Source organism: Streptomyces sp. NPDC087901, from assembly GCF_044742205.1.
In the GTDB taxonomy this organism is placed as follows: Bacteria; Actinomycetota; Actinomycetes; order Streptomycetales; family Streptomycetaceae; genus Streptomyces.
In genome coordinates, this window is record NZ_JBIUUC010000008.1 from 229715 (window position 1) to 284759 (window position 55045).

Genomic DNA, 55045 nt, shown 5'->3' on the forward strand with positions numbered 1-55045 from the left:
GTTCAAGGACGATTCCGGCAAGGTCGTCGGCATCGACCCCGACATCGCGGCCGCGCTGGGCAAGGAACTGGGCGTGGAGTTCCAGTTCGAGAACGGCACCTTCGACACCCTGGTCACCGGGCTGCGCGCCAAGCGCTACAACCTGGTGATGTCGGCGATGACCGACTCCAAGGAGCGCCAGGAGGGCATCGACGCGGAGACCGGCAAGAAGGTCGGCGAGGGCGTCGACTTCATCGACTACTTCACCGCCGGTGTCTCGATCTACACCAAGAAGGGCGACGACCAGGGCATCAAGACCTGGGCCGACCTCTGCGGCAAGAAGATCGCCGTCCAGCGCAACACCGTCTCGAACGACCTGGCCAAGGCCGAGTCCAAGAAGTGCACCGGCGGCAAGAAGATCGCCATCGAGGCGTTCGACAACGACCTCGAGGCCCAGACCCGGCTGCGCTCCGGCGGTGCCGACGCCGGCTCGTCCGACTTCCCTGTGGCGGCCTACGCGGTGAAGACCTCGGGCGGCGGCAAGGACTTCCAGATCGTCGGCGACCAGGTCGAGGCGGCCCCGTACGGCATCGCCGTCGCCAAGGGCAACGACAAGCTCACCGCGGCCGTCAAGGCCGCCATGGACGCGATCATCAAGTCCGGCGAGTACGAGAAGATCATCGCCAAGTGGGGCGTCGAGGCCGGTGCGGTCACCGAGGCCAAGCTGAACGGCGGATCGTGACCCGGATCCGGCACTGAAGGGCATCAGACGTGATTGACATCGAAAAGTCAGGCCCGGACGACCCGCCACCCGCGTCCACCGCTCCGGCGGCCGGACCCGTGGCGATCAAGGCCATCCCGGTCCGGCACTACGGCCGGTACGTCGCGGCCGTCTTCGCCATCGCCGCGCTCGTCGCGATCATCTACGCCTTCAGCCAGGGCAAGATCAACTGGGGTGCGGTCCCGGAGTACTTCTTCGACGACCGCATCATCGACGGAGTCGGCCAGACCCTGCTGCTGACGTCCCTCTCAATGGTGATCGGCGTGGTCGGCGGCATCCTGCTGTCCGTCATGCGCCTGTCGAAGAACCCGGTGACGTCATCGATCGCGTGGTTCTACATCTGGTTCTTCCGCGGTACGCCGGTCCTGGTCCAGCTCTTCGTCTGGTTCAACCTGGGTCTGGTCTTCGAGTACATCAATCTCGGGCCGATCTACAAGGACTACTGGTCGAGCTTCATGACGCCGCTGCTGACGGCGCTGCTCGGGCTGGGGCTCAACGAGGCCGCGTACATGGCCGAGATCTGCCGGGCAGGCCTGCTCTCGGTCGACGAGGGCCAGACGGAGGCGTCCCACGCGCTGGGCATGAGCCACGGCAAGACGCTGCGGCGCATCGTGATCCCGCAGGCCATGCGGGTCATCGTGCCGCCGACCGGCAACGAGGTCATCAACATGCTCAAGACCACGTCGCTGGTGGCGGCCGTGCAGTTCTACGAGCTGTTCAAGAACGCCCAGGACATCGGACAGTCCTCCGGATCCCCGGTGGAGATGTACTTCCTCGCCGCGGCCTGGTATCTGATCATGACCTCGGTGCTGAGCGTCGGGCAGTACTACCTGGAGCGGTACTACGCGCGTGGCTCCAGCCGCAGCCTGCCGCCCACACCGATGCAGAAGGTCCGGGCCAATCTGCTGTCGCTGGGCCGCCCGAAGGGAGGCATGGCATGACCGCCATGGTGAAGGCCGAGGGCGTCCACAAGTCCTTCGGCGCCGCGCACATCCTCAAGGGCATCGACCTGGAGGTCGCCCCGCGCGAGGTCTTCTGTCTGATCGGCCCGTCCGGTTCCGGCAAGTCGACCTTCCTGCGGTGCATCAACCACCTGGAGCAGATCAGCGCCGGCCGGCTGTCCGTCGACGGTGAGCTGGTGGGCTACCGCCAGAAGGGCGACAAGCTCTACGAACTCAAGGACAGCGAGGTCGCCCTGAAGCGCCGGGACATCGGCATGGTCTTCCAGCGCTTCAACCTGTTCCCCCACATGACGGCGATCGAGAACGTCATGGAGGCCCCCGTCCAGGTCAAGGGCGAGTCCAGGGCGGTCGCCCGGGCCCGCGCGGAACGGCTCCTGGACCGGGTCGGCCTGTCCGACAAGGCGAAGAACTTCCCCTCGCAGCTCTCCGGCGGACAGCAGCAGCGGGTGGCCATCGCCCGCGCGCTGGCCATGGAACCGAAGCTGATGCTCTTCGACGAGCCCACTTCGGCGCTCGACCCCGAGCTGGTGGGCGACGTGCTCGACGTCATGCGCGGTCTCGCCGAGGACGGCATGACGATGATCGTCGTGACCCATGAGATGGGCTTCGCCCGCGAGGTCGGCGACGCGCTGGTCTTCATGGACGACGGCGTGGTGGTCGAGTCGGGCCACCCGCGTGACGTCCTGACCAACCCGCAGCACGACCGGACGAAGTCGTTCCTGTCCAAGGTCCTGTAGGGCCACAGCGGCTGACACACGCGAGGGCGGTACGGACCGACAGGGTCCGTACCGCCCTCGCGCGCGTATCCGTTATCTGTGCACCCGCAGCTCCGGACGCAGCATCAGCGTGCGCAGCTGCGCGCGGGTGAGCGGCGGGGTCCTGAGCAGCGGGCCCTGTGCGGTGCCGGCCTCGAAGCCCGTACTGTCCCGCATGACAAGCTGGCCACCGTCCTTGAGCGAGAGCCGGGCCACCAGCTCCTGACCCCACTGGGGCGTGCCGCCGTCCCCGTAGTCCATCGAGTCGCTCCAGATCGACAGTTCGCTGCCGTCCGGAAGCTTCTCGCTGACACAGTCCGTGCGGCGCGGCTCCCCGGTACGGGCCTTGCACAGGTCGGTGTCCCTAGGGCCGCCACCGAGCTTCCGGTCCACCGTCTTCGCGTCCATGAGCCCGATGACGAGGTAGCCGACCCCGCCGTCCCTGCGGACCGAGTACTGCCCGTCCAGCGGCCCGAGCAGATGCTCCTCGGCCTGCTCCGGCGTCGCCTGCTTGATGATGACGGCCAGCGAGACCTGTTCGACCGTGCCGACGCCGGGGGGCAGCAGCTTGATCAGCTTCCCGGCCCGCGCACCGTTTCCGACGGGCTTGGCCGGGGCCGCCACCGAGGAGGTCTGCGGGGTCCGCTCCGCGGCGAGTCCCGGCACCACGGACGCGCCCGCCGCGACCGCGCACACCGCCGCGGCCGACACCGCGGCCACCCGGCGCCTGCGCACCCGGGCCGCCCTCGCGTAGACCACCTCGGTGCTGATGACCGGCTGCCCCGCGTCCTCGGCGGCCCGCCCCAGCAGCTCACGCACGTCGTTCATACCAATTCCTCCACCATCTCGGCGCGCAGCGCCGCCAACCCCCGAGCCGCGTGGCTCTTGACCGTGTTCTCCCGCATCCCGAGCAGTTCGGCCGTGGCCTCGACGCTCAGGTCCTCCCAGTAGCGCAGCACCAGCACGGCCCGCTGCCTGGGCGTGAGCCGGGCGAGTGCCGCCCGTACCGCGAGGCCGGTGTCCGGATCGGGTGCGTGGACCGCCCGTTCGGGCAGTTCGCCGTACGACTGCTCACGCCGCCAGAACCGGCGGCGGGCCGCGATGAAGGTGTTGACCAGGGTCTTGCGTGCGTACGCCTCGATGTTGTCGAGCCGCCCGTACCGCCGTCCGCCGAGCACCACCTTGACCAGCGTCGCCTGGACCAGGTCCTCGGCCTCGTGCCGGTCGCCGCAGAGCAGATACGCGCTGCGGAACAGGGCGGTGCGTCTGCTCTCGACGAAGGCGTGCAGCGCGGCGTCGTCATCGCTCCGCATCGTCAGCGTCCCTCCCCCGGCCCGCAGGCGCGGACCGTCTCACCCTTCCAGTGCGGTGGGACGCGGGGCGGGTTGCAGCCGGTGGCCGAAAAGGTTGGCGGGGCGGCACGGACCGTCGTCCACACCGCCCCGCACCGCATGGTGCCGCTACTTCACCGCGAGCACCAGACTGTCCGACGGCGAGGACCAGACGGGCCGCGCCTCTGCGAACCCCGCCGCGCGCAGGGTGTCCGCATGCCACGCGGCGGACGGCATGTCACCTTCGGCGTGCTCGCCGTAGATCGCGAACCGCTCGGCGGTCGGCGCGGCGAGTGCCGGGTCCTTCGCGGCCAGCGCCCACCACTCCGCCCAGTCCAGGGCGCCGGCGGCCTTGGCCCGGTCCATGCCGGCGTGCCGGTGGGCGCGTTCGGCGGCGTTGATCCGGGGTGTCCCCGTCTCGATCATGCGGTCGGCGTTCATGAACACTCCGCCGTCCCGCACGAGGCCGCCGATCTGCCCGTAGAGGGCGGTGAGCGGCTCGCTGTGCAGCCAGTGCAGGGCGGTGGCGGTGAGTACGGCGTCGTACGAGCCGTGCGGCAGCCGCTCAGTCCACCGCGGGTCCTTGAGGTCGGCGGTCACGAAGGTGACGCGCTCGTCGCCGGCGAAGGAGCCGCGGGCGATGGCCAGCAGTGCGGGGTCGAGGTCGACGCCGGTACTGGTGGCCTTCGGGAACCGCCGCAGCAGCCTGTCCGTAATACTTCCCGTACCGCACGCGAGGTCGAGCACCCGCGGCTCGGGGCCCGTGAAGGCCTCGACCATGTCGAGCATCACCCGGAAGCGTTCCTCACGGTCGGGCATGTACCACTCCTGCTGCCGGTCCCAGCTCTCCTGCCAGGCCTGCCAGTCGGCACCCGTCGCTGTCTCCGTCACCCGAAACCCTCCATGTAATACCCTGGACCTAAAACAGCCCATTACATCTTCGCCGCATCGACATTAGACCGACGCCGTAAGGACTACAAGTGGAACTGGCCTATTACTCGGACTACGCCGTGCGTCTGGTCAACACCGAGGAGCCGGCCCGCAACAAGGACTCCCTCACCTCGGTCGACGCGGTGCGCGAGCTCTTCGGCGCCAACGGGCAGGCGGCACGGCGGGCCACCGACGCGGATGTGACCCGCTTCCGGTCCGTACGGGCCCGGCTGCGCGCGGTCTTCGAGGCGGCCGACGGCGGCGACGAGACGCTCGCGGTCGACCTGCTCAACTCACTGCTGCTGGAGTTCCCCGTCAGCCCGCAGATCTCCGGCCATGACTTCCGGGACGCGGACGGCAAGCCGGACTGGCACATGCATCTCGCCGACCACCCGTCCAACGCCACGGCGGGCTACACCGCGATCGCCGCGATGGGCCTCGCCTTCCACCTCACCTCGTACGGCGTGGACCGGCTGGGCCTGTGCGAGTCCGCGCCCTGCCGCAACGCCTACCTCGACACCTCGACCAACCGCTCCCGCCGCTACTGCTCGGACCGCTGCGCGACCCGCGCCAACGTGGCCGCCTACCGGGCCCGGAAGCGCCTGGAGACGGAGCGCACCGCGGAGACCGGCCGCAGTGCTGAGACCGGCCGCAGCGCGGAGACGGCCCAGCCCACCACACCGCGCACCGAGCGCTGATCCTTCGTCAGCGGCCGGTAGCGGGCCCGGACCCTGGCCAGCACGAGCTCCTCCGGCACGGTCCCGTAGTCCGTGCTGTCACCGCCCGCGAAGCTGTTGTCACCCAGCACCCACCAGCCGCCGGCCCTCCGCTCCACGGCCCGCTTGACCACCAGCAGGTCCTGCTGGAACGGATGCCGCAGAATCACCACGTCACCGGGGCGCACCGGCGCCCCGTACTGCACGAGCAGCCAGTCCCCGTGGTGGAGCGTGGGCACCATCGAAGGGCCCGTCACCTCCACCACCTGGAACGGCACTCGCGCCGCCAGCCCCCGTCCGGGCTGCTCATCGGTCAGCTCCGGCACCTCCGGCACGTCCGGCATCTCTCCTGCACCTCCCCGGTCCTTCCAGTACACCGTCCCCCACAGGGTTCCGTACATTCGGCCACTGGTCCCATCCTCACCCTGGACTTTTGGCCTAAGCCCATGGGGGCACCCGCTAAATCAGGCTTCTCACGGAGTAATGTCCCACCTGAGAAGACGATCACGAGGAAGGACAGCCCCATGCTTTCCCGCCTGTTTGCCCCCAAGGTGAAGGTCAGCGCCCACTGCGACCTCCCCTGCGGCGTGTACGACCCGGCCCAGGCCCGCATCGAGGCGGAGTCCGTCAAGGCCGTCCAGGAGAAGTACCAGGCCAACGAGGACCCGCACTTCCGGGCCCGCGCGGTGGTCATCAAGGAGCAGCGCGCCGAGCTCGCCAAGCACCACGTCTCGGTGCTGTGGAGCGACTACTTCAAGCCCCCGCACTTCGAGAAGTACCCGGAGCTGCACCAGCTGGTCAACGACGCCCTCAAGGCGCTGTCGGCCGCGAAGGGCTCCACGGACCCGGCCACGGGCCAGAAGGCGCTCGACCTGATCGCCGAGATCGACAAGATCTTCTGGGAGACCAAGAAGGCTTGATCTACGATTAGGCCGTCTGACCTGCGGTTTCGCTGGTCATGTCGCCTATCGGTCCGCACCCGGTCCGCAGGCCGCCGAGCACGGCGTCCATGACGGCCCGGGTGCGGTCTTCTTCCCCCACGAGGCCACAGCCCGCATGCTTCGCGCACGCACCGGCAACTCCTCGGTCGGCGCGGAGGACGTGGACGTCGTCCGCCAGATCACAGCGGCCTTCAGCGCTGCCGATGAGCGGCTCGGCGGCGGACACGGCCTGACCACCGTCTGCGCATACCTCGCCGACACCGCCGCCCCTATGCTGCGCGGACGCTTCCCCAGCGAAACCTTGCGCCGAGCCGCATTCGGAGCCGTCTCCGAACTCGCCTATTTGGCAGGGTGGAGGCACCAGGACCTCGGCCAGGAGGCGCCGCCCATCGCTACTACCAGGTCGGCTATCAGCTCGCCTGCGAAGCCGACCCCCACGGCCACGCCGCTTGGATGATGCGCCCCCTCGCCCACCAGGCGCTGAGTCTCAAGCAGCCCCACCACTGCGTTGACCTCGAAGGTGCTTTACGGCGGGGCCTCGGTCACGTCGACGGCCAGACGGAAGCTCTCCTCCACATCACCCATGCCCGTGCTTAGGCGGCCACGGAGGAGAATTCGTCAGCCGCACGCGCTCTGCTCGCCGCCGAGGACGCTCTCCTGCGGGATGACGTCCCCCAACCCAATTACTCGCGTGTAAGCGGTCCCGCCGCCGGCACCGTGGCCAGTCACACGGCCCGTGCCCAACAGCCTGCCCGACGAAGGGAACACCGTGACCCAGCAGACTGACGACCAGCCGAGGGCCTTGAAGCCAGCAGTCGAATCCATGACCCTCCTGGTCGCCGCCATCATCGTCCACGACAAGGCCACGAACCGCGTCGTCCTTCTCCGACGCAGCGAAAACGCCAAGTTCGCCCAGGGCATGTGGGACCTCCCCGTTGGCAAGAGCGAACCGAGCGAGCCCATCACCGAAACGGCGGTCCGCGAGCTCTACGAGGAGACCGGTCTCACGGTGAAGCCGGAGTCCCTCAAGGTCGCCCACATCATCCACGGAGCCTGGGGAGTCGAAGCCCCCAATGGCTTCCTCACCGTCGTCTTCGCCACTCACGAATGGACCGGCGAACCCGAGAACCGCGAACCTCACAAGCACTCCCAGGTCCGCTGGGTCGACGCTGACGCCATCCCTGACGCCTTCGTCGACACCACCGCCAGCGCCCTCCACCGGTACCTCGCAGATGGACCCCAGCTGTCCCTGAAGGGGTGGGCGTAGCACCTGACGGTCTCGCCGAAACGCCGTCCACTCGAGAAGTTGGGCCATATCGATCGGCTGACACCCGACACATCGAGCCGTGCCTACCGTGCCGCTCAGCGAGCCCTGCAGATCGACGAGGACATGACCTTCAGCAACTCAGAGGTCGACCGCTTCCTCCCGGAGGCACTTCGCACGTCCTCATGCCCGACCCTGGTTTCTGTCGGGCGGACTACGGGCGGGTTCCTATTCGGCGCCAGGATCGGCCCCGTGGGCTGCGGCAATTTGGTCAATGCGCGCGGCCAGGTCGAAGTCGGCATCGGTCAGTTTGTGGCCCGCGTCGTGTGTGGTGATTCCGAACCGGACGTGGTCCCACCGCAGATCAATGTCGGCATGGTGTCCGATGAGCCGCTCGACGTCGGCCACGTGCACGATCATGGCGACGCCACCGTGATACCTGATGCCGAACGATCGCGTGATCTCATCACCCACCCGCGACCACCCGCGCAACTCCAACAGCCGCCCCTCGATCGCACTGTCCGTCAGCGGCACCGGTCCCTTGGCCACGCTCAGCTCCCCACAGTCACAGGCTCCAGAATCTCGGCCAAGTCCCGGCCGACCGGGGCATCCTGCCACGGCCGCATCGCCCGCTCCAGGGTGAACAGCTCCCGCCGCATCCTGGCTGAGCGGGTCTCTGCCGCGATCGCCGCCACGGTGCGCGCAATCTCCACTGCCTGGTCCGGTTCCCGCGCGGCCGCGGCCGCCGTCGCCTGCCGGGCCAAGTACACCCCGCGGTCGCGGCGCGCTGTCTCCGGTACGACGGAGAGCACCTGCGTCCACAGGGCGCCCGCCTCCACACCGAGCCCGAGGCGGCCGTAGCACGTCGCCCGCTGCACCTCCAGGTAGCCAGGCGTCCGCCAGCAGGCATTGCCCCAGGGCAAGTCGTCGTCCACGCGCGGAAGGAGTCGGCCGGCCTGGTCGATGAGCTGGTCGACCAGGGTGCGTTCGCCGGTGAGGCTGGCGCCATGGGCCTGCTGCTGCATGGCCATGATCCGCACCTTCGGCACGAGGCTGTCGGCGTCGTCCAGTGCGGCCTCGCACAGGTCAACGACTGCGTGACCATCGCCGAGGTCGGTCCTCACCTGCGCCTGGTTCACGAGGGAGTAGCCGATCAGGTGCGGGTCTCGGGACCGCATCGCAATCTCCTGGGTCACCCCTCTCCAGAACGCCGCACCGTCCATGTCTCCGGCGTCTTGGTAGAGCCAGCCGACGAGTGCGGCGTAGGCGGCGCCAACACGGAGCAGGCCGCGGCGGGTATCGCCCTTCGCGGACCGGATCAGCTTGTCGATGAGCCGGTACTGCGCGGACACGGTGGCGATCAAGTCGTGCGGCCCGAGGAACATGTCGGCCCGGTAGTGGCCCTCCAACTGCTGCTGGAAGTAGTCGATCAGCGCTGGGTCGACGTGCTGCGGGGCAACCGGCCCTGCGACAAGCGCGGCTGCGGTGACGGAGGCGAACGCCTGGCGGTGCACCTGTTCCTCTTCGTGGTGCTCGGGCCGGATCCAGCCCGACGGGGTGGTGAAGCCCAGATCCTCGGGCCATCGGCCGAGAGCGTCGTGCAGGACGATCGCGGTCTCCTCGGCCGGCCACCCGGGGCGGTCACCTTCCCACCGGCGCCATGTCCGTGCAGACACGGTGAACTGGCGGTCGTCGAGTAGCCGTTGCCCGTGCTCAGTGAGGGCCGCGGCGGCGGCCTCGATGGTGCGCCAGCCCTTGCGTAAGCGGCTGGCGCGCAGCGCGTCGTTGCGGCTCATGTGCCCAGTCTGAGGTGTCATCGTCCGTGCTCCTGGCCATGGCCGCTACGTGGCCACGCATGGCCGTTCGGCGACCTATTACCTACTCGACGTACACACACATCATCGGGGTGTGACCGCGGGCGCGTGCAGCGAACTTGCTGGATGCCCCTTAAATAACGACGGCCGGGGGCCCACCCGTGATGACGCTCAAGGTGTACGAGGTGAACAGGGCGGGGATCACCCGCGTCTTACGGCCGGAGGCCCCTGTGACGCCGGTCGCCACGGCTGAGTCGCGGTCTGCGTTCCCGGACTGTGAGTGTTCCCGGTGCCTGCCCCAGCACGATGCCGCGTACCGCACGCTCCTCGGCCACACCACCCAGTGCGCCACGTGCCGGGCCGGGGCCGTGTGCGTCACCGCGGTACGGCTCGGCCAAGCGTGGAGGGACAGCCGATGAGGTGCGACCGCTGCGACCAGCCGATGGAGCGCAAGGAAGCGGTGCCGTACACGATCCCGGGGGCGACCGGCCCCGGGGTCACGATCCTTGTGCACCGGGTGGTGTGCGACATCCCGAGGTCCCGGCCGCGCTCGTACCCGGCCCGCTGAGCTCACGCCCGTACCCGGGGCCAGCAGTGGTCGAGGGCGGGCGGACCCTATCCCCTCACGGGGTCGGCGAGGTCCACGTTCAGCGCGGCGCGATGCGGATCAGGTGACTGTACCGCGGGTCGCCGCCGTGCTCGATGCGTTGGAGCGTCCGGCGGTTGATACCGGTCAGCTCCGCGGCGTGACAGCGGCAGAGCAGAGCAGTCGTGTCCGGGGGCGGCCGACTCCGACGGCCGGGCGCCCGTGCCCGCCGTCGCGCGGCGAACACCGGCCCGAGGGACCGCCCCGCGTGATCAGTTCGTCCCCGCGTCCTGTGCCGCCCCGCCTTCGAGCGCGGCGCGTAGGCGGCGGATCTCTGCGATCAGGCGAGGGACGTCCTGGCGGGCGTTGGCGATGAACCGGGCGTTCTCGTCCCAGCGTTCGTCCGCGACATCGACGTAGCGCGGCTGCTGGACGAGGGTGGCGGCCACGATCTCATGGTGGTCGAAGCCGGGCCAGCGTTCGCCGAGCCCGGTGTCGGGCACCGTGCTGACGGCAACGAGCCCCATGGCCCAGTCGTCGTCGAGTATCCGGACATACCAGGGACCAGGGGTCGTGAACTCGACGAGCTCCTCCATATCGGCGAGCTCTTCGTCGGTCAGTGGTTCGGGTGTGCTCATCAGCCCTGCCAACTCCTCGCGTTCGACCAGGTGTCCGGTCCGCGGACCGCGCACCGGCGGCCCCGGCCGGCTCGGTGAGTCTGAGGACCTCGGCCGTGCCGATCGCAGCCAAGCGCAGAGGGGGCGGGGCCGACCGGATTCGAACCGGCGTCCTCCCACATGCGGTGAAGGCGCGACGACCACTGCGCTACGAGCCCCGTCCCGCCGGTGATCGTATAAGCCGCCTGCGCTCCGCCGCCTTCGAATTTCGCACGCGCCGACGGATCACTCGGCGTGACACCGCAGGGATGCGGCAGATCCTCCGCTGGGACAGCGGGCAGGCCCGTCAAGCTGTCCGGCCAGGCAGGTGATGCCCCCTGAAGGCCTCTCGGCCTGAGGCCGGAAGCAGAGACGCGGGGCCCCTTCGGGTCCCGCGTCTCCGGTCGGCCGTGTGCGTACAGTGCGCGCCCGCGCGCGCCGGGGGCCGGAGGCGGAGGCGGAGGCGGAGGCGGAGGCGGAGGCGGAGGCGGAGGCGGAGGCGGAGGCGGAGGCGGAGGCGGAGGCGGAGGCGGAGGCGGAGGAAGGATCCGGTGAGCAGGGCGCCGGCAGGACGAGGGCGGCCGCGAGGGCCGGTGCGTACATGATCCGAGCCGGCCGCCTCACCCGCCTGGGATGACCGTCAGCCCGCCCGCAGCCGGGCTGCCCAGGGGTGGCCGGCGCCCTCGGCCAGGGTGATCGTCTCGGTCAGCCAGGCGCGCTGGTCGTCGCCGAGTACGGGCAGCGCGGCCTCGAAGTCCTGCTCGTCCTTGGGGCGCCGGGACCTGGACTTGTAGAGGAGCTGAACTTCGGGAGCGAGGTAGGGAACGCCGTCCTCGGACACCCTGCCGAGCCGCTCCAGCGGGAGGCGGATCCTCGGGTCGCGGCGGAACACCCAGTCGCCGTCCTCCGTGTCGTCGAGCATGAACTGCACGCGCCACGGTTCGCCCGCGTCCGGCCGGCACCAGATGTCGTGGACCTGCGGCGGCAGGATCTCGCCGGGGAGCCAGGGCCGCAGGGTGCCGGGCGGATCGGCGGCCCACCACTGCCCGTCCGGCAGGATCCGCTGGACGGCGAGCTGGTGGTGGCGCAGCAGGAGTACGTCGATGTCGCCGTGGTCCCGGTAGGCGCGGCCCACGGCCAGCTCGACCGCGTACCCGCCCGCGATCCACCACGGCGTACGCAGCGGGGAGAGCAGGCGCACGGCATCGGCGAGGGACATCGGGTCCCAGGGGCCCCAGGGGGTTTCCGTGCGCATCGGCCGTCAGCCCGGGGTGAGGAGGTGGCGGTAGCTGTTCGGGTGCTCGCGGAGGTACGTGGCCAGGCTCATGGGCGGCCGGCCGGTGAGGGAGGCCACGGCGTCCGAGACTTCTGCCATCTCCCCGGCCGCGATGGCCTCGTACGACGTCACCCAGCCGGCCACCTCCCAGCCCCGTGCGCCGTAGCGGGACCGCGAGGCGTAGGCCTCCTCCCGGGTCTCCGGCACATAGGTGATGGTCCGTCCGGTGACCCGGCTCAGCTCCTCCGCGGCCTCGGCGAGGGTGAACGCCTCGGGACCGGTCAGGTCGTACGTCTCCCCGTCGTGCGTCGGGCCGGTGGGGTCGGCGCCGGCCAGCAGGACCGCGGTCGCCGCGTCGGCGATGTCCTCGTGGGCCACCGCCGCGACCCTGCCGTCGCCGGCCGGTCCGCGCAGGACGCCGTCGGTGCCGGTCATCGCCGGGAGGCCGGCCAGATACCAGCTGTCGCGCAGGAAGGTGTGCCGGACGCCGGAGACCCGGATGTGGGCCTCGGTGTCCCAGTGGTCGCGGGCGAAGGTGAACGTCGCGTCGGGTGCGGCGCCGAGGAAGGAGACGTACACGATCCGCTCGACGCCTGCCGCGACCGCCGCATCCACGGCCGTCGTGTGCTCGTGCACCCGGTCCGGGCTCTCGTGCGCCGAGACGAGGAACAGGGTGTGCGCCCCCGCCAGGGCGCGGCGCATGGCCTCCCCGTCGCCGTAGGGGGCGGCCGGTGCGGTGTCGGCCCCGGGGAGTTCGGGCAGCCGGGAAGGGTCGCGGCCGAGGAGCCGTACGGGGACGCCCGCCCGGGTCAGCCGCTTCGCTACGCGGCCGCCGAGCGCGCCGCTCGCACCGGTGACGGCGGTGAGCGGGCCGTTCGTGACGCCTTCGGAATCCTGCGTGCGGTCTGTGTGGTTCATGAGGGGTTGCCTTCCTTGCGCGGCCAGGGGCGCACCTCCACGACCGCCTCGACCGGAACCGGTCCGTAGATGTGCGGGAACTCCTCGCCGCCGGGCGGGAGCGACTCGTAGCGCACGGGCGCGGGGAGCCGTTCGGTGTCGATGACGAGCACCACCAGGTCCTGGTCACCGGCCCCGGCCCGGCTCCCGGCGCCGTACAGCAGCTCGGCCACACCGGCGAGCTGGTGCGGCAGCGAGCAGTGGATGAAACCTTCTTCGTGCAGGGTGCGGCCGCGGGTGGACATCTCGTATGTCCCGATCCCGCGGGCCGCCTCCCACAACGGGCGTTCGGTCAGGTGCAGCAGTTCGGCCATGGGCCAAAACTAGCCGCGGCGACGCGCTCTCCGGGCCATCAGCGTGGCCGCCGATCCAGCGACCAGCAGGGCGGCCGCGATCCCGCCGATCACCCATTCACCGCCGCGCGAGCCCGTGTCCGGGAGCTGTCCGCCGGGATGGGGCGGCCCGGGCGGCCAGCTGTGCGTCGGGGTGGGGTGCGGGGCCGGCGTCGACTCCGAGGGGGAAGGGAAAGGGGCCGGGGACTCGTCGCTCGGTGAGGGAGTCGGTGACGGCGACTCGTCCGTCGGGGAGGGCGACGGCGAGGGGGACTCGTCCGTGGGGGACGGAGAGGGCGAGGGCTCCTCGCCGCAGTCCGGCAGGTCACCGTCGAACGGATAGGCGTGCAGCTCCTGGCCGCCCGACTCCCCCTCCGAGGTGTGGGTCAGCGAACCGGCGCTGTAGAAACGGCCGCTGGTGCCACTCATGGCGAGGGTCGCGATGCTGGACTGCTGCCCGATCAGCACGCTGCCCTGGAACTGGCCGGTTCCCTTCAGCCCGATCGTGGTCGCGTCCGGGAAGTTCCACATCAGGTGCTCGCGGAGCCCGGACTGCGGCAACGAGCCCATGTACGTACTGATGTTGCGCGTGCTGCCGTAGAGGTTGACCAGCACGGTCGCGCCGTCCGGGATGTCACGGAAGGAGATGCCGGCCTGGCCGCCCGCCTCCGTGGTCAGGTCGGCGTCCACCGAGAAGACCTGGAGGGCAGAGGTTCCGTCGCCGTTGAAGTAGGTGTCGGCGCCGTCCTTCTCCACCGTGCCGTTCGCCGGACGACGGTGGTCCTCGTTGTCGTCGTACGCGTAGCAGTGGCTGGCCGCCGTCAGCTGGTCGCGCAGCGGGGTGTACGGATCGGTGGCGTCCGCGTCGTGGACCGGGCCGGGGATCACCGTCCCGCTGAGCCCCTGGGCGTAGCGCACCACGCCGTGGTTGCCCCCCTCTTCGGCGAGGAGCCGCTTCCCGCTCTGGACGGTCAGGTCACCGCCGACAGTCAGGTAGTCGGCACCGTTGGGTGGCGGCACCCGCGATCCCACGCCGGCGACACCGACGTTGTAGATCTCGGAGACGCCTTCCCGCTTCCTCATGTCGAACTGGCCCAGGGTGACGATCTTGCCCTCGGCCTCCGCGGCGGCCTCCCTCACGAGGTAGTCGCCACCGACGAAGATATTGATGTTGCTGTCGTGGTAGGTGACGGGATCACTGTTCGGATCCGGCCAGGTCGAAGGACAGTCGTCTCCGAGGCACGGGCCGAGACCCCCCGGCAGCGGGTCGGCGGCCGCGGTGGGCGCGATGGCCCCCACCATGGCTGCTGCCGCCGCCACCGTCACCGCCACGCGGTGTTTTTTTCCGCTTCTGAGAATATTTGATCCCATACAGCGCAATATGCAGCTTTATTGAGTATCCATCGGTCGTGCCACGCCGGGAGGTCGGCCCGGATCCGCCGACTGCCGCCGCGGGAAGTCGCTCTTCCGGTGCGGCCGCCGTCAGCCCGCCAGCAGCTTCGCCTCGATCGCCGGATCGATCCCCGCAGCCGGCCGGTCGGCGCGCTGCGGAGCCGTACCGCCGATGTCGCACAGCCAGGCCCAGGTGTCGGCGACGGTCTCCTCGACCGGCCGGCAGCGCAGTCCCGTTCCGTGCGCCCTGCGGACATCGCTCCGGTGGATGGAGTCGTACAGCTCCCCCGGCGGCAGCCAGAGCGGCAGGTCGGTCCAGGGTTCGACACCTGCCGCGAGGATCCGCTCCGTGTCGGTCCAGCGCAGCTCGGCATCGGAACCGGTGGCGCGCACGCAGGCGTTCAGCAGCTCGCCCATCGTGGTGTGCCCAGGGTGGCTGACCAGGTTGTACGGTCCGTGCAGCCCCTTCCCGGAGGCATCCAGCAGCCATTCGGCGAGGTCGCGCACATCGACGTACTGCAGGCCCAGGTCCGGTGTGCCGGGCGCGAGCACGGGACCACCGCGGGCGATCCGCGTCAGCCACCACGGCAGCCGGCCGACGTTCTCCCAGGGGCCGATGATCAGCCCGGCGCGGGCGAGGAGTGCCCGGTCCCCGAAGGCCTCCAGTGCGGCCAGTTCACCGCCGCGCTTGGCCAGGGCGTACGAGACGTCGCCGCCGGCGTCCGGCGATGCGCCCTCCACCAGCGGACCGTCCTCGGGCAGGCCCGCCGGTGCCGGGTAGTCGTACACCGACCGGCTGGAGACGTACGAATACCGCGCGGCCCTGCCGGACAGCAGCCGGGCCGCGTCCCGCACGGCCGAGGGCGCGCCGCTCCAGGTGTCGACCACCAGGTCCCAGGCGCAGGTCCCGTCGTCCGGTTCCGCGACCCCTGCGAGCGCGGCGAGGCCGTCCTCCGCGGTGCGGTCGCCGAGCAGTTCGGCCACTCCGGGCGGTGGTGCGTGGCGGCCGCGGTGAAACACCGTGACCTCCCAGCCGCGTGCGAGCGCGGCCTCGGTGACGGCCCTGCCGACAAATTCCGTACCACCCAGCATCAGAAGCCTCATGCCCCGACTCTGCCCGCTCGCACCCCGGTCCGGGACGGTCCTCGCTCTCGGCTGAATCACTCCGGACCGGTGCGGCACACCGGAACGGCCCCTCCGCACCCGGGCGGCTCCGCGCCCGGGAACGCCCGCAAACCATCGCCTCCCGGCCGCAGACCGGGCGAGACCTGGCGGACACGGCCACGCCCTCGCGCACGACAGGCATCGCCACAGGTCAGCCGCGTGCGTCGTCGCGGCGCCCGAGCCGTTGACCTGCACGGATGCAGCGACGGTGCCTGTCGTGCACGAGGCCGCCAGGGACGTCCCGCAATCCCTCGCGGGACAGCTCTCAGGACCGGGCGAGCGGGCTGCGGTGGCGCAGCAGCCACTGGTGGTAGCCGGACGCCCGCTGGGCCGCCTCCCGGTAGGCGGCCTCCAGCTCCCCGTACACCACCGTCATGTCGGCCCCCGGCCGGGAGATCAGGAGCAGCCGCACGGCGAGCGGGTCGTCGCGCAGCGGACGGATCGCCATGTCGTCGCGCGGGCCCGAGGTGGGCTGGCAGGGTGCCACCGCCTCGCCGAGGACGACGAGTGAGGCGGCGGTGAGGTAGTCACCGTGCAGCACGGTCGGCGCGACGCCGGCAGCACCGAACACCCGGCGCAGGCCGTCCCATTCGCCGTCCACCGAGGGATCGACCATCCACCGGTCGGCGGCCAGGTCAGCCAGGTCTACGACGGGCAGCGCGGCCGCCGGATGGTCACGGGCCATGGAGATGAACTGCGGTTCACGGTCCAGCAGGACGCGCTGGTCCAATCCGTCCGGAACGGACAGCGGGCAGCCCTCCACCTCGTGCACGAAGGCGACGTCGAGCCGGCCCGCCCCGACCGAGCGCAGCAGCGCGCGGGCCGACACGTCGACCCGCAGCGAGATGTCCGTACCCGGCAGCTGGAGCCGCAGTCTGCGCAGCCAGCCACCGATGACACGGCTGGCGGTGCAGCCGATCCGCAGTTGCGGCCCGTCCGCCCGGGCGGCGTCCGCCTCCGCCTTCGCGTCGGCGACCAGCGCGCTCATGCCGTCGACGAGGGGGCGGGCCCTGCTGAGGACGGCGCTGCCCAGCGGGGTGGGGCGGCAACCAGTGCGTTCACGGCTGAACAGTTCGGCGCCCAGTGCGTTCTCGATCCGGCGCAACTGGGTGGTGAGCGAGGGCTGGCTGACGCCCAGTCTGCGGGCCGCCCGGCGCAGGCTGCCGGTGTCGGCGATGGCGCACAGCGCCCTGAGGTGCCTCACCTCAAGCTCCATCTGTCGAGAGTAGGACGGCCGAGTCCTGCCGCACCAGACGCCATAACCCCATCAAATAGCATCAATTCAGGGGCTGTTGGGGCGGCGTGCATCCACCGTGCGCTCGTGGTTCCGGCGGGCGATAGGGCAGCGCTATCGCCGGTTGACATCGTCCGCACGGAGCCGCGTTCCCCGACACTCGCTGCGTACCGCCCCCGTCCGCGTCCGCTGACCGGACGGGTCCCCCTGGCAGGTAACCGGCAGGAGACCCCCCATGAGACACCCCAGGACCGTCATGTCGGCCGTGATCGGCCTCGGCTTCGGCCTCGCCGCCGCACTGGGCACCGCGCCCGCGATCGCCTCCGCCGTCCCGGCGCCGGCCGCTCCCCCCGCATCCGCCTCCGCCGTCCACTCCGCGTACGCCTCGCACTCCGGATCGCACGAGAGCGCCGCCGCCAACAAGGCGTTCTTCGAGGCGGTGGCGAAGTCGGTGGCCGAGAAGCGGGCCGCCCACCCGGGCGTCCAGGCCGTCACCATCGTCTACAGCGCCGCCAATGCGCCGAGCTTCCGCTCGGAGATATCCAGCAGCGCGCAGATCTGGAACAGCTCGGTCTCCAACGTCCGGCTGCAGGAAGGCTCCAACGCCGACTTCTCGTACTACGAGGGCAACGACCCGAGTGGCTCGTACGCGAGCACCGACGGGCACGGCAACGGCTACATCTTCCTGGACTACGCGCAGAACCAGCAGTACGACTCCACCCGTGTCACGACCCACGAGACGGGGCACGTCCTCGGCCTGCCGGACCACTACTCGGGCCCGTGCAGTGAGCTGATGTCGGGCGGGGGCCCCGGCCCCTCGTGCACCAATCCGTATCCGGACTCCAATGAGCGCGGCGAGGTGAACTACCTCTGGCAGAACGGCTTCGCGGCCGCGCTGGCACGCAGCGGTTCCTGACCGCGCTCGCGCGTAGCGGTTCCGACCGCGTCGGCGCGGAGCAAGTCCTGACCGCGTCGGCGCGGAGCGGCTCCTGACCGCGTCGGCACGCAGCGGTTCCGACCGCGTCGCGAAGGGCCACCTCGCAGGACGGGGTGGCCCTTCGCGGGGACCGGTGGGGGCGCAGCCATCACCCGGTGGGGGCGCAGCCATCACCCGGTGGCGAGCTCGCTTCGGACCAGGGCCAGCAGTTCGTCCTCCGTCATGCCGAGCTCACGCGCCTCACCGACCATCTCGCGCACCCGCTCCAGCAGCCTGGCGCGGTGCGGGGAGGCTCCGTCGGCGACGACCGCGCCGCGACCTCGACGCAGCTCGATCAGCCCCTCCTCGCGCAGCCGCTGGTAGCCACGCAGGACCGTGTGCACGTTCACGCCGAGCGATTCGGCGAGGACCCGGGCGGCGGGCAGCCGCTCACCGGGGGTCACCGCCCCGTCGGCGACGGCGCGGCGCACGCAGGCCGCGATCTGGTCGCCGAGCGGCACGGTGGAGGTGGGGTCGACCCGGAAGAGCATGGTCAGTGCTCCGTCCGGCGCTGGTCGATCAGGGTGTTGAGGAGCGCTGCAGCGGTCTCCGAGTCGTCGACCGTCACCGCGAAGTCCCGGCCGTCGGCCAGCCGCGCCACGATCCCCTCGCCGGAACGGATCATGACGCCGGTCCGTCCCGGACGGATCCGGTATCCCCAGCCCCCGTACTCGGCGAGCGGCCTGATGTCCCGGCTGACCGCCCCCTCGATCCGGTCGAGTGGGACGTGGACGCGCGGCCACGGCAGCATCCCGGAGACGGTGATCCCACGCCGGTCCACGGCCACGTACGGACGGGCGAAGCTCACGAGGAGCAGCCCGACCAGAAGGGCCGGAACCGCAGCGATCCAGCCCGCGGTGAACAGCAGGGCCACTCCTCCCCCGCAGGCCAGGACCGCCACCGGCAGCAGCCATCGGTTCCCCGCGCTGCGCGCCCACCCCGCGACCTCCCCTGCGGCCAGCGCGATCCGTTCCCCGTCCCCGTCCCCGCCGTGCACCGACGGCTGCTCACCTACGGGCAGGAGCGCGGCGAGCAGCAGCCCCAGCCCGAAGGCGAGTGCGGCAACCCCCAGTGCGGCGGCCAGATGCCACATCGGGAACGAGACGTCCTGGGCGCGGCCCTGCGCGTCCTGGGCGGCGTCCACGTTGACGAGCAGGACCACTGCCATCAGGTAGCCCAGGAACCCGGCGACGGCATATCCGCCGGCGATCGCCCTGTTGAGCGCCGGGCCGGGGAAGCCTCCCTTGGCGGCCATAAGGGCCCACAGTGCGCCGACACCGACGAGCAGCACCGTGGTGATGACGACGTACGAGGTCCGGCCCGCATAGTCGTCCACCTGGCCGTTGCCCACGAAGTGGCTGGCCAGTTGGGCCGGCAGGCGGTCGAGGCGCGTCGCGAAGAGGATCAGGTCGACGGCGAGGGCAAGCAGGAACGGCAGAGCGGCGAGAGCCACGCGGCCGGCGTTCTTCCGGTTCATCAAAACCTCCATTGTTTGCATGCTAGTAGAACAATGGAGCTGGGGCAACGTGGTCGCGTGGTCGCGTGGTCGCGTGGTCGCGTGGTCGCGTGGCAACAACGAGAAACCGGCCGGACGGTGTCACGCCGTCAGGCCGGTTCGGGGTTATCAGGGGGCTGAGTTGTGTGGGGTGGGTGAAACACCGAGCCGCTACGCGCGGCCCGTCGGTGTGGCGTCAGGCCCTTTCGAGGGGGAACGCGCCGCGGTGTCCGGTGCCGGCGCCCTCCTCCGGGCGCTGCTCGAACTCGGGGCAGCTCCACACCTCCTGGACGAATCCGCTGCGCCGGTCCCACAGATCGAGGACGTCGCCCTCGCCGGTCGCCCCACGGTAGGCCTCCTTGGCCCCCCGGAAGCAGGCGAGACCACCGGAGAGCCCGCGGCCGGGTGCCGGGAAGTAGTCGGAGAAGGCGCACGCTATGCACGTCTGCAGTCGGATCCCGGGCGGAAGGGACCGCTGGATGGTGGCGAGCGCGGCCCCGAAGTCACTCTCCGCACGGTGGGACCGGAAGGCCGCACCGCCGTACCGCAGCTCCAGATAGAGATACGGGTCGGGCCTGCGCAGCGACAACAGGCAGCTCAGCGTGGCCTGATGGACCGCGCCGTCCACCGTGACGGGGAACGGCAGGTCCCATTCCAGGACGCAGTCGTTGAGCACCCCGTCCGCCAGGGCGAACATCCCGCTCTCCGGCGGCATGCCCGACACCGGGCACAGGTCGTCGAAGCTCTTGCCCTCGAAATCGACGCCCCTGATACGAAGGCGGAGCTGCTGTCCGTCGGTGGTGAGGATGACGGCATCGGAGCCCTGTCGGTCCCGGTACCACCCTGCCCACGACTCATCTGTCATGGGCAGGGACTGTAGCCCGTGGCTCGGACACTCCCCGTGCCGCCCTCCACTTCACCGCCCGACCCCTGTGACCTCGGCCGATCCCTGATCCCCTGTCCGCCGCCGCCCGGCCTCGTACTTCCCCCGCCGGATTGCGTTCTGATGGTGCCTCCGTTCAGTGAGTCCGGCGGGTGACGAACTCCGCCAGCGCCAGGAGATCGCCCGCCGCCGACAGATCGGGCACCGCCCGGGACAGGTGGTACATCGCGCGTGCCATCCGGTCCGCGGCACAGGCCTGCGCCCAGTCACGGCCGCCCGCCCGGTCCACGGCATCGGACGCGCGCCGCACCTCACCGGCCGTGTTCATGGGACCCCGGTAGAGCGCGGCGAGCTCCGCCGACGCCGGGGTGCCCGAGGTCAGCGCGGCGACCACGGGCAGCGACTTCTTGTGGGCGGAGAGGTCGGCGCCGACCGGCTTCCCGGTCTGGGCGGGATCGCCCCAGATGCCGATCAGGTCGTCGATGAGCTGGAAGGCGAGTCCGGCCTCCCGGCCGAAGCCGTCCATCGCGCCGACGGCGCGCTCCTCCACGCCCGCGTAGAGCGCGCCCAGCGCGCAGGCGCAGCCGAGCAGCGCGCCCGTCTTCGCCGTCGCCATGGTGAGGCACTCGTCCAACGAGACCTCGTCCGGCCCGCGTTCCTCGAAGGCGCAGTCCGCCTGCTGGCCCGCGCACAGCTCGATGACGCACGTGGAGAGCCGGGCCGAGGCGCGGGCCGACACCGAGCGGGCGTCCTCGGCCAGAAGCCGCTGGGCCAGGGCGAGCATGGCATCGCCCGCGATGACGGCGTCCGGGATACCGAAGACCGTCCAGGCCGTGGCCCGGTGGCGGCGGGTGCGGTCCTCGTCGATGACGTCGTCGTGCAACAGGGTGAAGTTGTGGGCCAGTTCCACGGCGACGGCCGCCCGCACGGCCTCCCTCGGATCACCTCCGAGCGCCCTGGTGGCGGCGAGGACGAGCGCGGGTCTGATCGCCTTTCCGGCGCCGCTCGCGGCGGGGCTGCCATCGGCGTGCTCCCAGCCGAAGTGGTACATCGCGACGCGCCGGATCGACCCCGGCAGCGAGGCGACCGCGGCCCGCAGATGCGGATCGACGAGGGTCCGGGTGTACTCCAGGAGCGCCGCGGCCTCATTGCCCTCGGTGGCGGCGGCGTCGGTACGGGTCATGGTCAATCGGTCACCCCGGTCGTTGCCGTCCCCGGCCCCCGATGACTGTCGCCCCGGGGGCCGGGGACGTGGGTGGTTGCTGTGGGCGCGCCGGCTGCGGCCGACGGGGCCCCGGACCCGGCGGGCCAGGGACCCCGTGGACTCACCGCCAGCGGCTGACCTCGACGTTCTCCAGGACACCGAGGGCGTCCGGGACCAGTACGGCCGCCGAGTAGTAGGCCGTCACGAGGTAGGAGATGATCGCCTGCTCGTCGATCCCCATGAAGCGGACCGAAAGGCTGGGCTCGATCTCGTCCGGGATTCCCGTCTGCTGGAGGCCGATGACGCCCTGTTCGGCCTCGCCTGTCCTCATGCAGATGATCGACGTGGTGCGGGCGTCCGTGACCGGGATCTTGTTGGACGGGAAGATCGGGACCCCCCGCCAGGCCGGCACGTGGTGTCCGCCGACGTCCACGCTCTCCGGCACCAGACCGCGTTTGTTGCACTCGCGGCCGAAGGCCGCGATGGCCCTCGGGTGGGCGAGGAAGAGCTTCGATCCGCGTCGGCGCGACAGCAGTTCGTCCATGTCGTCGGGGCTGGGCGCCCCGTCGTGCGGCTGAAGCCGCTGTCCGTAGTCGCAGTTGTTGAGCAGGCCGAACTCCCGGTTGTTGATGAGCTCGTGCTCCTGGCGCTCGCGCAGCGCCTCGACCGTGAGCCGCAACTGCTGCTCGGTCTGGTTCATCGGCTGGTTGTAGAGGTCGGCGACCCTGCTGTGGACCTTCAGCACGGTCTGGGCGACGCTCAGTTCGTACTCGCGGGGCGCGGATTCGTAGTCCACGTACGTGTGCGGGACGACGGTCTCGCCGACATGGCCCGCGGACAGATCGATCTCCGCCTCGCCGTACTTGTTGGTGCGCTGCTGCGGGATGGCGAGCAGCCCGGCCAGATGGGTGCGCAGCGATTCGGCCCGCTCGGCGAGGTTGAGCACATCGGCCCGCCTCAGCGTCAGAACCGTGCACGCCGTGACGGCGCGGGCCGTGTACTCCCAGAGGGCGTCGCCCTCGATCAGGGAGTGGTCGCCGAAGTAGGACCCGTCGGCATGGACCCCGAGCACCGTCTCGTCCCCGTAGAGCCCGGTGCCTACCTTCTCGACCTTTCCGTGCGCCAGCAGGAAGACCCGGTCCGCGGCCTCGCCCGCCGTGGCCAGGAGCTGTCCGGCGGGAATGTCGCGCTGCTCGCACCGCCTGGCCAGTTCGGCGAGCACTTCCTCGTCCCCGAAGTCCCTCAGGGCCGGCAGTTCACCGAGCTCGGCGGGGATGACCGAGACCCGGTCACCGGTCTGTACGAAGGTCACCCTGCCGTCCCCGACCGAATAGCTCAGCCGCCGGTTCACCCGGTAGGTGCCGCCCTGCACCTGGACCCACGGCAGCATCTTCAACAGCCACCGTGAGGTGATCTCCTGCATCTGCGGAGCGGACTTGGTGGTCGTCGCGAGGTTCCGCGCGGCTGCCGTGCCAAGACTCTGCTGCGGCGACACCTGCGCGTTCTGAACCTCTTCGCCAACGGACATCTGTCGTCCTCTCGATTCATCGGCTGACCTGCGAGAAGAACCTTTCAGCATGCGGACTCGGCACGCCATTACACAAAAGAGTGTGACTAATCAGGCTTTGGGTTGGGCACCACGCTGCGCGATACCTGCTCCGCCCGATTAATTTGCATACGGAATGCAAATTCACTTACCGTGACCGGCATGCGGCTGACGAGATTCACCGACGTGGCGCTGCGCGTACTGATGCGTCTCGCCGTCGTGGAGAACGAGGATCCGCCGACCACCCGGGAGGTGGCGGCGACCATGCAGGTGCCGTACTCCCACGCCGCGAAGGTCGTGGCCCGCCTCCAGCACCTCGGCCTGGTCGAGGCGCGGCGGGGCCGCGGCGGCGGACTCACCCTCACCGGAGCCGGCCGCTCCGCCTCCATCGGCGGGCTCGTCCGCGAACTGGAGGGCCCGGGCGACGTCGTCGAGTGCGAGGGCGCCACCCCGTGCCCACTGCGGTCGGCCTGCCGGCTGCGCAACGCCCTGCGCGCGGCCTCGGAGGCCTTCTACGCCTCCCTGGACCCGCTGACCGTCGCCGGACTCGTCTCCTCGCCGACCGGCCCCCTGCTGATCGGCATCAGCAGCAGGCCGCCGGTGGACGACTGAACCACCCCCCGCCGAACCGGGCCCACGGCCCGGTTCCTACACTGCTCTTAAATACGCATCTCAGATGCCAATTCTGAATCCGAGGAGTCAACGATGCTCTCCGAGCCGTCGACCGTCACTGTCCGTGCCACCCTTCCCGCCGTCGGCGCGGCCATCGGGGACATCGCCGATCTCTTCTACCGCAAGCTGTTCGACGCCCATCCGGAACTGCTGCGTGACCTGTTCAACCGCGGCAACCAGGCCTCCGGCGCCCAGCGCCAGGCGCTCGCGGGCTCCATCGCCGCGTTCGCGACCCAGCTGGTCGAGCACCCCGGCACCCGTCCCGACGTGATGCTCGACCGCATCGCGCACAAGCACGCCTCGCTCGGCGTCACGGCCGCCCAGTACGACGTCGTGCACACCCACCTGTTCGCGGCCATCGCCGAGGTGCTCGGCGACGCGGTGACCCCCGAGGTCGCAGCCGCCTGGGACGAGGTCTACTGGCTGATGGCCAACGCCCTCATCGCCATCGAGGACCGGCTTTACGCACAGCAGGGCGTCGTCGCCGGCGACGTCTGGCGCGACTGGGAGGTGGCCTCCCGCACCGAGGAGACCGCAGACGTCGCCACGTTCCAGCTCCGCCCGGCCGACGGCGCCCCCGCCCCCGCCTTCCACCCCGGTCAGTACGTGTCCGTGCAGGTCGAACTCCCCGACGGCGCCCGCCAGATACGCCAGTACAGCCTCTCCTCCGCCCCCGGTTCGGCACTTCGCTCGTTCACCGTCAAGCGGGTGCACGGCGAAGGCGCGCCCGACGGCGAGGTCTCGCGGCACCTGCACGCGCAGGTCGGAGCCGGTGACCGGCTCCGGATCTCGGCCCCGTACGGCGATCTCGTACTGAAGTCCACCGATGCCCCGCTCCTGCTCGCCTCCGCGGGCATCGGCTGCACCCCGATGCTGTCGATGCTGGAGCACCTCGCGGACTCCGGTCACCGTGCGCCGGTGGCCGTGGTGCACGGCGACCGCTCCCCCGCCGACCACGCACTGCGCGCCGACCACGCCCTGTTCACCGCCAAACTGCCGGACGCCGCTGCGCACTTCTGGTACGAGGCCCCCGAGCCGGGCCACCCGGCGGACCGCACCGGCCTGGTCGACCTGACCGGCGTCGTGATCCCGTCCGGCACCCACGCGTACCTCTGCGGCCCGCTGCCCTTCATGCGGGCCGTGCGCACCCAGCTGCTCGCCAAGGGTGTCCCGGCGGCCGACATCCACTACGAGGTGTTCGGCCCCGACCTGTGGCTCGCCCAGGGCTGAATCCCGGTCAGCGCTCGCGGAATTGACCGGATCGGCTCGCACAGCGCCCGAACAGGGCCCCCGAATCCCCTCGTAACTGGTCCGGGGCCCCGCCCGTCGGGTACAAGCGCTGTACGGACACACTCCCCCACGCACGAAGGAGTCGGTCATGTCCTCACCCATGTCCGCGAGCATCTTTCTCGACGCCCTCAAGGACGAAGGGCTCACCGTCGTCCAGGTCGGCGACTGGCGCACCCACAACCGCAACCACAAGGGCCCATGGGGGCCGGTCAACGGCGTGATGATCCATCACACGGTCACCAGCGGCACCGCCGCGACCGTCCGGGTCTGCCGCGACGGACACGCCGCGCTGCCGGGGCCGCTGTGCCACGGCGTCATCGCCAAGGACGGCCGGGTCCACCTGGTCGGCTACGGGCGGACCAACCACGCCGGGCTCGGCGACGACGACGTGCTGCGCGCCGTCATCGCCGAGAAGGGCCTGCCGTCGGACAACGAGGCCAACACCGACGGGAACCGGCATTTCTACGGCTTCGAGTGCGAGAACCTCGGCAATGGCAAGGATCCCTGGCCCGCCGTCCAGCTCGAAGCCATCGAGAAGGCGGCGGCCGCGATCTGCCGACACCACCACTGGACGTCCCGGTCGGTCATCGGCCACCGCGAGTGGCAGCCGGGCAAGGTCGACCCGCGAGGCTTCTCGATGACCTCCATGCGGGCACGTATCCACGACCGCCTCAAGTAGCCGAGGCCCGCTCCGGCCGAGGCCCGCTCCGGCCGGGGTCCGCTCCGGCCGGAGCGGGGCCCGGCCACAATGGAGGCATGCCCACCACGCCCCCCGGCGCGCCGGTTCCTGGACAGGACCCGGGCCTCTCCCGTCTGCAGCCGGTGCTCCCCTCGCCCCTGCAGCCGGCCGAGGACGAGCGCTTCGCACGTCATGGTGTGACGCTGCTCCTCAAGCGCGACGACCTGATCCATCCGGACCTGTCGGGCAACAAGTGGCGCAAGCTGGCCCCGAACCTCCGCGCCGCCGCCGGCCGTCCCGTGCTGACCTTCGGCGGCGCGTACTCCAACCATCTGCGGGCCACGGCCGCCGCGGGCCGGCTGCTGGGCTTCCGCACCGTCGGCGTCGTCCGGGGCGACGAACTCGCACACCGCCCGCTCAACCCCTCGCTCGCCCGCTGCGCGGCCGACGGCATGCGGCTGCACTTCGTGGACCGGCAGACGTACCGCGCCAAAGCCGATCCACGGGTCCTGGCCCGCCTGCTGAGCGCCTACGGGGAGTGCGAGGTCGTCCCGGAGGGCGGCAGCAACGCGCTGGCCGCACAGGGCTGCACAGAGCTCGGGCACGAGCTGCGCGGAGCCGCCGACGTGGCGGCGGTGGCCTGCGGCACCGGAGGCACCCTCGCCGGACTCGCCGCAGGACTGGCACCGGGGCAGCGCGCCCTCGGCATCCCGGTCCTGCGCGGCGGCTTCCTGGGGGACGCGGTACGGGACCTCCAGCAGGAGGCGTTCGGCGGCCCGGCCGGAGCGTGGTCCCTGGACGACCGCTTCCACTTCGGCGGATACGCCCGCACCACACCCGCACTGCATGCCTTCGCCGACGACTTCGAGGACCGCCACGGGCTGCCGGTCGAGCGGCTCTATGTGGCCAAGCTCCTGTACGCGCTGACGGTGCTGGCCGGGGAGGGTGCGTTCCCCGCCGGAACCGCCGTCGCGGCCGTGATCACGGGGCGCCCGGACGATCAGTCCGCGTCCTCCCGGTAGGCCGCGGCCTCCTCCAGGTCGAGACGCCTGAGCAGGGTCCGCATCATCTCGTCGTCGATGCTGCGCTCGTCCCGCAGCCGCACGAAGACCTCGCGCTCGGCCTCGATCATCTCGCCGGCCAGACGCCGGTAGGTGTCGTCCGCCGACTCCCCCGTCACGGGATTGGGCGCACCGAGCCGTTCCCAGACGGCGTTGCGGCGGCGCTCCAGGACGGTGCGCAGCCGGTCGGTGAGCGGCTGGGGCAGGCAGTTGCGCTGATCGGCGAGCAGCTCCTCCAGGCGCGCCTCGGCGGCCGTGGACGCCGAGCTCTGGGCCTGTGCCTCGGCGAGGGTCTCGGCCTGCCGGTCGCGGCCCGGAAGCTTCAGGACCTTCACCATGACCGGCAGGGTGAGCCCCTGGACGACCAGAGTGCCGATGACCGTGGTGAACGTCAGGAAGAGCACCAGGTTGCGCGCCGGGAACGCCTCGCCGTCGCTCGTGACCAGCGGGATGGAGAAGGCGATGGCGAGCGAGACGACCCCGCGCATCCCGGCCCAGCCGACGATCAGCGGCGAGGTCCAGTCGGTCTCGGGTTCCCGTTCGCGGATCCGTTTCGACAGCAGGCGTGGCACATAGGTCGCCGGATAGACCCAGATGAACCGGACCACGACGACCGCCAGGAACACCGCCACCGCGTACCAGAAGGCCTCGGCCACGGCGTACGTACCGAGCCCCTTCAGTACGAAGGGCAGCTGGAGGCCGATCAGGGCGAAGACGGCGGACTCCAGGATGAACGCGACCATCTTCCAGACGGCGGCCTCCTGGAGCCTGGTGGCGAAGTCGACCTGCCAGGAACGGTGGCCCAGGTAGAGCGCGACGACGACCACGGCGAGCACTCCGGAGGCGTGCACGCGTTCGGCGGCGGCGTAGGCCACGAACGGGATCAGGAGCGACAGGGTGTTCTGGAGCAGGGGCTCCTTGAGGTGCGTACGGAGCCAGTGCAGCGGGACCATGAGCACCAGGCCGACGCCGACCCCGCCGACCGAGGCCAGCAGGAACTCGCCGATCCCGCCGCCCCAGCTCATGCCCTCGCCCACGGCCGCGGCGAGCGCCACCTTGTAGGCGGTGATCGCGGTGGCGTCGTTCACCAGGGACTCGCCCTGCAGAATCGTCGTGACCCGCGCGGGCAGGCCGACCCGGCGGGCGATGGCCGCGGCGGTGACGGCGTCAGGCGGGGCGATGACGGCGCCCAGCACCAGCGCGGCCGTGAGCGGCAGGTCGGGCACCAGCCGGTACGCCAGCCAGCCCACCGCGACGGTGGCGAACAGCACGTAGCCGACGGAGAGCAGGGCGACGGGGCGGATGTTGGCCCGCAGGTCCAGGTACGAACTGTCCACGGCCGCCGTGTAGAGCAGCGGCGGCAGCAGGAGCGGCAGCACGATGTGCGCGTCCAGCGTGTACGTCGGCACGCCCGGCAGGTACGAACCGATCAGCCCGAGGGCCACCAGCAGCAGGGGGGCCGGCACCGGCGTCCGGCGGGCCAGACCGGCCGTCGCCGCACTGGCCGCCACCAGTGCCACCAGTGGCAATGCGTCCATCTCAACGTCCTCGCATCCGTCGTAACCTGGCCATCATGAGTGAGTGCCCGCATGTACCGGACCTGCCGCGCCCCGAGCCCGCAGCCCTCGCCGAGACCTGTCTCGAATGCCGCGCGGCAGGCACCCACCCCGTGCAACTGCGACTCTGCCTGATGTGCGGCCATGTCGGCTGCTGCGATTCGTCGCCCCGGCAGCACGCCACGGGGCACTTCAAGGAGACCGGCCATCCGGTGATGCGGAGCTTCGAGGCCGGCGAGAGCTGGCGCTGGTGCTTCGAGGACGGTTCGATCGTCTGACGTCTGGGTACGTCAAACCGGCGCCTGTTGTTCGTAATTGACCGCCGCAGACCTCTAGCCACTGTGTGTACTCATGGGCTTACCATGAGTGACGCCCATGGGGTGGGGTCTCGGCGACACGGCATCATGGATCGCGATAGCGTCGCCGGACCAAGAACCGAAGACGTACCGCATGGCTCCGGGCGACCCTTCCCGGATCCTCGAAGAGTTTGTGCCACCTTGGAGGTGAGGGTGTCCCAGATCGCAGGCGAGCCCGGGAATCAGGACTTCGTAGAGGTCCGGCTGCCCGCTGCGGGTGCCTACCTGTCGGTGCTGCGTACGGCCACGGCCGGTCTCGCAGCGCGTTTGGACTTCACTCTCGACGAGATCGAGGATCTTCGCATCGCGGTCGACGAGGCCTGCGCGATCCTGCTCCAGCAGGCCGTGCCCGGTTCCGTCCTCAGCTGCGTGTTCCGGCTCGTCGACGATTCTCTCGAGGTGACGGTCTCGGCCCCGACGACGGACGGCCGGGCCCCGGAGCGCGACACGTTCGCCTGGACGGTGCTCTCCGCACTGGCCGGAAAGGTCGACTCCTCGGTCGCCGAAGACCGTACGGTCAGCATCAGCCTGTACAAACAGCGCGGCGCGGGACCCGGGCCGGCGTGAGCAACGGGAACGGGGACGGTCCTGTGCGGGACGAGACGATCCGACCAGGGGTGGTGCGCGCAGCAGGCATCCCGGAACAGCAGGCCCTGCCTCATCCGGTGGACGGGGCGGACCTGCCCCGTGCGGTGGACGGGGCGAACGGGCCCGCCGGCATTACGGTCGCGGTGGAGCAGTCGCAGGCGGAGCGGGCAGGCCAGATGAGCGAGCACAAACACCACGATCCACACGACCGCAGCGGAGCGCGGGCGCTCTTCATCGAGCTGGGCAAGCTCCCGGACGGGTCGCCCGAGAAGGCGGAGCTGCGCAACCGGCTGGTGCGGATGCACCTGCCGCTGGTGGAGCACCTGGCCCGGCGCTTCCGCAACCGCGGCGAGCCGCTGGACGATCTGACCCAGGTCGCCACGATCGGTCTGATCAAGTCGGTGGACCGGTTCGACCCGGAGCGCGGCGTCGAGTTCTCGACGTACGCGACACCCACGGTCGTCGGCGAGATCAAGCGGCACTTCCGCGACAAGGGCTGGGCGGTGCGCGTGCCGCGCCGGCTCCAGGAGCTGCGGCTCTCGCTGACCACGGCGACCGCGGAGCTCTCCCAGCAGCACGGCCGCTCCCCCACGGTGCACGAGCTGGCGGAGCGGCTCGGCATCTCCGAGGAAGAGGTCCTGGAGGGCCTGGAATCGGCCAATGCCTACAGCACGCTCTCGCTGGACGTGCCGGACACGGACGACGAGTCCCCCGCGGTCGCGGACACACTCGGCTCCGAGGACGAGGCGCTGGAGGGTGTCGAGTACCGGGAGTCGCTCAAGCCGCTGCTGGAGGACCTGCCACCACGGGAGAAGCGGATCCTGCTGCTGCGCTTCTTCGGCAACATGACCCAGTCGCAGATCGCGCAGGAGGTCGGCATCTCGCAGATGCACGTGTCGCGACTGCTGGCCCGCACGCTCGCGCAGCTGCGCGAGCGGCTGCTCGTCGAGGAGTAGCCGGGCCGGGGGCGTACCGACAGCGTCGCCCCTGCGCCCGGACCCACCGGGCGGCTGCCAGGCCGCCCGGGAGCCTCTCAGGCGTCGGCGCTGTCCGCGTCGGGCGTCGAGCCCGGCCGGCGGATGCCGAGCGCCTCGATGGTCGCCGGCCGCGCCAGCTGGTAGAGCGCGGTCAGCGACGCCGCGGCGAGCACGATCCCGGCCGGGATCAGCACCCCGTGGGACCGCAGCAGCGTCCAGGCCACCGGGAGCGCGATGATCTGTGTGATGAGCGCGGGTCCGCGGCTCCAGCTGCGTCGCTGGAGCAGTCCGCGGGCGGCGAAGAGCGGGATCAGCCCCAGCGCGATCACTGTCAGACCGCCCATTTCGGCCTGCTGTGGACTGTCGGGGCGGCCGAGCAGCCCCATGACCAGCATGTAGACACCGCCGATGACGAGGGCTGCACCTTCGAGGGCGTTGAGTCCGGCCACGAGCGTGATCCTGGCCGGCTTCGGCGGCTCGGCCAAGGGCATCGACGAGGGCGCGTTCTGCTGAGTACTCACCCTTGCAGGTTGGCATCCCCGGCACACGAAAGGGAAGCCGGGGTCGGAACACCGCCGAACCACCCCCGGACGGTGCGCGCGGCCCGCCGGACCACGCCCCTTTCGTCACTCAGCGTGAAGGTGACCGGGCAGGACTTCAGGCCGATACCTCTCGGTAGGTAGTCTGGCGGTCATGCGCGCACTTCTTGTGGTCAACCCAGCTGCCACCACCACCAGTGCGCGGACCCGTGACGTGCTGATTCATGCACTGGCCAGCGAGATGAAGCTGGAGGCCGTGTCCACGGAGTACCGCGGACACGCCCGCGACCTGGGACGACGGGCCGCCGACAGTGACGACATCGACCTCGTGGTCGCGCTCGGTGGTGACGGCACGGTCAACGAGGTCGTGAACGGCCTGCTCCACAACGGCCCCGACATCGACAACCTGCCGAAACTCGCCGTGGTTCCCGGCGGCTCCACCAATGTCTTCGCGCGCGCCCTCGGCGTGCCGAACGACGCGGTGGAGGCGACCGGCGCCATCCTGGACGCACTGGCCAACCGCACAGAGCGCACCGTGGGCCTGGGCCTGGCGGCCGGCACACCCGGCACGGAGGACGAATCGGTCCCGGAGCGCTGGTTCACCTTCTGCGCCGGCCTCGGATTCGATGCCGGAGTGATCGGCCGCGTCGAACAGCAGCGCGAACGCGGCAAGCGTTCGACCCACGCGCTGTACGTGCGACAGGTGATGCGCCAGTTCCTGGAGGAGCCGCATCGGCGGCAGGGGACGATCACGCTCGAGGTGCCCGGCCAGGACCCGGTCACCGACCTCGCGCTCTCCATAATCTGCAACACGGCCCCCTGGACCTACCTGGGAAACCGGCCGATGTACGCCTCTCCGAAGGCATCGTTCGACACCGCCCTGGACGTCCTGGGCCTGCAGCGTCTGTCCACCGCGGCGGTCACCCGCTACGCCACCCAGCTGCTCACTTCGAGTCCCGAAAAGGGCCCGCGCGGCAAGCACGCTGTTTCACTGCATGACCTCACGGACTTCACCTTGCATTCAAAGGCTCCACTGCCCTTCCAGATGGACGGTGACCACCTGGGGCTGCGTACGAGTGTGACGTTCACAGGCGTACGCCGTGCACTGCGTGTGATTGTGTGAGCGGAAGGGACCAAAGTCCTTTAACTCGAACGTTTGGACTGGCTTCCACCCTCTAGAAGTACGGCTGTGACCTAGCCGACACCGAGGAATCAAAAAAAACTTTCCAGAAGGGGTTGTATCCGTCGCCGAGGTTTGCGAATCTCTACATGGCGATCGGGACGGCCCGCAACAACGGCCTCCACTGAGAGCCAGAACCCCTCCTCACTGCACAGGACCACAACCAGTTCATCTGGGCGTCGGCCCGACACGTTCGGGGGGATTCGTGAAAGCGTTCACATTCACAAGCCACAGTACGTATACCAAGGAGAGGTAGCAGCCATGGACTGGCGTCACAACGCCGTTTGTCGTGAGGAAGACCCGGAGCTGTTCTTCCCCATCGGCAACACCGGTCCTGCGCTGCTGCAGATCGAGGAAGCCAAGGCCGTCTGCCGTCGCTGCCCCGTCATGGAGCAGTGCCTGCAGTGGGCGCTCGAGTCCGGCCAGGACTCCGGCGTCTGGGGTGGCCTCAGCGAGGACGAGCGCCGCGCAATGAAGCGCCGCGCCGCTCGCAACCGGGCGCGCAACGCAAGCGCCTGACCGACGCCACCGCTACGAACCTCAGCCAGGCGGCGCGTACGGAGTGTACGCATCACCCCGCCCCCCGAGTCGCAGCGCGCAGTACCCCCGAAGCGCACGCTTGACCAGAGAGCCCGGACCGTTCACCAACGGTCCGGGCTCTCTGCTGTCCGTACGTACTACTTGTCGGCGCGGACCGGGATGTCCAGGACGACCTGGGTGCCACGCTCGGGCGCCGGCACCATGCCGAACGAGCCGCCCAGCTCGCCCACCACCAGCGTCCGCACGATCTGGAGCCCCAGATTTCCGGCACGCTGCGGGTCGAACCCCTCGGGCAGGCCGCAGCCGTCGTCCTGAACGGTGATCAGCAGCCGTCCCTCGGTGGGCGAACCGCCGCGCACAGCCGACACCTCGACCGTGCCGGACTCGGCCACGCCGAACGCGTGCTCCAGAGCGTTCTGCAGCACCTCGGTGAGAACCATCGCCAGCGGTGTGGCCACTTCGGCGTCGAGGATGCCGAAGCGTCCGGTGCGACGGCACGTGACCTTGCCCGGCGAGATCTCGGCGACCATGGCGATGACCCGGTCGGCGATCTCGTCGAACTCCACCCGCTCGTCCAGATTCTGGGACAGCGTCTCATGGACGATGGCAATCGAACCGACGCGCCGCACCGCCTCGTTGAGCGCCTCGCGGCCCTGCGGGGAGTCCATCCGGCGGGCCTGCAGGCGCAACAGGGCAGCCACCGTCTGGAGGTTGTTCTTCACCCGGTGGTGGATCTCCCGGATGGTGGCGTCCTTGGTGATCAACTCGCGTTCGCGGCGACGCAGTTCGGTGACGTCACGCAGCAGCACCAGAGAGCCGATGCGGACCCCCTTGGGCTTGAGCGGGATCGCACGGAGCTGGATCACACCACCCGCGCACTCGACCTCGAACTCGCGGGGCGCGTAACCGCTGGCGAGTTTGACGAGCGCCTCGTCCACCGGGCCCCGGGAGGGCGCGAGTTCGGCGGTGATCCCGCCGAGGTGCTGTCCGACCAGGTCGGAGGCGAGGCCGAGGCGGTGGTAGGCGGAGAGGCCGTTGGGGCTGGCGTACTGGACGACGCCGTCGGCGTCGAGGCGGACCAGACCGTCACCGACCCGCGGCGAGGCGTCCATGTCGACCTGCTGGCCGGGGAACGGGAAGGACCCGGCCGCGATCATCTGGGCCAGGTCGGAGGCCGACTGGAGGTAGGTGAGCTCCAGCCGGGACGGCGTGCGGACCGTGAGCAGGTTGGTGTTGCGCGCGATGACGCCCAGAACCCGGCCCTCCCTGCGTACGGGGATCGACTCGACCCGTACGGGAACCTCCTCGCGCCACTCCGGGTCGCCCTCGCGCACGATCCGGCCCTCGTCCAGCGCCGCGTCCAGCAGCGGACGGCGGCCGCGCGGGACCAGATGGCCGACCATGTCGTCCTGGTAGGAGGTGGGGCCGGTGTTGGGACGCATCTGGGCGACGGACACATAGCGGGTACCGTCACGGGTGGGGACCCAGAGAACGAGGTCGGCGAAGGACAGGTCGGAGAGCAGTTGCCACTCCGAGACCAGCAGATGGAGCCACTCGAGGTCGGTGTCACTCAGGGCTGTGTGCTGGCGGACGAGGTCGTTCATGGAGGGCACGTGTGCGAGCGTACCTGTGGATGTGCACAGCTTCCGAACCGGACGGCCGGCCCGTACGTGCAGGAAGAAGGGCCGGAAATCATCGCGCACCACGGATGGACACGACGAATGGTCTAGTCCACAATGCTGAAGACAGAGCCTCCGCTCTCCCCGCACAGGAGAGCGGAACGAGGTACCTGCGCTCTCTGCCCTGACTGCGCCGGCACCTCTCCCCGGCCGGGGGCACCGCACACCGCCGGCCGAACCGATCGCCCGCGAGGGCGGTCCTGCTCCGGGCTGCGGTGCTGGTCGGGCTGAGGGTCCCGGCCCGGCGCCGCGGCCCGCGGGTGTTTCCCGGGGCGGATCACGCGCCCCTCAGCGGGTCTCGGTGACCTTCGCGAGCGCGCGCGGCGCGTCCGGGTCCTGACCGCGGGCGATCGTCACCTCGTAGGCCAGCATCTGCAGCGGCAGGATCTCCAGGATCGGCTGGACCTCCTCCGCCACGCCGGCCGTCGGCAGCACGAAGCCCGCGGAGGCCGCTTCCACCTGGGCCTTCGGACCGACCACGAACAGGTCGGCCCCGCGGCCGCGCAGCCGGTCGAGCACCGGCTGTAGGGCCTTGCCGCCCCGACCGTCGGTGACCACGGCGATCACCGGAGAGATGTTGTCGACCATGGCGAGCGGACCGTGCAGCAGATCGGCGCCGGAGTAGGACAGAGCGGGGATGTAGCTCGTCTCCATCAGCTTCAGGGCGGCTTCCTTGGCGGTCGGATAGCCGTAGCCGCGCGAGGTGATGACCATGCGCTCGGCAAAGCGGTAGCGGGACGCCAGGGCCTTGACCTCGTCCTTGCGTGCCAGGATCGCCTCGGCGAGCTCCGGCAGGATCGCGGCCGCCGCTCCGTCGCCGCCGCGCAGGCCCTCCACGAAGAGGTACAGGGACAGCAGCGAGGCGGTGTACGTCTTGGTGGCCGGCAGTGCCTTCTCCGGCCCCGCCAGGATGTCGATGTGGTACTCGGAGACCGCGGCGAGCGGTGAGTCCGGGCTGTTGGTCACCGCCAGCGTGACCGCGCCGGCCTCCCGGGCCGCCTTCGTCGACGCCACCAGGTCGGGCGAGCCGCCGGACTGGCTCACGGTGATGACGAGGACGTCCTTCAGATCGGGCTTGGCGCCGTACGCGGTCGTCGTGGACATCGACGCCAGGCCGCAGGGCATGCCGAGCGTGATCTCCAGCAGGTACTTCGCGTAGAGCGCGGCGTTGTCCGACGTGCCGCGGGCGGTGAGCAGGACGAAGCGCGGCTTCCTGGCCGCGATCTCGGCGGCCACCGCCTGGATGGCGGGCGCCCCTCGGTCCAGGATGCGCCGGAGCGTCTCGGGCTGCTCGGCCATCTCGCCGGACATGATCCGGCCGGGCTGCTCGCCCTCGCCGGCCGGGTACGTGGCGGACATGTCTGGTGCCTCCCGGGAGTGTCGCAATGCGTCGGTCAAGTCGAACACGGGGCACCGCGGGCCCGCCAGCGGACGGCTTCCCGGCGCGGCCGCACGCGGGCATCCCGAAAGGTCTCCCCGACGAGCACCCGGGAGCCGTGTCCAGGGGCGCGAGGTCTGCTAGATTGTCCTTAGATTGGTCTATACCACATATCTTCACTCCAGATCGGCAGGCCCCGCGTGGAAGTTGTCATCGTCCCGGACGCCAAGGCAGGCGGCGAACTGATCGCGGGGGCCATCGGCGCCCTGCTGAGCCGCAAGCCCGACGCCCTTCTCGGCGTTGCCACCGGCTCGACCCCGCTGCCCATCTACCAGGCACTGGCGGCCAGGGTCCGCTCCGGTGCCGTGGACGCGTCGCGCGCCCGCATCTGCCAGCTCGACGAGTACGTGGGACTGCCGGCGGGCCACCCTGAGTCGTACCGCTCCGTGGTGCTGCGCGAGGTCGTCGAACCGCTCGGGCTCTCCGAGGCTTCCTTCATGGGCCCCGACGGCTCCGCCGAGGACGTCCAGGCCGCCTGCGAGGCGTACGACAAGGCGCTCGCCGAGGCCGGCGGCGTGGACCTCCAGCTGCTCGGCATCGGCACCGACGGACACATCGGCTTCAACGAGCCGTGCTCCTCGCTCGCCTCCCGTACCCGGATCAAGACGCTGACCGAGCAGACCCGGGTCGACAACGCGCGCTTCTTCGACAACGACATCGCGCAGGTGCCGCACCACGTCATCACCCAGGGCATCGGCACGATCCTGGAGTCACGCCACCCGATCCTGCTCGCGACGGGCGAGGGCAAGGCCGACGCCGTGGCGCAGACGGTCGAGGGTCCGATCGCCTCGATCGTGCCCGCGTCGGCACTGCAGCTGCACCCGCACGCGACGGTCGTGGTCGACGAGGCGGCGGCGTCCAAGCTGAAGCTGGCGGACTACTTCCGCGCCACGTATGCGGCGAAGCCGCTGTGGCAGGGTATTTAGCTCTTCCGGTACGCGAGAGGGCCGGGACACCGTGTGGTGTCCCGGCCCTCTCGCGTGCGGGGCGTCCCGCCGGGCGCGCCTTTGCCTTTGTCCTCAATCGCCGGACGGGCTTGATCCTGCCTGCACGGGCTCGATCCTGCCCGGACGGGCCTGCCCGGCGGGGCTGGGCCCGTCCGGGCGGGCTTGACCGTCGCGGCAGCGGTGGGTCAGCGGCTTGTGATGACCTCAGCCGCCGCCCGGCCGCAGACCCTGGCCGCGCCGTGGGTGGCGATGTGCAGGGCTCCCCTGGGTTCGGCCTGGGGGACGCCCATCTCGACCACGATCGTGTCCGGACGCGCCGCCAGCACCGCGTCGAGGGCCTCGGTCATCCACGGGTGGCGGTGCGCGTCGCGGACGACCGCGACGATGCGCCGCTCCCCCGCAGCCCGCAGCACACCGGCCGCGGTTTCCCCGGTCTCGCTGCTGTACGTGTCGGTCCCGGTGCCCGGCAACAACCGGGCCAGTTCGGCGGCGACGCCCCACGGGGTCTCGTCGCCGACCGCGATGTTCGCGACCGGGGTGAAGGCTGCGACGTACGCCGGTCCGGTGAGCGGCTCGCCCGAGCCGGTCACCTTCACCGCGCGGCGGGCGGCGATCAGACCGATGTCCGAGCTGATGCCCGTGCCGTTTCCGGTGCCGGGCGCGGTCCCCTCCTGCACTGCCGCGCCCGGCTCCGAGACAGCCCCCCTGGCCCGCTGCGTCCAGGACGCGAGGGCCCGTACCCGGGCGGCGGCGTCCGCCAGCCGCTCCTCGGGCAGCTCACCGGTACGGACAGCCGCGACCAGCGCGTCGCGCAGCCGCAGGACCGTGCTGTCGTCGTCGAGACCGCCGCCGACGCAGAGCGCGTCGGCGCCCGCCGCGATCGCGAGGACCGAGCCGCGCTCGATCCCGTAGGTCGAGGCGATGGCCTGCATCTCCACGGCGTCGGTGACGATCAGGCCGTCGTAACCCAGCTCCTCGCGCAGCAGACCGGTCAGGATCTGCGGGCTCAGGGTCGCCGGGCGGTGCGGGTCGAGCGCGGGCAGCAGGATGTGCGCGCTCATCACCGACTTGGAACCCGCCGCGATGGCCGCCCGGAAGGGCACCAGCTCACGGGCGTGCAGGGTCTCCAGGTCCACGTCGATGCGGGGCAGCGCGTGGTGCGAGTCGACCGCGGTGTCGCCGTGCCCCGGGAAGTGCTTGGTGCAGGCGGCGACGCCGGCGGCCTGGAGGCCCTCGACATACGCGGCGGTGTGGCGGGCGACCAGGTGGGGGTCGGCGCCGAAGGACCGCACCCCGATCACCGGGTTGCCGGGGTTGGAGTTGACGTCCGCGGAGGGCGCCCAGTTGAGGTTGACGCCACAGTCGGCGAGCCGGCGGCCCAGCTCCTGGGCGACGGCACGGGTCAGTGCGACGTCGTCGACGGAGCCGAGCGCCAGGTTGCCGGGGAAGGACGAGCCGTGACGCACCTCCAGCCGGGTGACGTCGCCGCCCTCCTCGTCGATGGCGACGAGCACGTCGTCCCGCTCGGCGCGGAGCTGTGCGGTGAGCGCGGCAAGCTGCTCGGGCGTCTCGATGTTGCGGCCGAAGAGACCTACGGAGGAGAGGCCTTCACCGACGCGGCGCAGCAGCCAGTCCGGTGCGGTGGTGCCGGTGAAGCCCGGCTGCAGGACGGCGAGGGCGTCGCGGGTGACGGTGTCCGTGGTGGAAGTCAGGGTGGTCATGGCAGGCGTTATCCCTTCACTGCGCCGTCGGTAAGACCGCTGACGGCCTTGCGCTGCAAGTAGATGAAGAGGATCAGGATCGGGATCGCGAAGAGTGAGGAGGCAGCCATGGTCGCTCCCCAGTCGTCACCGAACGCGGTCTGGAACTGCGAGAGCCAGAGCGGCAGGGTCTGGGACTCGATGTCCTTGTTGAGGATGAGGACGAGCGGGAACTCGTTCCAGGCGGTGATGAAACCGAAGAGCGAGGTCGCCATCAGACCGGGGCCGAGCAGGGGCAGGATCACCTTCCTGAACGCCTGCGGGCGGGTGCAGCCGTCGACCATGGCGGACTCCTCCAGCTCCTTGGGCACGGCGGCGACATAGCCGCGCAGCGTCAGAATGGTGAAGGGCAGGACCATCATCATGTAGAAGGCCGTCAGCGGGACCAGGCTGTTCAGCATGTCCGCATCGCGGACCAGCATGTAGATCGCGATGACCATGACTTCCCAGGGCGCCATCTGCGCGATCATGAACGTCAGCAGGATGCCGCGGCGGCCCTTGAAGCGCATGCGCGCCATCGCGAAGGACGCCAGCAGCGCGATCACCAGCGAGGCGACCACGGAGATGATCGTCACCGTGAACGAGTTGCGTACCAGGGTCCAGAAGTGGTCGGCCGCCATGGCCTTCTTGAAGTGCTCGAAGGTGATGTCGGTGGGGAACCACACCGGGGTGTCGGTGATGATGTCGCCGGTCGGCTTGAAGGCCGTGCTGAACATCCAGTAGACGGGGAACGCGAAGCCTATGAAGAGGACGACAGCCGTCAGGTTGGGCCAGATCCGGCCGAACAGTGAGCGCTTCACAGCTCGTCCTCCTCTTGCTTGAGTACGGTGCGCAGGTAGTAAGCGGTCATCGCCAGCAGGACGATGATCGTCAGGAACGAGATGGCCGCACCCATGCCGAAGTGCTGGTTGCCGACGCCTTCGACGAACGCGTAGACGGGCAGGGTCTCGGTGAGCCGGTCCGGGCCGCCGCCGTTGATCGCGAAGAGCTGGGCGAAGGACTTGAAGACCCAGATGACTTCGAGAAACGTCGTGGCCAGCAGGAACGGCTTGAGGAACGGGAGCGTCACCAAGGTGAAGCTCTTCCAGGAGTTGGCGCCGTCGAGCGAGGCGGCCTCGTACAGCTCCTTGGGAATCGTCGTCGACGCGGCGTACAGGTTGATCGCCACGAACGGGATGGACTGCCAGACGATCACCAGGGTGACCAGCGAGAAGGTGGACAGCTGACTGCTCGTCCAGTTGAAGTCGGCCATCGAGTGCCAGCCGAGGCTGTCGAGGACGTAGTTGACGACACCGAACCGCTGGGCGAACAGCCACTGGTAGACCGTGGTCGCCGCGATCATCGGCATGGCCCAGGCAAGCACCAGGCCCAGCATGAGCACCAGTCGCATCTTCTTGCCCAGTCGTGCGAGCAGGAGGCCGACCAGCATCCCGAACACCATGATCAGGACGACGTTGGCGGTGGTGAAGAGGACCGACCGCTCGACAACCCTCCAGAAGTCCGAGCTGCCGAGGACTTCCTTGTAGTTGTCGATGCCGTTCCACTCGGTCAGGTGGAGGATCAGCTGGCGCGGGTTGAGGTTCTGGAACGACAGCATGCCGTTCTTGACCAGTGGGTAGCCCAGGAGCACCGCTGTGACGAGCAGTGCGGGCACAAGGAGGAGGTAGGGGGCGGAGCCGCCGGTCCGCTCCTTGCTCGATGCGACGGGGCCGCCGGAAGGGGCGTCGTCCTTGCGGACGCCGGCTGCCGGGACCGAGTCCGCTTTTTCGGTCTGCACTGACATGCTCGCCATCTCTGTCTTGGGCCGTACGGTCGAGTCACGCGAGTGCGCCGGGGGGCGGTCGTTGCCCGCCCCCCGGCGCGTGCGATCAGCTCTTCTGCGCGAGGCGCTTGTTGATCTCCGACTCGACCGCCTTGGCGGCCTCGGCCGGGGACTTACCGTTCAGAACCGCGGTCATGTAGCTCTTGATCGGGTTCGGCGCGTTCTCGACTGCGGCCCACTCGGGGATGAGCGGGGTGGTGCCGCCGGCGACGGCGGCCGGGGCTGCGGCCTCGGCGGCGCCGTTTCCGGTCAGGTTGGAGTTGAGCGACTCCTTGTTCGGGATGACGCCGTTCTCCTTGGCCAGCTGGCCCTCGAACTGGTCGGACAGGGAGAGCTTCAGGAACTCCTTGGCGAGGTCCTGCTTCTTGCTGCCCGCGGCGACCGCGAAGTTCGAGCCACCGAGGAAGACGCCCTCGGGCTTCTCGGCGGTCTCACCCGGGATGGTGAAGTAGCCGATGTCGCTCTCGATCTTCTTGTTGGCCGCGATGGCCGTGCCGGCCTCCCAGCCCATGCCGATGAAGGCACCGACGTTGCCCTTGGCGAAGACCTCGGCCTGCTGCGGGGTGGCCTCGTCCTTGTCCTTGGGAGCCTTGGAGTAGCCCTGGTACTTCTTGTAGAGCTCCATGGCCGCGGTGACCTTGGGGTCGGAGAGGTTGGAGACGTACTTGTCCCCCTCCTTCTTCACGAGGTCCGCGCCCTGGCCGATGGTCAGGCCGTCGAAGAAGTACCAGTTCTGGCCGGGCAGGTAGATCGGCTCGGCCTTGCCCTTCGCCTTGATGGCGTCCAGGTCCTTGAAGAACTCGTCCCGCGTCTTCGGGGTGTCCTTGATGCCGGCGTCGGCCCAGACCTTCTTGTTGTAGATGACGACGCGGTTGGCGAAGTACCACGGGGCGGCGTACTGCTTGCCGTCGAAGACCGAGGACTCGTTGAGCGCCTCGACCCAGTCGCCGCCGATCTCCTTCTTGAGGTCGCTCAGGTCGGAGAGGCCGCCCGTTGCCGCGTAGGCAGGGGTCTGGGTGTTACCGACCTCGATGACGTCCGGCGGGGTCGACTCCGAGAGAGCCGTCGTGATCTTCTGCTGAATGCCGTCCCACTTCTGGGTCTCGAACTTCAGCTTGGCACCGGTCTTCTTCTCGAAGGCGGCGGTCAGGTCCTTGGTCCAGCCGGGAGGCGTCGAGCCGTCCATGGCCCAGACAGTCAGCGTCTGCCCCTTGTAGCTGTCGGGACCGGTCTTCTTGCTGCTGCTGTCGGTCTTGTCGTCCGAGCCACAGGCAGTGGCACCTGCCAACAGAGCCACGACGCCAATGGCCGCGATGAGTCCGCGCTTCACGACACCCTCCTCAGGGCTGCAAGAGAATTCCCCCCATGACCCGAGAACGCCCTGCGTCGCACAATTGAAATGCGGCGGGTACTGCCCGTGGGGCTGGGACCTGGTCTTTAATGGTTTAGACCAGTACCGGGAGCTTGGCCTAGACCTTTAGGGGTGTCAAGGGTGTATAAGAAGTGCACTCGCGTCCGTTATAGGACCGACACCTGAGGGGGGGCAACGAGCCGTGACCGGACCGTGCCACCATGTGAGCCGCGACAGACGGAGGAGCCGGTGACGGCAGCAACGCAGCAGTCGGGAAGGCGGGCCATGGGCGCCGACGGGGGCAGTACGGAGAACGAGACGGGCTCGGGCGTGGGTACGCGCACCGCGCGCGTCCCGAAGTACTACCGGCTGAAGCGGCATCTGCTCGACATGACGGACACGATGCCGCCGGGCACCCCCGTGCCCCCGGAGCGGACCCTGGCCGCCGAGTTCGACACCTCGCGCACCACCGTGCGCCAGGCCCTCCAGGAACTGGTCGTCGAAGGCCGGCTGGAGCGCATTCAGGGGAAGGGCACCTTCGTCGCCAAGCCGAAGGTCTCGCAGGCCCTGCAGCTGACCTCGTACACCGAGGACATGCGCGCCCAGGGACTGGAACCGACGTCCCAGCTACTGGACATCGGCTACGTCACGGCCGACGACATGCTCGCCGGGCTCCTGGACATCAGCACGGGCGGCCGCGTGCTGCGCATCGAGCGGCTGCGTCTGGCGAGCGGTGAGCCGATGGCGATCGAGACCACCCACCTCTCGGCCAAACGCTTTCCCGCGCTGCGGCGTTCGCTGGTGAAGTACACGTCCCTCTACACGGCCCTGGCCGAGGTGTACGACGTACGGCTGGCCGAGGCCGAGGAGACCATCGAGACCTCCCTGGCCACCCCGCGCGAGGCCGGTCTGCTCGGTACGGACGTGGGCCTGCCGATGCTCATGCTGTCCCGGCACTCGCTGGACGGACAGGGCGAGCCGGTCGAATGGGTGCGCTCGGTCTACCGGGGCGACCGCTACAAGTTCGTGGCCCGCCTGAAGCGGCCGCTGGACTGATCCGTCCGCGTCACCGTTCTCCCGCACAGCCCTCGTGGAACCGTTCCCACGGGGGCTGTTCGCTGCCCTGTGAGCCTCCCGCCCGCCAATTGGCCTGGACCAACACCCCGACGTTTGAGGCCATTCCGACCAACTGTGCGATACCGAAGGACCGTTGTCGGACCGCAATGCGGACAGGGGGTGACGGTGGGCGGAACCCTCGCCTAGATTTCCTGCGCATTACACCAGGTGCTCAGCGAGGGGACGGGGTCGCCGCCATGCCGGAAGAACCAGAAGGAAAACCACCCACAGTCACACCCATGAGGGTGGTCATCGCCCTCTGTCTCATCGCGCCGTTCGTGGCGATGCTCTGGGTGAGTTCGTACGCCAAGGTCGATCCGACCTTCATCGGAATCCCGTTCTTCTACTGGTACCAGATGCTCTGGGTGCTGATCTCCACGGCGCTCACGATGCTCGCGTACAAGCTGTGGCAGCGTGACCAGCGCGCCCGCAAGGGGGGTGCGTCAGCATGAAGGACGGCGTGAACGGCGTCGCACTCGGCGTCTTCATCTTCTTCTTCCTGGCCGTCACGGTCGTCGGCTTCATGGCCGCCCGGTGGCGCAAGGCCGAGAACGAGGCCAGCCTCGACGAATGGGGGCTGGGCGGACGGTCGTTCGGCACCTGGGTCACCTGGTTCCTGCTCGGCGGCGACCTCTACACCGCGTACACCTTCGTCGCCGTTCCTGCGGCGATCTACGCGGCGGGCGCGGCCGGCTTCTTCGCGGTGCCCTACACCATCCTGGTGTACCCGCTGATCTTCACCTTCCTGCCGCGTCTGTGGTCGGTGTCGCACAAGCACGGCTACGTCACCACCTCGGACTTCGTCCGCGGCCGCTTCGGCTCCAAGGGGCTCTCGCTGGCGGTCGCCGTCACCGGCATCCTCGCCACGATGCCGTACATCGCGCTCCAACTCGTCGGCATCCAGGCGGTTCTGGATGTGATGGGCGTCGGCGGTGGCGAGAACACCCACTGGTTCATCAAGGACCTTCCGCTGCTGATCGCGTTCGCGGTACTCGCCGCGTACACGTACTCCTCCGGCCTGCGCGCCCCGGCGCTGATCGCGTTCGTCAAGGACGGCCTGATCTACCTGGTCATCGTCGTGGCGATCATCTACATCCCGATCAAGCTCGGCGGCTTCGACGACATCTTCGCCAAGGCGGGCGAGGCGTTCTCGGCGAAGAACGAGGCGGCCGGCAAACCGGTGGCCGGACTCGCGCCCGGAGCGGCGGGCCAGTGGGGTTACGCCACCCTGGCCCTGGGCTCGGCACTGGCGCTCTTCATGTACCCGCACTCGATCACGGCGACGCTCTCCAGCCGCAGCCGTGAGGTGATCCGCCGCAACACGACGATCCTGCCGCTGTACTCGCTGATGCTCGGCCTGCTCGCGCTGCTCGGCTTCATGGCGATCGCCGCCGGAGTCAAGGTGGACAACGGCCAGCTGGCGATCCCGCAGCTGTTCGAGAACATGTTCCCCGACTGGTTCGCGGGAGTCGCGTTCGCCGCCATCGGCATCGGCGCCCTGGTGCCCGCCGCGATCATGTCCATCGCCGCGGCGAACCTGTTCACCCGCAACATCTACAAGGACTTCCTGAAGCCCGACGCGACACCCGCGCAGGAGACCAAGGTCTCCAAGCTGGTGTCGCTGCTGGTGAAGGTCGGCGCGCTCGCCTTCGTCCTCACGATGGACAAGACGGTCGCGATCAACTTCCAGCTGCTCGGCGGAATCTGGATCCTCCAGACGATGCCGGCCCTGGTCGGCGGGCTGTTCACCCGGTGGTTCCACCGCTGGGCGCTCCTCGCGGGCTGGGCGGTCGGCATGATCTACGGAACGGCCGCCGCGTACGGGGTCGCCAGTCCGACCCAGAAGCACTTCGGCGGGTCCTCCAAGGAGATCCCCGGCCTCGGCGAGATCGGCTACATCGGCCTGACGGCCTTCGTGCTGAACGTCGTGGTGGTCGTCGTCCTCACGTTCGTCCTGAACGCCGTGAAGGCGCCCGCCGGGATCGACGAGACCTCCCCGGGCGACTACACCGCGGACTCGGGCGACCCGGGCGTGAAGACGGAGCTCCCGCCGGCCACCGCCGGCGCGCCGGGCGGCCACTGACCGCCACGCACGTGAACGGGCCGCCGCACGCCTCCTGGGAGGGGTGCGGCGGCCCGTTCACGCGGGCCGCGGAAATCGCTTGCGGCCACGGCCCGCCCGTACGGCAGACTTCCGCCCATGGACATAGCTATCCGGCCGGTCGAGCCCGCCGAGCACACGCTCCTCGGCGAGATCACCGCCGAGGCCTATCTCGGCGACGGGCTCCTGGACTACGGCGCCGACGATCCGTATCTGGTACAGCTGCGCGACGTACCCCGCCGGGCCGCCGAGGCCGAGGTGCTGGTGGCCGCCGACGCGCGGGGCCGCGTCCTGGGCGGGGTCACCTACGCCCGGCCGGGCAACCCGTGGGCCGACATCGCGGCCGCGGACGAGGCCGAGTTCCGGATGCTGGCGGTCTCCCGCGAGGCCCGTGGCGCCGGGGCCGGCGAGGCCCTCGTACGGGCCTGTATCGACCGCGCACGGGGCACCGCGGGGGTCACGGGGCTCGTCCTGTCGACGCAGCCGGCCATGCACGGAGCCCATAGGATCTACGGGCGCCTCGGCTTCGTACGGACGCCCGATAGGGACTGGAATCCCATCGCCGACCTCAAGCTGCTGACGTACCGTCTGGACCTCCGGCCCCTGCCGTAAGGGCGCACCAAGATCTCGTACGACACAACATGTGGGGGCTGCCGCATCCGGCAGCCCCCACATGTATGCTCGTGCTCGCTGTCGCCGCAGGGAAATCCGGTGCGAATCCGGAACTGTCCCGCAACGGTGTGTTCGGTGTGCTTTTGTGCACTCCCTAGTCCGAGGTCCTGCCGACAGCGCATCCGGCTCGACCGATCCGGATGCCCAGACGTCCGGGCCTCGTGGATGGGCCGGTGGACGCCGCACGGAGCGCTGCCCTGCCGGGTCCCGCTCCGCCCGGCTGCCCCCGCTCCCCGAAGGCCCCGAGCCGAGCGAGGGAGAGCACCGCGTGACCATCGCGCCAGCCGATCCGGTTTCAGCGGCCGAGTCCGAAGCAGCCGAGGCCGAAACGGTCCGGTCCGGCGGACCCGCGAAGGACGGGCCGGGAACCGCACTGCTGCGGACCCTGACCGACCTCACCGCCGATCTGCCCGACACCGACCCCGGACGCGTCGCCGCCGCCGCACTGCGCGGCCGCAACGCCCGGTCGGACGAGGCGGAGCTGCGCTCGCTGGCCACCGAGGCCGCCGCGGGCCTGATCTCCGAGGACCCCGCCTACTCCCGGCTCGCCGCCCGTCTCCTCACCCGCACCATCGCGGACGAGGCGGCCGGGCAGGGCGCGACGTCGTTCTCCGCATCGGTCGCCGTCGGGCACCGTGAGGGCCTGATCGCGGACCGCACGGCCGAGTTCGTGACGCTCCACGCGGCCGCCCTGGACGCGCTGGTCGGTCAGTCGCTCACTGCCGGCGCCGACGACCGCTTCGGCTACTTCGGCCTGCGCACCCTGCACAGCCGCTATCTGCTGCGCCACCCGCTCACCCGGCAGGTCATCGAGACGCCGCAGCACTTCATGCTGCGCGTCGCCTCCGGGCTCGCCGAGGACACCTCCGAGCGCGCCCTGGACGAGGTCGCCGCGCTGTACGGCCTGATGAGCCGGCTGGACTACCTGCCCTCCTCCCCCACCCTCTTCAACTCCGGTACCCGGCACCCGCAGATGTCCTCCTGCTATCTGCTGGACTCGCCGCTGGACGAGCTGGACTCGATCTACGACCGCTACCACCAGGTGGCGCGCCTCTCCAAGCACGCGGGCGGCATCGGCCTCTCGTACTCCCGCATCCGTGCCCGCGGTTCGCTGATCCGTGGCACCAACGGGCACTCCAACGGCATCGTCCCGTTCCTGAAGACGCTCGACGCCTCCGTCGCCGCGGTCAACCAGGGTGGCCGGCGCAAGGGTGCCGCCGCCGTCTACCTGGAGACGTGGCACGCGGACATCGAGGAGTTCCTGGAGCTGCGCGACAACACGGGCGAGGACCAGCGGCGTACGCACAACCTCAACCTGGCGCACTGGATCCCCGACGAGTTCATGCGCCGGGTGGACACGGACGGCACCTGGTCGCTGTTCTCCCCGGCCGACGTGCCCGAGCTGGTCGACCTGTGGGGCGACGAGTTCGACGCCGCCTACCGCGCGGCCGAGGCCAAGGGCCTGGCCCGCAAGACCATGCCGGCCCGTGAGCTCTACGGCCGCATGATGCGGACCCTCGCCCAGACCGGCCAGGGCTGGATGACGTTCAAGGACGCCTCCAACCGGACCGCGAACCAGACCGCCGAGCCGGGCCGGGTCGTGCACTCCTCGAACCTGTGCACCGAGATCCTCGAAGTCACAGACGACGGCGAGACGGCCGTCTGCAACCTCGGCTCGGTCAACCTCGGCGCGTTCGTCGCCGACGGCACGATCGACTGGGAGCGCCTGGACGCCACCGTGCGTACGGCCGTGACCTTCCTCGACCGGGTCGTGGACATCAACTTCTACCCGACCGAGCAGGCCGGCCGGTCCAACGCCCGCTGGCGTCCGGTGGGTCTGGGCGCGATGGGCCTCCAGGACGTCTTCTTCCAGCTGCGGCTGCCGTTCGACTCCCCCGAGGCCCGCGCCCTGTCGACGAAGATCTCCGAGCGGATCATGCTCGCGGCGTACGAGGCGTCCTGCGACCTCGCCGAGCGCTCGGGCCCGCTGCCCGCCTGGTCCGAGACGCGTGCCGCCCGCGGTGTGCTGCACCCGGACCACTACGACACCGAGCTGAACTGGCCGGAGCGCTGGGACGCCCTGCGCGCCCGGGTCGCGAGGACCGGTATGCGCAACTCGCTGCTCCTGGCCATCGCGCCGACGGCGACGATCGCCTCGATCGCGGGCGTGTACGAGTGCATCGAGCCGCAGGTCTCCAACCTCTTCAAGCGCGAGACGCTCAGCGGTGAGTTCCTCCAGGTCAACGCGTATCTGGTGGACGAGCTGAAGAAGCTCGGCGTGTGGGACGCGCGGACCCGTGAGGCGCTGCGCGAGGCGAGCGGCTCGGTGCAGGGCTTCGCCTGGATCCCCGAGGAGGTGCGGGCGTTGTACCGCACGGCGTGGGAGATCCCGCAGCGCGGACTCATCGACATGGCGGCGGCCCGTACGCCGTTCCTCGACCAGAGCCAGTCGCTGAACCTGTTCCTGGAGACGCCGACGATCGGCAAGCTCTCCTCGATGTACGCGTACGCCTGGAAGCAGGGGCTGAAGACGACGTACTACCTGCGCTCCCGCCCGGCGACCCGGATCGCCCGCGCGGCGTCCGCCGCCCCGATCCCCGAGCAGGCAGCCGCGCCCGACGCGGACGCGATCGCCTGCTCCCTGGAAAACCCCGAGTCCTGCGAGGCGTGCCAGTAATCATGCGTGACAAGAACCTTCTCGACCCGGGCTTCGAACTGACCCTGCGGCCGATGCGCTACCCGGACTTCTACGAGCGCTACCGGGACGCGATCAAGAACACCTGGCACGTGGAGGAGGTCGACCTCCACTCCGACGTGGCGGACCTCGCCAAGATGTCGCCCGCCGAGCAGCACATGATCGGCCGGCTGGTCGCGTTCTTCGCGACCGGTGACTCGATCGTCTCCAACAACCTCGTGCTGACCCTGTACAAGCACATCAACTCCCCCGAGGCGCGGCTGTACCTGTCGCGGCAGCTCTTCGAGGAGGCCGTGCACGTCCAGTTCTATCTGACGCTGCTCGACACCTATCTGCCCGATCCGGACGACCGGGCGGCCGCGTTCGACGCGGTCGAGGAGATCCCGTCGATCCGCGAGAAGGCGCAGTTCTGCTTCAAGTGGATGGACTCGGTCGAGAAGATCGACCGGCTGGAGACGAAGGCCGACCGCCGTCGCTTCCTGCTGAACCTGATCTGCTTCGCGGCGTGCATCGAGGGACTGTTCTTCTACGGCGCGTTCGCCTACGTGTACTGGTTCCGCTCGCGCGGACTGCTGCACGGCCTCGCCACGGGCACCAACTGGGTGTTCCGTGACGAGACGATGCACATGAACTTCGCGTTCGAGGTCGTGGACACGGTCCGCAAGGAGGAGCCGGAGCTCTTCGACGACGCCCTCCAGCAGCAGGTCACCGACATGCTGAAGGAGGCCGTCGAGGCGGAGCTGCAGTTCGGCCGTGACCTGTGCGGCGAGGGCCTGCCCGGCATGAACACCGAGTCGATGCGCCAGTACCTGGAGTGCGTCGCCGACCAGCGGCTCACCCGGCTGGGCTTCCCGACGGTGTACGGATCGGAGAACCCGTTCTCGTTCATGGAGCTCCAGGGCGTCCAGGAACTGACGAACTTCTTCGAGCGCCGCCCGTCCGCCTATCAGGTGGCCGTCGAGGGCACGGTCGGCTTCGACGACGACTTCTAGATCCGCGCCCAGGTTCTGACGTACGGACGCCGTGCGGCCCTCACCGGCTGCGCGGCGTCCGTCGTCTGCGGGGGTTCGGTACTCCGGGCCCGTTCCGCCTCCCGCAGCCGGCGGTCGATGCGGCGTTCGCGGGCGATGCCGACCAGCGCAGGCAGCAGGACGAGAGCGAAAACAGCGGATATGCCCAGGACGTTCTGGAATGTGTTCATGCCTCTACTGTCGTCGGTTCGCACCGATCCCGGCAGTGGCAGGACTGTCATAGAGCATCGAATTACTGCCACACTGAGCTCATGCTGAAGAATGTCGCCGCCCTGCTGCTCGACGAGGTCCACCCCTTCGAACTCGGCGTCCTGTGCGAGGTGTTCGGACTCGACCGCAGTGACGAAGGACTGCCGGTGCACGATTTCGCCGTGGTCTCCGCCGAGGGCCCGGTCCTGCAGACCCACGCCGGGTTCACCATCAGCACCCCCTACGGCCTCGACCGCCTGGAGGAGGCCGATCTCATCGCGGTCCCGGCCGGCAGCCACTTCATGGACCGGGAGTACCCCGAGGAGGTCCTGGAGGCGCTGCGCCGGGCCGTGGACCGCGACGCCCGGGTGCTGAGCGTCTGCTCGGGGGCGTACGTCCTCGGCGCGGCCGGCCTGCTGGACGGCCGGCGCTGCACCACGCACTGGCGCCACGCCGCCGAGCTGGCCCGCCGCTTCCCGCGGGCGGTCGTCGAGCCGGACGTGCTGTACGTGGACGACGGCGCGGTCATCACGTCGGCGGGCACGGCCGCGGGGATCGACGCGTGTCTGCACCTGGTCCGTCAGGCCTACGGGCCGGCCGCCGCCAACACCATCGCCCGCCGCATGGTGGTGCCGCCGCACCGCGACGGCGGGCAGGCGCAGTACATCCAGCGCCCGCTGCCCCGTACCCGCTGCGACACCGTCGGCGACACGCTCGCCTGGATGGAGCGCAACCTCGACCAGGAGATGACCGTCGAGCAGCTGGCCGCCCAGACACACATGTCACCCCGCACCTTCGCCCGCCGCTTCCAGCAGGAGACGGGCACCACGCCGTACCGCTGGCTGCTGCGCCAGCGGGTGCTGCTGGCGCAGCACCTCCTGGAGACATCCGATGAAACCATGGATACGATCGCCGGCCAGACAGGTTTCGGGAACGCCGCGGCGCTCCGCCATCAGTTCGTACGCTCCCTGGGCACCACGCCGAACGCGTACCGCCGGACCTTCCGCGGCCCGACCGAATTGACCGAAGTCGCCTGACGGTCCACGCACTGACATCGGATCATTCGTCCAACCGATTCCTTCACCTGTCCATGGACCCGGGCGCCGTCGGCGCGCCAGGGTCGGGCGCATGGACATCCGGATGACCAAACGAAGGACCATCGGCGCCGTGGTGGCCGCGCTCGCCGCCACTCTGCTGCCGTTGCAGAGCGCCTCGGCCGAGGACACAGCCGCCGCGGCACCGCCGCCCGAGGTGCTGCCCTCGCTCCGGCAGTGGCAGTCCGGTGAGGGGGAGTTCACCCTCACCGACCGGGCCAGGATCGTGCTGGACGGGGTGCGCGAGCAGCGCACCGCGGCCGACGCGGCGCGGTTCGCGGGCGAGCTGGCGGGGAAGGCCGCGGTGTCCCGGGGCAAGGCTCGTTCCGGCGACATCGTGCTGCGCCAGGACGCTTCGCTGAAGGGCACATTGGGCGCGGAGGGCTACCGCCTCGATGTCGGCGACCGCGTCACGGTCACCGCCGCGACGTCGACGGGCGTCTTCTACGGCTCGCGCACGGTGCTCCAGCTGCTGAACGACGACGGCCGGGCCGCTCGCGGTTCGGCGACCGATGTGCCCGCGTACCGCGAGCGCGGGGTCGGGGTCTGCGCCTGCTACATCAATGTCTCGCTCCCCTGGTTCGAGCGGCTGATGAAGGACATGGCCTCCCAGAAGCTCAACCAGCTCTGGATCGAGGCGAAGGTGAAGAGCGACACCGACCCGGAGTCGGCGTTCTGGGGCTACTACACCAAGCCGCAGGTCCGCGCCCTGGTCGCGATGGCGAAGAAGTACCACATCGACCTGGTACCGGAGATCAACTCCCCCGGCCACATGGACACGTACCTGGAGAACCATCCGGAGCTCCAGCTGAAGGACAAGGACGGCGTCGCCTCGCCGCCCCGGCTGGACATCTCGCAGCCCGAGGCGCTGGCGTACTACACCTCGATGGTGGACGAGGCCCTTGCGGTGTGGGACACCCGCACCTGGCACATGGGTGCCGACGAGTACATGATCGGGTCCTCGTACCCGAACTATCCGCAGCTGCAGACGGCCGCGACCGCGAAGTTCGGCGCCTCGGCCACTCCGGACGACCTTTTCGTCGACTTCATCAACCAGGTCAGCGCGCATGTGAAGGCCGACGGCCGGTCGCTGCGGATCTGGAACGACGGACTCGTCGGCCGCAACAGCGTCGTCCCGCTCGACCGCGACATCACCGTCGAGCACTGGCTGGGCGGCGGCGCCATCCAGCAGCCGTCCGCGCTGCTGGCCGAGGGCCGGCCGGTGATGAACTCCGCGTACGCCCTGTACCTGGTGCGCGGCGGCTTCACGATGCAGACCCAGAAGCTGTACGAGAGCGACTGGACGCCCCTGCGCTTCGAGGGGCAGACACTGCCGGCCACGGCGGCGAACCTGACCGGCGCGAAGATCAGCCTGTGGCCGGACAGTGCTGCGGCAGAGACCGAGAACGAGGTCGAGGCGAAGGTCTTCATGCCGCTGCGCTTCATCGCGCAGGCCACCTGGGGCGGCCCGAAGCCCAGTGAGACGTACGCCGGTTTCGAGACGCTGGCCCGCCGGATCGGGCACGCCCCCGGCTGGGACAACACCGACCGCACCCCGCTTGCCGACGGTACGTACCGGCTGACCGCGGGCGCGAAGGCGCTGGCGCCCGGTGCGGACGCCGGGGTCTCACTGGCCAGGGGCTCGAAGGCCGCCTGGACGCTGACGGCGACCACCGACGGGTACTACACCGTGAAGTCCGCGGACAGCGGCCTGTGCCTGGACGCGGTGCGTGGGAAGAAGTACCTGGGCGCTCCGCTGGAGGTGGGGGCCGAGCTGTCGCTCGGGACCTGCTCCGCGGGCACGCGCACCCAGCGCTGGCAGCTGGACGCCGGAGCGGGCGCCCTTGTCCTCCGTAACGCCGTCTCGCAGCTCCGGCTGACGGAGCGGTCCTCGGACGGCGCCGCGGTGCAGACGACGGGCGGGACGCGCCTGACGGCGAAGTCCGCCTGATCACACCTGTGGGGCCCGCCGGTGCGGCGGGCCCCACAGACGTGTCAGATTCCGCAGTTCGGCGCGGACCAGTAGTGGCTGGGGCCCTGGTTCACGTGGACGTGGTCGTTGTGGTCCGGGTAGCCCGGGCCGAGGATCCCGTTGAATCCGTGGTTACGGGCCTGCTGGGCCAGGGTGCAGAAGGCGATCCCGCCCAGGTCGGCCGCGTCGCCGTACAGATGCCGGCTGTTCGACGCCCCGCCGGCCGCACTGTTGCAGGACGTGGAGCGGAAGCCGCTGTTGACGGTGATGGGGCGGTCACCGAGCGCGTGGCGCAGCGCCTCCAGCTTCCACATGGTGCTCAGGGCGTTGGCCTTGGCCGTGCCCGCCGCGACGGCACCGCCCGCCCAGGTGCTGTTGCAGTGGTTGAGCTCGGCGTACGTGAAGTGGATCGGCGTGCAGTCGTTGTCCTGGAGCGCGTAGAGCTTGGACTGGGTGGCGGGGCCCGCGACGCCGTCGGCGGCCAGCCCGTAGGCGGCCTGGAAGCGCTTGACGGCAGCGGTGGTGGCGGGCCCGTAGGCGCCGTCGATGGCGAGTACGGAGTTGTATCCGGGGTATCCGGCCACGCGGATCTGGAGCTGGACGACATCGTTGCCGGAGGCGCCCGGGGCAAGGGTGCGGGTCCAGGTGTAACAGCCGTCGGCCTGTGCGGTGCCTGCGGTGACCACTGCCCCGCCCAAGGCGAAAGCCATGGTCATGACAAGACCGAGCAGGAGTCGTGCGGAACGTCTGAGCATGGGGGGCTCCCTATGCGGTGAAGGTGTGGAGCGACAGCCTGTCGGACGAGTCGACGCGCGTCAACTGTGCGCAGAAGAAGGCGAGTTGACGGTCATGGAAAGCGGCAGAGGCCCCGCCCCGGCGTACCGGGACAGGGCCCCTCGCAGCATGCGCGTTCCGGCCGGATCAGTCGTTCTGGACGATCTCGTAGCGGGGGGTGTTCTCCGCCATCTGGCGTAGCGCGTCCTTGCGGTCGCGCTTGGAGAGCCGGTCGATGTACAGGTAGCCGTACAGGTGGTCCGTCTCGTGCTGGAGACAGCGGGCGAAGTAGCCGTCGCCGCGCACCTTGACCGGGTTGCCCTTGGCGTCCTGGCCGCGCACCACCGCGTAGTCCGGGCGGGCCAGCGAGGCGTACGCCGTCGGGACCGAGAGGCAGCCCTCGTTGGAGTCGTCCAGGACGCGCTCCTCGGGCGCCAGCTCGTCGAGCACCGGGTTGCAGATGGCGCCCGTGTGCCGGACCCCGTCGTCGTCCGGGCAGTCGTAGACGAAGACCTTGAGGTCGACCCCGATCTGGTTGGCGGCCAGGCCCACGCCCTCCGCGGTCCGCTGGCTGGCGAACATGTCGTCGATCAGCTGGGCCAGCTCGTCGTCGAACGCGGTGACGTCCTTGCACTCCTTGTGCAGGACCGGATTGCCCACGACCGTGATCGGGCGGGAGGTGCCGCGCTCGCGGTGTGCCGCCTCACGCGCCTCACAGTCCTCGGTGTCGATGAGGAAACCTTCCTCGTCGACGCTGATCTGCTCGTCCGTCTCCTGCTGCGCCATGTCCGCCGTACGCCTTCCTCACAACCTGAACCCCGGGATCCGCGGCTCGCGAGAACCCGGGCACCCGAGCACCGGAATCGGTGCGCGTACAGCCTAACGACCTCCCGCGACGCCGCTGCCAATCGTGGATGAGGTCGTAAGGGCAGCTGTCAGCAGACTTCTTCGAGATCCCGCCACTCACGGCTGTCCGGACTGTCCGCCACCCAGCCGTCGAGCAGCCCGCGCACCAGCCCCGCAGGGGCCGCGAGACCGCACTCACGCTCGGGCACCCACAGCTCGCCGGCGGTGCGGTGGCCCAGCGGGCCGGGATGGCCCGGCTCGCTGTGGTCGTGCGGGTCGAGGTGCTCGCCGTCGCCCTCGTCGCTCTCCATCCGGCTCTCCGAACAGGCCCGGCACAGCAGGCGGACGGACGACGACCAGTCCTCGGCGGCGAAGCCCGCGTCGGACGCCAGCTGCTCCAGCGCGTCCCGGTCCTCCTCGGTGGCCGCTTCGAGGAGCACCACCCAGGTGGGGACGGGAGACGGGGCCCACAGCTCTATCTCGTCGAACACGGGGTACGAGGGCCCGGCCGCGGTGATCCGCTCGCCGTGCGGGACCCCGTCGTGCAGCACGACCTCGCCCCAGCGCCGCCCGGACGACGGCAGCGGGATCGACAGCACTTCGATCCGTGCCGGATCCAGCCTGCGGCCCCACACGACCTCGGCCTCGCCCTCGGGCGACAGCCGCACGGCCGCGCTGCCCAGCTCCATGCCGACGGGCTCACTGTTGGACGCCGGTGTCTGCTGCCCGCCGCCGGGCACCTTCAGCCCGTACGCCTGCCAGGCCCGGCGGGCCAGCGGCCAGTCCTGCAGCGCGGTGGCGGCGATCCCGACGTTCCACCAGTCGGGGGCGCCGGACTGCTTGTCCAGCAGCGCGACAGCCCGCAGGCCCGCGGCCCTCGCCTGTTCCCAGTCGTGCCGGAACTTGTGCAGCAGCGCCAGGTTGAACCACGACTCGGAGAGCCAGG

General features: G+C 70.0%; 57 protein-coding genes, 1 tRNA gene, 1 pseudogene and 1 riboswitch (2 of these 60 cut by a window edge). Of the genes and pseudogenes, 28 read left to right on the top strand and 31 right to left on the bottom strand.

Annotated features, from left to right (window positions below):
• The 3 genes in view from ACIOEW_RS24820 to ACIOEW_RS24830 are tightly spaced (at most 29 nt apart) and all read left to right on the top strand, a layout consistent with a single transcriptional unit that may run on beyond the window.
• A protein-coding gene (locus ACIOEW_RS24820; protein ID WP_401966003.1) for an ABC transporter substrate-binding protein crosses the window boundary here: on the top strand, positions 1-721 show its 3' portion. 251 nt of this gene lie to the left of the window's left edge; 721 of the gene's 972 nt are visible here — the last part of the coding sequence; the start codon falls outside the window, past its left edge; its stop codon occupies positions 719-721.
• Between the two features lie 29 nt (positions 722-750).
• Entirely contained in the window at positions 751-1701 is a 951-nt protein-coding gene (locus tag ACIOEW_RS24825) for an amino acid ABC transporter permease (RefSeq protein WP_362545222.1), read from the top strand.
• Positions 1698-2459: an amino acid ABC transporter ATP-binding protein gene (locus ACIOEW_RS24830; RefSeq protein WP_401966004.1), complete on the top strand. Its 762-nt coding sequence runs from the start codon at positions 1698-1700 to the stop codon at positions 2457-2459. Before ACIOEW_RS24825 ends, ACIOEW_RS24830 begins: the two co-directional genes overlap by 4 nt.
• Before the next feature lie 72 nt (positions 2460-2531).
• Here the strand turns inward: ACIOEW_RS24830 and ACIOEW_RS24835 are convergent, their stop codons facing one another.
• The 3 genes from ACIOEW_RS24835 to ACIOEW_RS24845 all read right to left on the bottom strand — a co-directional run bounded on the left by ACIOEW_RS24835 (position 2532) and on the right by ACIOEW_RS24845 (position 4699).
• Positions 2532-3305 (bottom strand): hypothetical protein, encoded by a 774-nt coding sequence (locus ACIOEW_RS24835; RefSeq protein ID WP_401966006.1) that lies wholly within the window; start codon positions 3303-3305, stop codon positions 2532-2534.
• Positions 3302-3790, bottom strand: a complete 489-nt coding sequence (locus tag ACIOEW_RS24840; RefSeq protein WP_362545228.1) for a SigE family RNA polymerase sigma factor — start codon at positions 3788-3790, stop codon at positions 3302-3304. The genes ACIOEW_RS24835 and ACIOEW_RS24840 overlap by 4 nt, the downstream gene beginning before the upstream one ends.
• Before the next feature lie 147 nt (positions 3791-3937).
• Positions 3938-4699 carry a class I SAM-dependent methyltransferase gene (locus ACIOEW_RS24845; protein WP_401966009.1) on the bottom strand — a complete coding sequence of 254 codons (762 nt, stop codon included), beginning with the start codon at positions 4697-4699 and terminating at the stop codon, positions 3938-3940.
• An 89-nt stretch (positions 4700-4788) separates the two neighbouring features.
• Between ACIOEW_RS24845 and ACIOEW_RS24850 the strand changes: the two genes are divergently transcribed.
• The gene (locus tag ACIOEW_RS24850) at positions 4789-5436 is read left to right on the top strand and encodes a CGNR zinc finger domain-containing protein (protein WP_401966012.1); all 648 of its coding nucleotides are present in this window, start codon (positions 4789-4791) and stop codon (positions 5434-5436) included.
• Here the strand turns inward: ACIOEW_RS24850 and sodX are convergent.
• Entirely contained in the window at positions 5322-5798 is a 477-nt protein-coding gene (gene sodX, locus ACIOEW_RS24855; RefSeq protein WP_401966014.1) for a nickel-type superoxide dismutase maturation protease, read from the bottom strand. The two genes, ACIOEW_RS24850 and sodX, sit on opposite strands and share 115 nt — an antisense overlap.
• A 180-nt stretch (positions 5799-5978) precedes the next feature.
• Between sodX and sodN the strand changes: the two genes are divergently transcribed.
• The 3 genes and pseudogenes from sodN (at position 5979) to ACIOEW_RS24870 (ending at position 7662) form a co-directional block, all read left to right on the top strand.
• Positions 5979-6374: a superoxide dismutase, Ni gene (gene sodN, locus ACIOEW_RS24860; protein ID WP_219567071.1), complete on the top strand. Its 396-nt coding sequence runs from the start codon at positions 5979-5981 to the stop codon at positions 6372-6374.
• Between the two features lie 112 nt (positions 6375-6486).
• A pseudogene (locus ACIOEW_RS24865) lies at positions 6487-7169 on the top strand (tetratricopeptide repeat protein); the annotation flags it as partial.
• On the top strand, positions 7132-7662 hold the full coding sequence (locus ACIOEW_RS24870) for an NUDIX domain-containing protein (protein ID WP_401966017.1): 531 nt from the start codon (positions 7132-7134) through the stop codon (positions 7660-7662). The pseudogene ACIOEW_RS24865 and the gene ACIOEW_RS24870, both read left to right, overlap by 38 nt.
• A 225-nt stretch (positions 7663-7887) precedes the next feature.
• On the opposite strand, the gene ACIOEW_RS24875 is transcribed toward ACIOEW_RS24870, so the two are convergent.
• Both ACIOEW_RS24875 and ACIOEW_RS24880 read right to left on the bottom strand, forming a co-directional pair.
• The gene (locus ACIOEW_RS24875) at positions 7888-8208 is read right to left on the bottom strand and encodes a 4a-hydroxytetrahydrobiopterin dehydratase (protein WP_401966020.1); all 321 of its coding nucleotides are present in this window, start codon (positions 8206-8208) and stop codon (positions 7888-7890) included.
• A gap of 2 nt (positions 8209-8210) precedes the next feature.
• Positions 8211-9455, bottom strand: a complete 1245-nt coding sequence (locus ACIOEW_RS24880; protein WP_401966022.1) for a Twin-arginine translocation pathway signal — start codon at positions 9453-9455, stop codon at positions 8211-8213.
• Between the two features lie 433 nt (positions 9456-9888).
• Here ACIOEW_RS24880 and ACIOEW_RS24885 point away from each other — a divergent pair, with 433 nt between their 5' ends.
• Complete coding sequence (locus ACIOEW_RS24885) at positions 9889-10041, top strand: hypothetical protein (protein WP_362545245.1); 153 nt, start codon at positions 9889-9891, stop codon at positions 10039-10041.
• Between the two features lie 290 nt (positions 10042-10331).
• Here ACIOEW_RS24885 and ACIOEW_RS24890 read toward each other — a convergent pair whose 3' ends face one another.
• Positions 10332-10697, bottom strand: a complete 366-nt coding sequence (locus ACIOEW_RS24890) for a hypothetical protein (protein WP_401966025.1) — start codon at positions 10695-10697, stop codon at positions 10332-10334.
• A 124-nt stretch (positions 10698-10821) separates the two neighbouring features.
• Positions 10822-10895, bottom strand: a tRNA-Ala gene (locus ACIOEW_RS24895).
• 232 nt (positions 10896-11127) lie between these two features.
• Between ACIOEW_RS24895 and ACIOEW_RS24900 the strand changes: the two genes are divergently transcribed.
• Positions 11128-11352 (top strand): hypothetical protein, encoded by a 225-nt coding sequence (locus tag ACIOEW_RS24900; protein WP_401966028.1) that lies wholly within the window; start codon positions 11128-11130, stop codon positions 11350-11352.
• A gap of 3 nt (positions 11353-11355) precedes the next feature.
• On the opposite strand, the gene ACIOEW_RS24905 is transcribed toward ACIOEW_RS24900, so the two are convergent.
• The 6 genes from ACIOEW_RS24905 to ACIOEW_RS24930 all read right to left on the bottom strand — a co-directional run bounded on the left by ACIOEW_RS24905 (position 11356) and on the right by ACIOEW_RS24930 (position 17052).
• The gene (locus ACIOEW_RS24905; RefSeq protein ID WP_362545251.1) at positions 11356-11970 is read right to left on the bottom strand and encodes a nucleotidyltransferase domain-containing protein; all 615 of its coding nucleotides are present in this window, start codon (positions 11968-11970) and stop codon (positions 11356-11358) included.
• Between the two features lie 6 nt (positions 11971-11976).
• Positions 11977-12909, bottom strand: coding sequence for an SDR family oxidoreductase (locus ACIOEW_RS24910; RefSeq protein ID WP_401966031.1), 933 nt, complete (start codon positions 12907-12909; stop codon positions 11977-11979).
• Complete coding sequence (locus ACIOEW_RS24915) at positions 12906-13262, bottom strand: DUF952 domain-containing protein (RefSeq protein WP_362545257.1); 357 nt, start codon at positions 13260-13262, stop codon at positions 12906-12908. Before ACIOEW_RS24915 ends, ACIOEW_RS24910 begins: the two co-directional genes overlap by 4 nt.
• A gap of 9 nt (positions 13263-13271) precedes the next feature.
• The gene (locus ACIOEW_RS24920) at positions 13272-14612 is read right to left on the bottom strand and encodes a choice-of-anchor A family protein (protein ID WP_401966033.1); all 1341 of its coding nucleotides are present in this window, start codon (positions 14610-14612) and stop codon (positions 13272-13274) included.
• Positions 14613-14762: 150 nt separating this feature from the next.
• Positions 14763-15764, bottom strand: a complete 1002-nt coding sequence (locus ACIOEW_RS24925; RefSeq protein WP_401966179.1) for an NAD-dependent epimerase/dehydratase family protein — start codon at positions 15762-15764, stop codon at positions 14763-14765.
• Positions 15765-16101: 337 nt separating this feature from the next.
• Complete coding sequence (locus ACIOEW_RS24930) at positions 16102-17052, bottom strand: LysR family transcriptional regulator (protein WP_362545263.1); 951 nt, start codon at positions 17050-17052, stop codon at positions 16102-16104.
• A 253-nt stretch (positions 17053-17305) separates the two neighbouring features.
• On the opposite strand from ACIOEW_RS24930, the gene snpA reads away from it, so the two are divergent.
• The gene (snpA, locus tag ACIOEW_RS24935; RefSeq protein WP_401966036.1) at positions 17306-17986 is read left to right on the top strand and encodes a snapalysin; all 681 of its coding nucleotides are present in this window, start codon (positions 17306-17308) and stop codon (positions 17984-17986) included.
• 191 nt (positions 17987-18177) lie between these two features.
• On the opposite strand, the gene ACIOEW_RS24940 is transcribed toward snpA, so the two are convergent.
• The 5 genes from ACIOEW_RS24940 to ACIOEW_RS24960 all read right to left on the bottom strand — a co-directional run bounded on the left by ACIOEW_RS24940 (position 18178) and on the right by ACIOEW_RS24960 (position 23156).
• The gene (locus ACIOEW_RS24940) at positions 18178-18537 is read right to left on the bottom strand and encodes a GntR family transcriptional regulator (protein ID WP_401966038.1); all 360 of its coding nucleotides are present in this window, start codon (positions 18535-18537) and stop codon (positions 18178-18180) included.
• Positions 18538-18539: 2 nt separating this feature from the next.
• The gene (locus tag ACIOEW_RS24945; RefSeq protein WP_401966040.1) at positions 18540-19523 is read right to left on the bottom strand and encodes a DUF1648 domain-containing protein; all 984 of its coding nucleotides are present in this window, start codon (positions 19521-19523) and stop codon (positions 18540-18542) included.
• 214 nt (positions 19524-19737) lie between these two features.
• Positions 19738-20406 carry a DUF6304 family protein gene (locus tag ACIOEW_RS24950; protein WP_362545275.1) on the bottom strand — a complete coding sequence of 223 codons (669 nt, stop codon included), beginning with the start codon at positions 20404-20406 and terminating at the stop codon, positions 19738-19740.
• 154 nt (positions 20407-20560) lie between these two features.
• The gene (locus ACIOEW_RS24955) at positions 20561-21607 is read right to left on the bottom strand and encodes a family 2 encapsulin nanocompartment cargo protein polyprenyl transferase (RefSeq protein WP_401966043.1); all 1047 of its coding nucleotides are present in this window, start codon (positions 21605-21607) and stop codon (positions 20561-20563) included.
• A gap of 142 nt (positions 21608-21749) precedes the next feature.
• Positions 21750-23156: a family 2B encapsulin nanocompartment shell protein gene (locus ACIOEW_RS24960; protein WP_362545281.1), complete on the bottom strand. Its 1407-nt coding sequence runs from the start codon at positions 23154-23156 to the stop codon at positions 21750-21752.
• A gap of 180 nt (positions 23157-23336) precedes the next feature.
• Between ACIOEW_RS24960 and ACIOEW_RS24965 the strand changes: the two genes are divergently transcribed.
• From ACIOEW_RS24965 to ACIOEW_RS24980, 4 genes are all read left to right on the top strand, one after another.
• Positions 23337-23786: an Rrf2 family transcriptional regulator gene (locus tag ACIOEW_RS24965; RefSeq protein WP_362545283.1), complete on the top strand. Its 450-nt coding sequence runs from the start codon at positions 23337-23339 to the stop codon at positions 23784-23786.
• A gap of 93 nt (positions 23787-23879) precedes the next feature.
• The gene (locus tag ACIOEW_RS24970) at positions 23880-25076 is read left to right on the top strand and encodes a globin domain-containing protein (RefSeq protein ID WP_401966045.1); all 1197 of its coding nucleotides are present in this window, start codon (positions 23880-23882) and stop codon (positions 25074-25076) included.
• A gap of 148 nt (positions 25077-25224) precedes the next feature.
• The gene (locus tag ACIOEW_RS24975) at positions 25225-25815 is read left to right on the top strand and encodes an N-acetylmuramoyl-L-alanine amidase (RefSeq protein ID WP_362545289.1); all 591 of its coding nucleotides are present in this window, start codon (positions 25225-25227) and stop codon (positions 25813-25815) included.
• A 77-nt stretch (positions 25816-25892) separates the two neighbouring features.
• Complete coding sequence (locus ACIOEW_RS24980) at positions 25893-26837, top strand: 1-aminocyclopropane-1-carboxylate deaminase/D-cysteine desulfhydrase (protein WP_401966047.1); 945 nt, start codon at positions 25893-25895, stop codon at positions 26835-26837.
• Here the strand turns inward: ACIOEW_RS24980 and ACIOEW_RS24985 are convergent.
• Complete coding sequence (locus tag ACIOEW_RS24985) at positions 26816-28414, bottom strand: Na+/H+ antiporter (RefSeq protein WP_362545295.1); 1599 nt, start codon at positions 28412-28414, stop codon at positions 26816-26818. The two genes, ACIOEW_RS24980 and ACIOEW_RS24985, sit on opposite strands and share 22 nt — an antisense overlap.
• Positions 28415-28449: 35 nt before the next feature.
• Here ACIOEW_RS24985 and ACIOEW_RS24990 point away from each other — a divergent pair, with 35 nt between their 5' ends.
• The 3 genes from ACIOEW_RS24990 to ACIOEW_RS25000 all read left to right on the top strand — a co-directional run bounded on the left by ACIOEW_RS24990 (position 28450) and on the right by ACIOEW_RS25000 (position 30332).
• A complete protein-coding gene (locus tag ACIOEW_RS24990; protein WP_362545298.1) occupies positions 28450-28710 on the top strand; it encodes a UBP-type zinc finger domain-containing protein in 261 nt (86 codons plus the stop codon).
• A 231-nt stretch (positions 28711-28941) separates the two neighbouring features.
• Entirely contained in the window at positions 28942-29355 is a 414-nt protein-coding gene (locus tag ACIOEW_RS24995) for an anti-sigma regulatory factor (RefSeq protein ID WP_053729847.1), read from the top strand.
• Positions 29352-30332 carry an RNA polymerase sigma factor SigF gene (locus ACIOEW_RS25000; protein ID WP_401966051.1) on the top strand — a complete coding sequence of 327 codons (981 nt, stop codon included), beginning with the start codon at positions 29352-29354 and terminating at the stop codon, positions 30330-30332. The genes ACIOEW_RS24995 and ACIOEW_RS25000 overlap by 4 nt, the downstream gene beginning before the upstream one ends.
• A 77-nt stretch (positions 30333-30409) precedes the next feature.
• Here the strand turns inward: ACIOEW_RS25000 and ACIOEW_RS25005 are convergent, their stop codons facing one another.
• Positions 30410-30802, bottom strand: a complete 393-nt coding sequence (locus tag ACIOEW_RS25005) for a hypothetical protein (protein WP_362545476.1) — start codon at positions 30800-30802, stop codon at positions 30410-30412.
• Positions 30803-31046: 244 nt separating this feature from the next.
• On the opposite strand from ACIOEW_RS25005, the gene ACIOEW_RS25010 reads away from it, so the two are divergent.
• Together ACIOEW_RS25010 and ACIOEW_RS25015 are read left to right on the top strand one after the other, a co-directional pair.
• Positions 31047-32015 carry a diacylglycerol/lipid kinase family protein gene (locus ACIOEW_RS25010; protein WP_401966054.1) on the top strand — a complete coding sequence of 323 codons (969 nt, stop codon included), beginning with the start codon at positions 31047-31049 and terminating at the stop codon, positions 32013-32015.
• Positions 32016-32333: 318 nt separating this feature from the next.
• Complete coding sequence (locus ACIOEW_RS25015; RefSeq protein ID WP_003953983.1) at positions 32334-32591, top strand: WhiB family transcriptional regulator; 258 nt, start codon at positions 32334-32336, stop codon at positions 32589-32591.
• 158 nt (positions 32592-32749) lie between these two features.
• Here the strand turns inward: ACIOEW_RS25015 and ACIOEW_RS25020 are convergent, their stop codons facing one another.
• Together ACIOEW_RS25020 and ACIOEW_RS25025 are read right to left on the bottom strand one after the other, a co-directional pair.
• Positions 32750-34216, bottom strand: coding sequence for a histidine kinase N-terminal domain-containing protein (locus tag ACIOEW_RS25020; RefSeq protein ID WP_362545479.1), 1467 nt, complete (start codon positions 34214-34216; stop codon positions 32750-32752).
• Positions 34217-34579: 363 nt separating this feature from the next.
• Positions 34580-35650 (bottom strand): SIS domain-containing protein, encoded by a 1071-nt coding sequence (locus ACIOEW_RS25025; protein WP_401966057.1) that lies wholly within the window; start codon positions 35648-35650, stop codon positions 34580-34582.
• Between the two features lie 219 nt (positions 35651-35869).
• Here ACIOEW_RS25025 and nagB point away from each other — a divergent pair, with 219 nt between their 5' ends.
• Positions 35870-36655, top strand: coding sequence for a glucosamine-6-phosphate deaminase (gene nagB / locus ACIOEW_RS25030; RefSeq protein WP_362545305.1), 786 nt, complete (start codon positions 35870-35872; stop codon positions 36653-36655).
• A gap of 206 nt (positions 36656-36861) precedes the next feature.
• Here the strand turns inward: nagB and ACIOEW_RS25035 are convergent, their stop codons facing one another.
• From ACIOEW_RS25035 to ACIOEW_RS25050, 4 genes are all read right to left on the bottom strand, one after another.
• Positions 36862-38397, bottom strand: coding sequence for a glycoside hydrolase family 3 protein (locus ACIOEW_RS25035; RefSeq protein WP_401966060.1), 1536 nt, complete (start codon positions 38395-38397; stop codon positions 36862-36864).
• An 8-nt stretch (positions 38398-38405) separates the two neighbouring features.
• Positions 38406-39236 (bottom strand): carbohydrate ABC transporter permease, encoded by an 831-nt coding sequence (locus tag ACIOEW_RS25040; RefSeq protein ID WP_306083171.1) that lies wholly within the window; start codon positions 39234-39236, stop codon positions 38406-38408.
• The gene (locus ACIOEW_RS25045) at positions 39233-40219 is read right to left on the bottom strand and encodes a carbohydrate ABC transporter permease (RefSeq protein ID WP_401966063.1); all 987 of its coding nucleotides are present in this window, start codon (positions 40217-40219) and stop codon (positions 39233-39235) included. Before ACIOEW_RS25045 ends, ACIOEW_RS25040 begins: the two co-directional genes overlap by 4 nt.
• Positions 40220-40304: 85 nt before the next feature.
• Positions 40305-41588 (bottom strand): extracellular solute-binding protein, encoded by a 1284-nt coding sequence (locus ACIOEW_RS25050; RefSeq protein ID WP_401966065.1) that lies wholly within the window; start codon positions 41586-41588, stop codon positions 40305-40307.
• Positions 41589-41894: 306 nt separating this feature from the next.
• On the opposite strand from ACIOEW_RS25050, the gene ACIOEW_RS25055 reads away from it, so the two are divergent.
• The 6 genes from ACIOEW_RS25055 (at position 41895) to ACIOEW_RS25080 (ending at position 49185) form a co-directional block, all read left to right on the top strand.
• Positions 41895-42665 (top strand): GntR family transcriptional regulator, encoded by a 771-nt coding sequence (locus ACIOEW_RS25055; protein WP_362545482.1) that lies wholly within the window; start codon positions 41895-41897, stop codon positions 42663-42665.
• Positions 42666-42922: 257 nt separating this feature from the next.
• On the top strand, positions 42923-43177 hold the full coding sequence (locus ACIOEW_RS25060) for a DUF3311 domain-containing protein (RefSeq protein WP_350999774.1): 255 nt from the start codon (positions 42923-42925) through the stop codon (positions 43175-43177).
• The gene (mctP, locus tag ACIOEW_RS25065; protein ID WP_401966068.1) at positions 43174-44808 is read left to right on the top strand and encodes a monocarboxylate uptake permease MctP; all 1635 of its coding nucleotides are present in this window, start codon (positions 43174-43176) and stop codon (positions 44806-44808) included. The genes ACIOEW_RS25060 and mctP overlap by 4 nt, the downstream gene beginning before the upstream one ends.
• A 117-nt stretch (positions 44809-44925) precedes the next feature.
• Positions 44926-45438, top strand: a complete 513-nt coding sequence (locus ACIOEW_RS25070) for a GNAT family N-acetyltransferase (RefSeq protein WP_401966071.1) — start codon at positions 44926-44928, stop codon at positions 45436-45438.
• A gap of 52 nt (positions 45439-45490) precedes the next feature.
• Positions 45491-45628, top strand: a riboswitch (cobalamin riboswitch).
• Between the two features lie 138 nt (positions 45629-45766).
• Entirely contained in the window at positions 45767-48175 is a 2409-nt protein-coding gene (locus ACIOEW_RS25075; RefSeq protein ID WP_401966074.1) for a ribonucleoside-diphosphate reductase subunit alpha, read from the top strand.
• A 2-nt stretch (positions 48176-48177) separates the two neighbouring features.
• Positions 48178-49185 carry a ribonucleotide-diphosphate reductase subunit beta gene (locus ACIOEW_RS25080; RefSeq protein ID WP_362545326.1) on the top strand — a complete coding sequence of 336 codons (1008 nt, stop codon included), beginning with the start codon at positions 48178-48180 and terminating at the stop codon, positions 49183-49185.
• Here the strand turns inward: ACIOEW_RS25080 and ACIOEW_RS25085 are convergent.
• Complete coding sequence (locus tag ACIOEW_RS25085; RefSeq protein ID WP_362545329.1) at positions 49182-49394, bottom strand: hypothetical protein; 213 nt, start codon at positions 49392-49394, stop codon at positions 49182-49184. The two genes, ACIOEW_RS25080 and ACIOEW_RS25085, sit on opposite strands and share 4 nt — an antisense overlap.
• A gap of 81 nt (positions 49395-49475) precedes the next feature.
• On the opposite strand from ACIOEW_RS25085, the gene ACIOEW_RS25090 reads away from it, so the two are divergent.
• A complete protein-coding gene (locus ACIOEW_RS25090) occupies positions 49476-50450 on the top strand; it encodes a GlxA family transcriptional regulator (RefSeq protein WP_401966078.1) in 975 nt (324 codons plus the stop codon).
• A gap of 103 nt (positions 50451-50553) precedes the next feature.
• Complete coding sequence (locus ACIOEW_RS25095; protein ID WP_401966081.1) at positions 50554-52458, top strand: family 20 glycosylhydrolase; 1905 nt, start codon at positions 50554-50556, stop codon at positions 52456-52458.
• A 44-nt stretch (positions 52459-52502) separates the two neighbouring features.
• Here the strand turns inward: ACIOEW_RS25095 and ACIOEW_RS25100 are convergent, their stop codons facing one another.
• From ACIOEW_RS25100 to ACIOEW_RS25110, 3 genes are all read right to left on the bottom strand, one after another.
• Entirely contained in the window at positions 52503-53234 is a 732-nt protein-coding gene (locus ACIOEW_RS25100; protein ID WP_362545338.1) for a D-Ala-D-Ala carboxypeptidase family metallohydrolase, read from the bottom strand.
• 166 nt (positions 53235-53400) lie between these two features.
• Entirely contained in the window at positions 53401-54039 is a 639-nt protein-coding gene (gene def / locus ACIOEW_RS25105) for a peptide deformylase (protein ID WP_362545341.1), read from the bottom strand.
• A 149-nt stretch (positions 54040-54188) separates the two neighbouring features.
• Positions 54189-55045, bottom strand: partial view of a hypothetical protein gene (locus ACIOEW_RS25110; RefSeq protein ID WP_362545344.1) — the 3' portion only. 136 nt of this gene lie beyond the right edge of the window; only the last 857 of its 993 coding nucleotides appear in the window; its start codon lies off the right edge, out of view — the gene reads right to left on this strand; the stop codon is at positions 54189-54191.

Coding starts and splice junctions, on each gene's coding strand:
- ACIOEW_RS24830 (WP_401966004.1), top strand. CDS start 1,698: ATGACCGCCATGGTGAAGGCCGAGGGCGTCCACAAGTCCTTCGGCGCC.
- ACIOEW_RS24835 (WP_401966006.1), bottom strand. CDS start 3,305: ATGAACGACGTGCGTGAGCTGCTGGGGCGGGCCGCCGAGGACGCGGGG.
- ACIOEW_RS24840 (WP_362545228.1), bottom strand. CDS start 3,790: ATGCGGAGCGATGACGACGCCGCGCTGCACGCCTTCGTCGAGAGCAGA.
- sodX (WP_401966014.1), bottom strand. CDS start 5,798: ATGCCGGACGTGCCGGAGGTGCCGGAGCTGACCGATGAGCAGCCCGGA.
- sodN (WP_219567071.1), top strand. CDS start 5,979: ATGCTTTCCCGCCTGTTTGCCCCCAAGGTGAAGGTCAGCGCCCACTGC.
- ACIOEW_RS24880 (WP_401966022.1), bottom strand. CDS start 9,455: ATGAGCCGCAACGACGCGCTGCGCGCCAGCCGCTTACGCAAGGGCTGG.
- ACIOEW_RS24885 (WP_362545245.1), top strand. CDS start 9,889: ATGAGGTGCGACCGCTGCGACCAGCCGATGGAGCGCAAGGAAGCGGTG.
- ACIOEW_RS24890 (WP_401966025.1), bottom strand. CDS start 10,697: ATGAGCACACCCGAACCACTGACCGACGAAGAGCTCGCCGATATGGAG.
- ACIOEW_RS24905 (WP_362545251.1), bottom strand. CDS start 11,970: ATGCGCACGGAAACCCCCTGGGGCCCCTGGGACCCGATGTCCCTCGCC.
- ACIOEW_RS24910 (WP_401966031.1), bottom strand. CDS start 12,909: ATGAACCACACAGACCGCACGCAGGATTCCGAAGGCGTCACGAACGGC.
- ACIOEW_RS24915 (WP_362545257.1), bottom strand. CDS start 13,262: ATGGCCGAACTGCTGCACCTGACCGAACGCCCGTTGTGGGAGGCGGCC.
- ACIOEW_RS24925 (WP_401966179.1), bottom strand. CDS start 15,764: ATGCTGGGTGGTACGGAATTTGTCGGCAGGGCCGTCACCGAGGCCGCG.
- ACIOEW_RS24930 (WP_362545263.1), bottom strand. CDS start 17,052: ATGGAGCTTGAGGTGAGGCACCTCAGGGCGCTGTGCGCCATCGCCGAC.
- snpA (WP_401966036.1), top strand. CDS start 17,306: ATGAGACACCCCAGGACCGTCATGTCGGCCGTGATCGGCCTCGGCTTC.
- ACIOEW_RS24940 (WP_401966038.1), bottom strand. CDS start 18,537: ATGCTCTTCCGGGTCGACCCCACCTCCACCGTGCCGCTCGGCGACCAG.
- ACIOEW_RS24945 (WP_401966040.1), bottom strand. CDS start 19,523: ATGAACCGGAAGAACGCCGGCCGCGTGGCTCTCGCCGCTCTGCCGTTC.
- ACIOEW_RS24950 (WP_362545275.1), bottom strand. CDS start 20,406: ATGACAGATGAGTCGTGGGCAGGGTGGTACCGGGACCGACAGGGCTCC.
- ACIOEW_RS24955 (WP_401966043.1), bottom strand. CDS start 21,607: ATGACCCGTACCGACGCCGCCGCCACCGAGGGCAATGAGGCCGCGGCG.
- ACIOEW_RS24960 (WP_362545281.1), bottom strand. CDS start 23,156: ATGTCCGTTGGCGAAGAGGTTCAGAACGCGCAGGTGTCGCCGCAGCAG.
- ACIOEW_RS24965 (WP_362545283.1), top strand. CDS start 23,337: ATGCGGCTGACGAGATTCACCGACGTGGCGCTGCGCGTACTGATGCGT.
- ACIOEW_RS24970 (WP_401966045.1), top strand. CDS start 23,880: ATGCTCTCCGAGCCGTCGACCGTCACTGTCCGTGCCACCCTTCCCGCC.
- ACIOEW_RS24975 (WP_362545289.1), top strand. CDS start 25,225: ATGTCCTCACCCATGTCCGCGAGCATCTTTCTCGACGCCCTCAAGGAC.
- ACIOEW_RS24980 (WP_401966047.1), top strand. CDS start 25,893: ATGCCCACCACGCCCCCCGGCGCGCCGGTTCCTGGACAGGACCCGGGC.
- ACIOEW_RS24985 (WP_362545295.1), bottom strand. CDS start 28,414: ATGGACGCATTGCCACTGGTGGCACTGGTGGCGGCCAGTGCGGCGACG.
- ACIOEW_RS24990 (WP_362545298.1), top strand. CDS start 28,450: ATGAGTGAGTGCCCGCATGTACCGGACCTGCCGCGCCCCGAGCCCGCA.
- ACIOEW_RS25010 (WP_401966054.1), top strand. CDS start 31,047: ATGCGCGCACTTCTTGTGGTCAACCCAGCTGCCACCACCACCAGTGCG.
- ACIOEW_RS25015 (WP_003953983.1), top strand. CDS start 32,334: ATGGACTGGCGTCACAACGCCGTTTGTCGTGAGGAAGACCCGGAGCTG.
- ACIOEW_RS25020 (WP_362545479.1), bottom strand. CDS start 34,216: ATGAACGACCTCGTCCGCCAGCACACAGCCCTGAGTGACACCGACCTC.
- ACIOEW_RS25025 (WP_401966057.1), bottom strand. CDS start 35,650: ATGTCCGCCACGTACCCGGCCGGCGAGGGCGAGCAGCCCGGCCGGATC.
- ACIOEW_RS25035 (WP_401966060.1), bottom strand. CDS start 38,397: ATGACCACCCTGACTTCCACCACGGACACCGTCACCCGCGACGCCCTC.
- ACIOEW_RS25045 (WP_401966063.1), bottom strand. CDS start 40,219: ATGTCAGTGCAGACCGAAAAAGCGGACTCGGTCCCGGCAGCCGGCGTC.
- ACIOEW_RS25055 (WP_362545482.1), top strand. CDS start 41,895: ATGGGCGCCGACGGGGGCAGTACGGAGAACGAGACGGGCTCGGGCGTG.
- ACIOEW_RS25060 (WP_350999774.1), top strand. CDS start 42,923: ATGCCGGAAGAACCAGAAGGAAAACCACCCACAGTCACACCCATGAGG.
- mctP (WP_401966068.1), top strand. CDS start 43,174: ATGAAGGACGGCGTGAACGGCGTCGCACTCGGCGTCTTCATCTTCTTC.
- ACIOEW_RS25070 (WP_401966071.1), top strand. CDS start 44,926: ATGGACATAGCTATCCGGCCGGTCGAGCCCGCCGAGCACACGCTCCTC.
- ACIOEW_RS25080 (WP_362545326.1), top strand. CDS start 48,178: ATGCGTGACAAGAACCTTCTCGACCCGGGCTTCGAACTGACCCTGCGG.
- ACIOEW_RS25085 (WP_362545329.1), bottom strand. CDS start 49,394: ATGAACACATTCCAGAACGTCCTGGGCATATCCGCTGTTTTCGCTCTC.
- ACIOEW_RS25090 (WP_401966078.1), top strand. CDS start 49,476: ATGCTGAAGAATGTCGCCGCCCTGCTGCTCGACGAGGTCCACCCCTTC.
- ACIOEW_RS25095 (WP_401966081.1), top strand. CDS start 50,554: ATGACCAAACGAAGGACCATCGGCGCCGTGGTGGCCGCGCTCGCCGCC.
- ACIOEW_RS25100 (WP_362545338.1), bottom strand. CDS start 53,234: ATGCTCAGACGTTCCGCACGACTCCTGCTCGGTCTTGTCATGACCATG.
- def (WP_362545341.1), bottom strand. CDS start 54,039: ATGGCGCAGCAGGAGACGGACGAGCAGATCAGCGTCGACGAGGAAGGT.